Here is a 49,454-nt window from a genome sequence, read left to right as displayed (position 1 = left end):
GTTCCATCACCGCTCCAGACTGGCACGGCGGGCGGGGTGCGCGCGGGGGCTGCTGGGCATCCGGAGCCCGCCGTGCCAGTCTGGAGCGGTGATGGAACTGTTGATCGCCGGCGTGCTCACCCTGCTCGGCATCGCGGCCGCCGCACTGATCGGGCCGAAGGTGCGCATCGCCTCGCCGCTCGTGCTCGTCGCGCTCGGCATCGGGGTCAGCTTTCTGCCGTTCGTACCGGCGTTCCAGGTCGAGCCCGAGCTGATTCTCGCGGGCGTGCTGCCGCCGCTGCTCTACTCGGCGTCGGTATCGATGCCGGCCATGAACTTCCGCCGCGAGTTCGCCGCGATCAGCGGTCTCTCGATCGTGCTGGTGATCGCGTCGGCCGTCGTGCTGGGGCTGTTCTTCGCCTGGGTGATTCCGGGGCTGGGGCTCTGGTGGGGCATCGCCCTCGGTGCGATCGTCAGCCCCACGGATGCCGTCGCCACCTCGATCGTCAAGCGATCGCCTGTGTCGCCCCGTGCTGTGGCGATACTCGAGGGCGAAAGCCTTCTGAACGATGCCACCGCCCTCGTTCTGCTGCGCACCGCCATCGCCGGAGCGGCAGCCGCGGTGTCGCTCTGGGGTACCCTTGGCGAGTTCGTCTTCGCGGTCGCCGTGGCGGTGATGCTGGGGTTCGCGGTCGGGCGGCTGAACCTGTTCGTGCGCGCCCGTCTGCAGAACGTGACCGTCGGCACGGTGCTCTCGTTCACGGTGCCGTTCCTCGCGTCGATCCCGGCCGAGCTGCTGGGCGCATCCGGTCTCGTCGCGGCCGTGGTCGCCGGGCTGGTCACCGGGCGACTCGCGCCGCGGATGCTCTCGCCGCAGAGCCGCCTGTCGGACGCCCAGAACTGGAACACGGTCGAGATGGTGCTGGAGGGCGCCGTCTTCCTCCTGATGGGCCTCGAACTCTCGTCGATCTTCGCGGATGTGGGGTCGGAGCGCATCGGTGTCGGCCCGACGCTGCTGATCGCGCTCGGCGCCCTGCTGTTGACGGTGCTGGTGCGGGCGGCCTACGTGGCGCCGCTGCTCCGCGGGCTGAAGCGCCGCTCGGCCCGGAGTGAGCGGCTCAAGCCGCGGTTGGCGAAGATGCAGGAGGTGCTCGCCGACCCGGCCGCGGCGGCGGAGCGGGCGTCGGGCTTCCTCGAGCAGATGCGGGCCGCGCGCGGCGACCCCGCGCGTCCGCGCGAGCTGCCGGCGAGCTACGGTGTCGCCGCTGCGAATGCTGCCCCCGCGGGAGTCGCCGGCGTGGATGCTGCCGCCGACGGTGCCGTTGACCCGCACGCTGTCGAGGCGGATGCCGCCCGCGTGGACTCCGCCCGGGTCGCTCCGGCAGACACCGTGGATGCTGCCACGCACGCGGATGCCGCCGCCGGGGTCGCTCCGGCCGCCACCGTGGCGGAAGCGGCTCGCGAGTCGCATGACGCGCATGAGGCGGATGAGGCAGAAGGCACCGGACAACCCGGCGGCGGATGGGGGCCCGGCGAGATCGTCGGAGGACCCGGGCTCGGCCGCACGGGACGTCGATCGGGCACGGGCCGTGAGGCACGCGCCGGCCACGCCGACCGCGACCTGCACACGCACAGCGCCGGCCGCGACCACAGCACCGGCCGCGACCTGCGGGTGCAGAGCGACGCCGACCGGGCGCTCCGGGCGGACCTCAGCGAGCGCGCCAAGCTGCGGTTGCGCCGGCGGCTGCGGAGACGTCGACCGCCCACCGTCGCCGACATGGCGCGCTTCACCACACGCATCACCCGCACCCTCGCCGACATCGACTATCTCGTGCAGGCTCCGCTCGGCTGGCGCGAGGGCGTCGTCGTGGTCTGGGCCGGCATGCGCGGAGCCGTCACGGTCGCCGCCGCCCAGACCCTGCCCGACGGCACCCCGTTCCGCTCCCTGCTGGTGTTGATCGCGTTCGTCGTGGCTGCCCTGTCGCTGCTGATCCAGGGCGGAACGCTGCCGCTGGTCATCCGGCTCCTGAAGCTCACGCCGCCCGATCCAGCGCTGGCCGACGAGGAGCGGGCCCGCCTGTTCGCGCTGCTCGACGAGACGACGGTGGATGATCATCCCGAAGCCGCGAGCAGCACGACGACGACCTCGGGCAGCTCCGACGACGTGCCCGACGACGCCGACGCACGCGATGACGCCGACGCACTCGACGACGACGCCGATGGGGACGCCGCGGCGGTCGACCCCTCGTCTGCCGCGGTCGCCGCGGACGACCCCGACCCCGCGGCCGCCGCCGCCCGCACCCCGAAGCAGGAGACGCTCGCGCTCATCGCCGCCAGGCGCACCGTGCTGCTCGACGCCCGCGACGACGGAACGTTCAACGCCGACACTCTCGACGCCGCCCTCTCCGCCCTGGATGCGGAGCAGATCGCGCTCCAGCTGCAGGGCAACCCCACCGCCTGACTCGCCGACATCTCCGGCTCGGCCCGGCTCCGTCAGCGGCCGACCCGATCACGTCGCCGCCGCGGCCGCCGCCGACGATTCAGGCGAGTTCGGGCTCCTCCCTGAGCAGGTCGTGCTCGGTGACCGCCGTTAGGGACAGCACTTTGTAGCCCTGCTCGTCGAAGAACACTGTCACCCGATCGTTCTCACGGCGCATCACCTGGCCCTCGCCCCACACCGCGTGCCTGACCCGCGCGCCCACAGGGAACGGCAGCGGGTCTCCGGCGCCACCCAGAGCGCCGGCAGACGGCTCCGGATGCCCGGGCTCCACGTGCTCGGCGAAGTACTCGTAGGCGCTGCCCGACGCGCAGGTGTCGCAGTTGCCGCAGGGTTTCGGCAGCTGTTCGCCGAAGTAGCCGAGCAGGAACTGGCGGCGGCACGAGACGGTCTCGGCGAACTCCTGCATCATCTGCGCGCGGGAGTGCTCGATGCGTGAGCGGGTCGCGGCATGGTCGATGGCCCGTTTCGCGGCGGTTCGCGGTGCGATGCGGGTGGCCCTGAGCATCCCGTCGACCAATGTGATCGCCCCCGAGTCCTCCAGGAGCCCGACGACGCGGGCGAGCGATCGCGTGCTCGTGCCCAGCGCCTCGGCGAGCTCCTCCCGCGAGATGCCCGCCGCACCCGCTGCACCCGTCGCGCCTGCCGAACTGGCCGCGCCGCCCGCCGCACCCGCTGCGCCAGCCGCACCGGGACCCTTCCGCACCGCCGCGAACGTGCGCTCCAGCTCGTCGCGATCGGGCTCGCCCCCGCCGAAGAAGCTCGTCAGCGCGAAGTCCTCCGGCCGGTAGTGCAGCGTGACGGCCGCAGCGTCACCGTCGCGGCCGGCCCGGCCGACCTCCTGGTAGTAGCTGTCCATCGAATCGGTGACCGCCGCGTGCACCACGAACCGCACGTTCGGCTTGTCGATGCCCATACCGAAGGCGCTGGTCGCCACGACGATGTCGACCTCGTCGGCCATGAACTTCTCGTACACCTCGTCGCGCGCCTTCGCGCTCATGCCGCCGTTGTAGCCGGCCGATCGGATGCCCCGCTGCTCCAGCTCGGCGGCGTACTTCTCGGTGTCCTTCCTCGTCGCGACGTAGACGAGCCCCGGCCGGTCGAGCGACTCGACGTGCCGCACGACCTCGCGGCGCTTGTCGGCATCGCTCTCATGCCGACGCACCTCGTAGCGGAGGTTCGGCCGGTCGAAGCCGCGCGCGATGAGCAAGGGGCTCGCGAGCCCCAGCTTCTGCGCGATCTCGTCGCGCACCGGCGCCGCCCCCGTCGCGGTCATGGCGAGCACGGGGGGATGCCCGAGGCTCTCGATCGCTTCGCCGAGCTGCAGGTAGTCGGGGCGGAAGTCGTGGCCCCACGACGACACGCAGTGCGCCTCGTCGACCACGAACAGGTCGATCGGCAGCGCCTGGAGCCGGCGGCGCACCGCGGACTTCGCCAGCTGCTCGGGCGAGAGGAACACGAACCGCGCCTCGCGCCGCTCGAGCGCCGACCAGGCCGCACGGTTGGCGGCGGCACCGCGTGAGGAGTTGATCGCTACGGCGCGAGGCGCATCCGGAGCCTCCTCCAGCGTGCGCACCTGGTCTTCCTGCAGCGCGATGAGCGGCGAGACGACGATCGTGACGCCGCCGAACATCGTGCCGGTGACCTCGTAGATCGACGACTTGCCGTACCCCGTGGGCATGATCGCGAGAACGTCGCGGCCTTCGAGCAGCGCCGTCATTGCGTCTTCGAGCCCCGGGCGGAGCTTCTTCCACCCGAAGGATTCCCGCGCCGTGCGGCGGATCTCCTCGTCGAGGGTGGAGAGCGGGATGCCCGGGGCGCCGGTCTTCGCGGGACGCGCATTCGCGGCGCCGCGCTTGGGCCCGCCCGCCTTGGTGACGCGGTCGGGCGCGGTGTTGGTTGTGGTGCTCACCTGTCAGGCGGCGGGGTCAGGCGTCGATCTCGCCGGAGGCGATGGCGTCAGCGTACTTGCGCACGTCGGGGCCGGGCTCGTAGTCGATGAACCGGTCTTTGAGGCGGTCGTTGAGTGCCGCGTAGATCTCGTCGGAGCTCGACCCCTGCATGGAGCCGTTCAGGTCGAGCACCGCCTCGCGCAGCACGTTGTCGGCGTCGGTCAGAACCTTGGCGCGGGCTTCGTCGTTCCACTTGATGTCTGTCGAATTCATGTCTCCGACGCTACCTGCCCCCTCCGACATCCGCCGAGGCCTTGCGCCCCGCCCCTCTTCCCGTCAAGCGTTCGCGGCGTCGGCGTCGGCGCTGGATGCGTCAGCGTCAGCGGAGGCAGCAGCATCGGCGGCAGACAGCGCGGCGGGCGCGGCAGCGCCTGCGGGCGGCACGGCCGACCCGCGCACGCGCAGCGCGCCCGCCTCGATCCAGGCCGACGCCGACACCACGCGGCCGAGGTACTCGCCGTCGATCTCGAAGTCCTGCGGCACACCGACGGTCAGCGTCACAGCACCACCTCGTGCGTGCCAGACCGCCGCGTTGACCACAGGGGCCGAGCCGTCGGCCGCAGCGCGTGTCGCCGGCCTCCGCGGCAGGTACGCCGTGTTGGTGCGCCAGAACCACTGCATCGCCCGCACCCACTCGCCCGCACCGAGGGGGCGGAGCACCACCACGTCGAGCTCGCCGTCGTCGATCGAGGCGCCGGGGATCATCCGGATGCCCGCCGGCAGCACGCCCGCATTGCCGAGCACGATCGTGTGAGCCGGCGTCTCGGGCAGCGCGACACCGTCGAGGCTGAACGCCAGGTCGAAGCGCCGGTTGCGCACCAGGGATTCGAGGATCGCCCCGACGTACCCGGTCCAGCCGAGCGTCTCCTTGCCCTTCGACGAGGTGTTCACCACCATCTGGGCGTCCACACCCATGCCGGCCATGACGGTGAACGCGCGGCTGAGGGTCGCGCCGTTCTCGAGCAGGGCATCCACTCGGCCGACATCGACGGTGCGAACGACGTCGCTGAAGGCGGCCCGAAGGGCCCGGCGCGCGTTGACGAACGGCAGGCCGATCACGCCCAGAGGAAGCCCGAGTGCCCGCGCGAAGAGATTGGTGGTGCCAGAGGGCAGGATGCCGAGCGGCACGGGCTGGCTCAGCAGCGCCTGGGCGACCGCGCTCACGGTGCCGTCGCCGCCCGCCGCGATGATGACCGCGGGGGAGGCGGCGAGCAGACGCCGCGCCTGCCCCTCACCGGGATCGTCGACGGTGGTCGCGGCCCAGAGCGAGGGGCCCCACGCCTTCTCGGCCTCCATCGCGGCCACCATGCCGCGCAGGCGCCGGATGTTGACCTTGGTCGGGTTGTAGACGATCGCGGCCCGTGGCAGGTCGGCCGAGCCGGAAGACCCGTCGTCAGCAGCGCCGCCGCCAGCAGCGCCACCCTCAGCACCCTCGCCACCAGCCCCCGCGGCGCCCCCGACCCCGCTCACCGCGCCGCCGCGCTCACGGCTCAGACCGCCGCGATGCCGTGACCGTCGAGCGAGTCGGCGACGATCGTCAGGCCGGAGAGACCGGGCATCTTCGCGATGTGCGCGTCGATGGCGTTGATGGCCTTGCGCCCGTCGATGCCGCCGAAGATGTGACCCATCACGTGCTTGACCTCGGTCTGGTCCATGATCGTCGAGCCGACCGGGCCCCAGAACTTGCCGAGGGCGAAGCGGGCGAACTTCTGAGCGATGACGCTCTTGCCGAGGCGTTCGCGCGCCTGCGTTGCGTAGAAGGCGACGTGCCTGGCCTCCTGCATCGCGATGCGCTTCAGCAGTTCGGCGAGCACCGGGTGACCCTCGATCTCAGCGAGGCGCTTGTACGCGGCGACGGCAGACCACTCGTTCGCGGCACCCCAAATCATGTGCACGGCGATGAAGTCCTTGCCGACCAGGTTCGAGAGAACCGACTGCTTCACCGGGTCGAGCCGGTCTTTCCAGCCGAGCTTCAGGCGCTTCGACTTCAGCTCGTCGAACTCGAGCTCGATGTCGTGCATGCGCAGCACATCGGCCAGCGCCTCGCCGTGCCAGAACTCTTCGCGGTTCCACATCGTCATGAAGCCGGTCACGTCTTTGTCGCGGTGCGACGGCGTCACGAGCATGTCGCGCATGTAGCAGACCGTGTGGTACTCGACATCCGCCATGTAGCGGATGACACGCAGCGTGTCAGGAGGCAGCGGGTTGCTGCGGAACGTCTCGAAATCGAGGTCTTCCCAGGCGACGTTCTTCGACGTCTTCGTGTAGTTGTCGATATCGAAGGCCATGGGCGCTTGAGACCGGCTCGCGGGAGAGCCGTGCCTCATCCTCCTGTTTCTGAAATGCCAAGTTCTGACTGTCGGGTGTAACCATTGTGCTGGGTGAATGTGGAATTTACTGCCTCAGCAGGTAAATTGCACAGGCGTTCACTGCCACACCCTGCGCCTGCTGGGGCTGGTCGGCGTTGCTGTCGCCTTCCAGATCTTCCGCCAGCCGGCCTCGCCTCCGGCAGCGGTTTCGGGAGCATGCGCTCCGTCGGCCTGCGACCGCCTCGCGCCGTACCAGCCGCGAGACTCCTCGGCCAGCCCGGTGGAGATCGCCGCGGCGAGCTCGTCGGTCACTGCGGAGGGTTCGTCGCCGACCCCCGCGCGGATTGGTCGGCCGAACAGCACCTGAACGCGGGGCCTGCCGGGTTCGACGGTCGTTCGCCACGGTGGCAGCGCGCGGTAGCTCCCGACGATCGAGACCGGCACGAGGGGCGCGCCGGTGCGGATGCCGAGCAGAGCGGCCCCGAGATCGAGCTGCGCGAGCGATCCGTCGTCGGTGCGGGTCTTCTCGGCGAAGAGCAGCACACTGGTTCCACTCGCGAGCAGCACCGCCAGTCGCGACGCCGAGCGCAGGCTCAGCGCCTGGTCGACGAGGCCCCGGATGCCGCGGCGGGGCTCCACCGCGACCGTCACCAGTCGCGGGCTCAGGTGCCGCAGGGCATCCCGCACCAGTGCCTCGTCGAGCTCGCTGGGGTGGTTCGAGACGAAGATGTACGGGCCCTTCGTCTCGGCGACGTGCTCGAGACCGTACGACTGGGCCGTGACAGAGAGGCGCACCGCGAGGCGGGACATCAGCTGACCTCTGGGACGCTCACCGGCGCACCGTGTACGTAGGTGATCGACGGGGTGAGCCCGACCGAGTCCGAGGCCATCTCGAGAGCGTCGGCGAGGGTGGTCGCCGACTTGAAGCCGAGCCGCCTGGTCGCTTCGTGGTCGCCGCCCACGAAGATGACCTCGCCGAGATGGTCGATGGCGGGAGCCGCCGAGTACCAGGCGTGGAAGGGGTGCAGCGCGTGGTTCGCGAAGCTCGTCTGGTACACGTGGCGGTACCAGGGGTCGGCCGCGAACTTCTCCTCGTACTCCGCCGAGATCACGGCCGGGTCTGTGGTCTTCGTGAGCACCTCGGCGAAGAAGTCGATGTACGCGGGGTCGTGCAGCGGGTGGAACCACGGTGTGAGCGGGTGGTAGAAGATCGCGGTTCCGCCCGCCCGAACGACAGGTTCCGCGGTCGACCCGTTGAAGATCTGGCCGAGACCGAGCGCCGCGGCCGTGACCGGGTTGAGGCTCGATCCGATCGAACCGGGGTTCGGGATGCCGAACAGGGCCACATCGGCCGGGCTGTCGAACTGGCCGACCTGCTGCTGGGTGAGAAAACTCTCGGTGAGCGGATGCACGGAGCTCGGCTTGCCGGCGACCACAGAGGTGACGCCGTAGCCGACGCCCGAGACCTGGGCGAGGCCCACGCGGGCGCGCGACGGCAGGATGCGCGTGGCGGCCTGCAGCCCGGCGGAGAGGGCGCGGTCGGTGAGGCTCCACTCCCGCTCGCGCTTGCTGAGGAACGCCGAGGCGGGGCCGGTGGGTTCGGGCGTGAGGGTCACGTCGATGGTGAAGACCTGCGCCTTGTCGCCGATGGTGTCGACCAGGCCGTCGAAGGCGTCGGCGCCGTTCGTGTCGGCGGCTGCGCCGGCGCCCCGGTTCGCGAACGCCCCACGGGCCCGGGCCGTCTTCGCGCCGATCAGCTTCGTCGCGACCGCTGCCGCCCCCTCGTTGCCGACGGCCGTCGCGAGCCGCACAGAGATCACGAGGTCGCTCGACGCGACCCGCCCGTTCACCTCGATCGGGGTCGTGTCTGGCAACTCGCCGACCGTGACGAGGGAGTCCGACTCGGCGTCGTGGCTCCTGACGTGGTCGGGGCCGAACGAGGCGTAGATGCGCTCGCCGAGCACGCGCTGCAGATCCTGTGCGGTGAGTCGCCGGCGCAGTCCGGTGGCGGCGATGAGCTCGACGTCGTCGACCCCGGCCGCTGCCGCGCGTTCGAGTACGTGCTCGATGACGCGCTGCCGAACATCCGGAGCCGTACGACTGGTGACGGGCTGCGTGAGGTCTTCGAACACGATCGTGACCCGCGACCCGCGCTTCAGCAGTGCGCTGAGAGGGTCGCTGTCGACGGGGGTGTCGAGTGCGTCGTCGATGGCTGCATCGAGCGAATGGATGCCCGGCAGTGCCTCGGGTGGGTAGAGCACGCTCGCGTCGATCGGGAGCCGCTCGAGCAGCACCTTCTCGCCCTGGAACACGACGAGGGGCGGGGTCTGCGCATCGACGCTCAGAACGAAGCCGGGTCTACTCATGAGTGATGTCTTTCGGGCTCGGGGTGGAATCGGTCACGATGTCGCCGCGCAGCAGTTCGCTGATCGTGTCGATGCGGCTGTGGTTGTGGTCGCTCCACTGGTGGATGCGCCAGTGCTTCTGGGTGGCGTGCTGAAAGAGAGCGGCGTCGGGGTTTACGGCCTGCGGGTTGCCCACGAGCTCGAGCCAGGAGCGGTCGGCGATGCTGTCGCCGTAGGCGTACGACTTCGCGAGGTCGATGCCCTCGCGTGCGCCGTAGAGCCGGAGCCAGGCCGCCCGCGCCTCGTCGACCAGCGGCGGCTTCGAGAGATGGCCCGTCCAGATGCCGTCTTTGGAGTGCATGTGGCTCGACACGACCTCGTCGAAGAGCGTCACGAAGGGCTCGACGAGCACGTCGATCGCGCCCGTGACCAGGATGGTGCGGTGCCCCGCTTCGCGGTGCTTGCGGATCTGGCGCACGGCCTCGGGGCGGATGCGCTGCAACAGCACGTCGCCGACGGTGTCGTGGATGAGGCCCTTCAGCGCCTGTTCGTCGACGCCTTCGTACCGGCGGTAGAAGGTGCGGATGAACTCGCCGCGGTCGCGCCGGTCGGCCGCGATGTAGCGGGGGAGCGAACCGAAGAGGTTCGCGAGCTCCTGCGGCCACTTCGACCTGTCGAGGCTCGCGAGGCGCACCCAGAGGTACTGCTCGATGATGTTCGACGCGAGTACCGTGCCTTCGAGGTCGAAGAAGGCGGCGGCCTCCGGATTGTGCGGCAGCGGCTTCTCGACCTGCGCCTTCGCGCGGGGCCGCGAGCTGAAGGTGCGCATGAGCGTGGTGACCGCCGGGAAGTGCACCTCCTGCAGGTAGTGGTCCCAGTCGATCTCCGTCGCATCGAAGCCGAACGTCTCGTGCGCTCCGGCCGGCAGGGTCTCGTTCAGGGCCGCCGTGCGCGAGTCGTCGTAGATGATCTCGGCCTGCGTGTAGTTCTGGTAGAGGTCGCTGTAGGCGCGCAGCAGGTCGAGGTCGGTCTGCCGCGCAGAGGCCTGTCGCATGAAGGTGCGGGTGGTCTTCGTGGAGGGCAGCCGCAGCAGCGTGCGCTGCAGCAGCCGGTTCGCGCGCTCGCCGGTGCGGAGGCTGCGGGCGATGGCGCGGGCGCCGGGGAAGTCCCAGTAGGGGGTGCGGATGTGCCCGCGCTGGTCGTCGGGGATCGGGTTCGCGCGAAAGTACTTCAGCACGTTCTCGTAGATCTCCCGGAACGTGAGCGGATTCCGCCCACCGGAGGAGAGGTGGTAGTACTTCGGGTCGTCGACCGCCGGCGGGTTCGCCGCCACCGCGAGCGTCGCGTTCACCACGATGTCGACGGGGATGATGTCGAGGATGCTGTCGGGCAGGCCGGGGAACTCGGGAACGAGGCCACGGCCGTACGCGATGATCAGCGGATCGGCCACCTTGAAGCCGTCGATCCAGCCCGGGAACGGGTGCCGCAGCGCGCTCTCGATGATCGCGGGGCGCACGACCGAGAGGCGGTGCCCGTTGCCGGCCCAGAGCTCTTCGGCGACACGCTCGCTCATCGACTTCGTGAAGGCGTAGACGTCGGCCCAGCCGACGCTCTGCGCACGGGTGCGACCGTAGTCGACGAGGCGCTTCGTGACCCATTCGACGCGGCCGGCCTCGGCGGCCAGCGCGACAGCGTGCGGCCCGACCTTGCCGTTGTCGATCTTCGCGTCGGCGATGAGCTTGCGCAGCACCTCCGGTCTCCGCGACGATGCCTCCACCGTGGTGCGGGCGGCCAGCGCGGCGGCCATCTCGTCGCGCCACTGGATGGAGTGCTTCAGGCTCGCCTCGACGGCGGTGCCCTTGTTGATGCCGCCGACGTAGGCCGTCGACACGTGCACGACGTGCGGGTCGCTGCCGGTGGCGAGCAGCGCTTCGTACAGCCCGACGGCGCCGCCGACGTTCGTCTTGAACGCCTCGTCGATCGGCGGGTCGAACGACACGGTCGACGCGCTGTGGATCAGCACGTCGAGGTCGGCGGGGAGGCCCGCGACCGATCCCATGCTCGACTCGATCACCGTGATGCGCTCGGCCATCGCGCGGTCGACCTCGTCTTGGCCCACCCGCTCCCGCCACTTCGAGAAGACGGGCTTCCGCAGCAGGCTCTTCAGCCGGGCCTCGCCGGTGAGCGAACCCTTCGGCCTGATCAGCAGCGTCATCCGGGTCGTCGGGTAGTCGGCCAGCAGCTTCTCGAGAATGGCCTGCCCGACGAATCCGGTCGCCCCGGTGAGCATGATGTGCTGGCCCTCGAGGGGCGAGAACGTGCTCACGCGGTCGCCTTCACGCCGTACCGCCTGGCCGCCCTGGCGAGCAGGCCGAGGCCGCCGAGGCCCGGCAGTCGGTCGACGGTGCCATCGATCCCGGAGACTCCAGCGCGCCCGCGGGCATCACTGAACAGGTACTTCATCATGAATCGGGTCTCCTGGATCGGTTGTTCGTGTGTGCCCGTCGGTACCCACGAACGTCGAAGCGACGACCGGGTGAGCCTGCGAGCCGAGACCGATTCTTCCAGTCTTCGAACGGTTTCGCCTTCGAAGAACTGCAGGTGCCGGTCGCGGAGCACCTGGAAGCCCGTCAGCACCTCGCCGAGGGCCTCGTTCGGGTCGTTCTCCAGCACCCGAGAATACGACACGCGGCTGACCAGCTCGTCGATGTAGCCGCGGGTCACATGCCCGGCGATGATGTCCTCGCCGATGAGGTTGGCCCGCACGGCCGTGACGATGGGCGAGACCCGGTCGACGGCCTCCCGCGCGAACCGCACCACTCCCGAACGGGCGCGGTTGGCCACGGGGGTGAAGTCGGGGTGCGCCGCGATGATGCGGTCGAAGGCGTCGGCGATCCAGTACTTCTCGAAGGCCCAGGTCGCCAGAAAGGCCGTCAGCCGGGCATCCTTGTGGCTCGGGGTCACCAGAACGTCGCGCATGTGGTGCATGGTGAAGTCCTCGAGGTCGCGCAGGTAGCCGAGTGCGCGCAGCGTCTCTGGGGCGAGTGGATGCTCGGCGAAGGCCGCGAGCGGCAGGCTCGCCTCGTGGCTGCCGGCTGCGGTGCGGGTGTACGCGCGGATGTCGAAGTCGTCGGTCACTGTGGCCTTTCGGGTGTGCTGCAAAGGTGAGAAATCTTTTGGCCGTGCGACAGTGGTTCGTCGCCATCACGTATCGTGATTGCCATGGTTACGGCAATGGTCACAGGCGGCACCTCGGGAATCGGTGCTGCGTTCGCCCGCGCACTGGCGAACCGGGGCGACGATCTCGTCATCGTCGCGCGCGACGCGACGCGACTCGGCGAGACGGCAGAATCGCTGCGGAAAGAATACGGCATCGCGGTCGAGACGATCTCGGCCGACCTCTCCGACCGCGACGACGTGCTGCGGGTCGCGGCGCGCCTCGAAGACACCTCGGCGCCGATCGACACGCTGGTGAACAACGCCGGCTTCGGTGTGCACACCTCCCTGCTCGCCGCCGACACCACACCCCATGAGAAGGCGCTCGACGTGATGGTGCGCGCCGTGCTGATGCTCGGTGCCGCTGCCGGCCGCACGATGCGGGCGCGGGGCAGCGGAACGATCGTCAACGTCTCGAGCGTGGCCGGGTTCATCACAATGGGCAGCTACTCCGCCGTCAAGGCGTGGGTCGCCTCGTACAGCCAGGGCCTCGCCGTCGAGCTCGCGGGCTCGGGCGTGCAGGTCACGACCCTCTGCCCCGGCTGGGTGAAGACGGAGTTCCACTCGCGGGCGGGCATCCGCGAGTCGTCCATCCCCGGCTTTCTCTGGGTCGATGTCGACGAGCTCGTCGCGGCCTGCCTGGCAGACGTTGCGAAGGGAAAGGTCATGTCCGTCCCTTCACGCCGGTTCAAGTTCCTGATGTTCGTGATCAAGCACGCGCCGCGCAGCGGCATCCGCTGGGCCTCCGGCAGGATCTCCTCCAGCCGCAACGATTAGCGTATCGTCTGGCGCGTTTCGGTTACTCAGGCAGAGTGAGTACGCTGGGCAGGTGGAATTCGGCAACAGGTACACATCGAGGGCCCAGGCCGGCGCGCGGTTCGTCGCCCAGCGCCTCATGCTGAAGCCCGTGATCTGGTCGATGGTGCGGGTCGAGATCACCGGCCGCTCCCTTCTCAAAGACGTGAAGGGCCCCTACATCGTGGTGGCCAACCATTCCAGCCATCTGGATGCGCCGCTGATCCTCGGGTCGATGCCCTCCCGCCTCTCCCGCTACCTCGCCGCGGCCGCCGCGGCCGACTACTTCTTCGACGTGTGGTGGCGAAAGGGTCTCACGGCCCTCTTCTTCAACGCGTTCCCCGTCGACCGCAGCGCGAACGCCAAGTCCACCGGCTTCACCGGAAAGCTGCTGAAGGCCGGCGTTCCGCTGCTCGTCTTCCCCGAGGGCACCCGGTCGAAAGACGGCACCATCGCCCCGTTCAAGGGCGGCGCGGCTGCGCTCTGCATGAAGGCCGGCATCCCGTGCATCCCGATGGCCCTCGTCGGCGCGACGCAGGCCATGCCGCGCGGCCGCAACTGGCCCGTGCCCGGCCGGCCGCCGGTGCGCGTGCGGTTCGGCGAGCCGCTCATCGCCGCCGACGGCGAGAGCGTGCCCGAGTTCAACGCTCGCATCGAGCGGGTCGTGCGCGAGATGCACGCCTCTGAGCTCGCCCTCTACCTCGCCGACACCGGCGCCAACGTCCACAACCACCCCACCATCGGCTCCGCCGCCGGCGCTTCGACGCCCGACGCCTCCGATGAACAGCCTCGAGAAGGAGCCGCATGACCGACGTCAAGCACATGAAATGGTGGGGCTGGGGCGTCGAGGGTGTGGGATTCCACCACGAAGACAAGCCCGGGTTCGCGCCTTTCGTCGTGAATGCCGTCGGAATCGATGTGTGGCGTGAGCCGGTTCCGCCGGTCGACTTCTCCGAGCTCGACATCCCCGGCTCCCAGGCGCCCGCCGACCTGCTCGAGGCTCTGACGACGATCGTCGGCCCGGAGTACTCGACGGTCGACGATGAAGAGCGCGTCGTGCACACGTACGGCAAGAGCATCCGGGACCTGATCCGCGTTCGCGCCAGCGAGTTCCCCCGCGTGCCCGATGTGGTCGTCTACCCGGCCGATGAGAGCGCCGTGCAGCGCATCGTCGACCTGGCCGTGGCGTCGGATGCCGTGATCATCCCGTTCGGTGGCGGCAGCAACATCGTGGGCTCGCTCGAGCCGCGCCCGACCGAGACCCGCACCGTCATCTCCCTCGACATGGGGCGGATGTCGCGGGTGCTCGAGATCGACGAGTACTCCGGTCTCGCCGTGATCCAGGCGGGTGTGCTCGGGCCCGACATGGAGGAGCAGCTGCAGGCCCGCGGCTGGACCATGGGGCACCAGCCCGACAGCTTCACCCACTCCACGCTCGGCGGCTGGATCGCGACGCGCTCCTCGGGCATGCAGAGCGACAAGTTCGGCGACATCGCCGAGATCACCAAGGGGCTGCGGGTCGTTCAGCCGGGCAAGCTGCTCGTCGTGCGCCCGATTCCCTCGTCGGCCACCGGGCCGAGCGTGCGGGAGGCCATCCTCGGCAGCGAGGGCCGGCTGGGCGTCATTACCGAGGCCACCGTGCAGGTGCACCGCCTGCCCGAGAAGCGCGAGATCATCGGCTACCTGTTCCGCGACTGGGACTCGGGGCTCGCCGCGATGCACGACATCGAGAAGAGTGACGCTGCGCCGTCGATCACCCGCGTCTCCGACGCCCGTGAGACGGCCTTCTCGTTCTCGACGTCGAAGGCCTCGCACGGCATCAGCGGCCAGGTGCAGAAGGCGTTGTTCGCCTTCCTGCAGAAGCGCGGCTGGAACCTCGACGAGGTGTGCCTGTCGTTCATCGGCTACGAGGGCACGGCAGCGAATGTCGCGCACCAGAAGAGCCTGGTCGGCAGCATCCTGAAGAAGCATGGAGCGATCACCCTCGGCAAGGGCCCGGGCGTGCTCTACGACCAGAAGAAGTTCGACACTCCGTACCTCCGCGACTTCCTGCTCGACCGGGGCGCAGCGGCCGACGTGTCGGAGACCTCCGCGCCGTGGTCACGCCTCAAGCCGCTCTACGACAACGTCTTCGCGGCAGCCAACAAGGCCTACGCATCGCTCGGCGAGAGCGGCTGGATCATGTGCCACCTCTCGCACTCGATGCACTCGGGCGCGTGCCTCTACTTCACGTTCGCGTTCACGCACGACGGGGTCGACCCGATCGCGCAGTACGACATCGTGAAGTCGGCCATCCAGCAGGCGTTCATCGACTCGGGCGGAACCCTCTCGCACCACCACAGCGTCGGGGTGGAGCACTCGCAGTGGACGGAGCAGGACATCTCCGTCGCGGGTGCAGACCTGGTGCAGGGGATGTTCACGGCGGTCGACCCGGGCAAGAACCTGAACCCGGGCAAAATCCTCGCACGCGACTGAAAAAAAGGGGCCCGATCGGGCCCCTTTTTTTGTGCGATGCTCTCGTGGTTCGTCGGTCGGTTGAGCTTCTGGTCGCTTCCCGCTACTCGACGCCGCCGTAGACCGGATCCTGCGGGTCGAGATCCGCATCCTGCGAGCCCTCCGGCTGCTGCAGGTTCTGGCGCTTCAGAATCTCGGCGGTGATCAGAATGGGGCGGTGGTCGCTGAGGCCCTTCGGGAGGGTCTCGACGAGCTGCACATCCATCCCCTTCGAGGTCGCGAAGTCGAAGTGGTACGCCACCGACTTCGAGTAGTAGTAGGTCGGGCCGTCGCTGAGCGAGAGCGAGTAGCCGGCCTTCTCGACCTGCTTGATGAGACGGCCCCGCAGCAGCGGGTAGTTGAAGTCGCCGGTCATGACCGTCGGGATGTCGCCCGTCAGCTCGGTGAGGTGCACGTGCGCCTGGGCGATCTGCTGGCGGCGCAGCAGGTTCGTCGCCGAGAGCGGCGAGGCGTGGAACGAGGCGAGCTGCACATCCTGCCCGGACTGCAGGTCGACCAGCCGCGAGGTCAGCAGGCGTTCGATGCCGGGCAGCAGCACGCGGTCGTGCATGGCCTTGCGCAGCGTGAACGCGTGCGAGTCGAGCGCCGTGAAGCGGTCGGGGTGGTAGTAGATGGCCAGGCCGAGCTCGCTCTTGTAGGTGGCGGCAGCAAGCTGCAGCTCGCCCACCTGGGCGGGCATTCGAGTGCCATCGCCCTCCTGCAGGCACAGCGCGTCGACGGGGTACCGCTCAACCAGCTCCTGCAACTCGGCGACCGCCGCGTGCCTCCGCAGGTTGTAGCTCATGATCTTCAGAACGAACCGCCCAACTGTCGCACCCCTGTCTGTCACCAGTATTCTAACCAGCTTCGCTGAAGGGCTCGTGCGGGCTCGCGCCTGCACTGGCCCTCTATTCGTACCCGCGCGGCCTGCCGTTTGGTCCGGTGGCCTGGCTATTTAATGAGCTATGCTCACCTGCATGTCTCTGCGCCCCCCACACATCGATCCCGACTTCTCACCGCCACCGTGGCCCTGGCGGTGCTCGGTCTCGGCGGAACGGTCCTCGCGGCGACGGCTGAGGCGGCGCTGCCCGCCGCCGGCGAAACCGTGATGACGAGCGTGGACCTGTCGACACCTCCGTCTTTCGCCGGAGCCGGAGCGCTCAATACTGTCGTTTCAGCTGATGGCAGATTCGTCGCCTTCAGCTCGCCGTCGACGAACCTCACCTCGATCGACCCGCACGGGCACTTCCAGATCTACAAGCGCGACATGGTGACCGGGGTGACGAGCCTCGTCAGCCTGGCGATGAGTGGAAACGATTCGGGAGATAGCGACTCGAGTGAGCCCGCCATCTCGGCAGATGGGAGGTACATCTCCTTCACCTCGACGTCGCGCAACCTTGCCCTGCCTGTCCCTCTCGGCGTCGGGGTGAGCCAGGTGTATGTCGTGGACACCGTCACCTCGTCGACACGCCTCCTCAGCATGACGCCCGGTCTGCTGAGCGCCGGTGACAGGCGCTCCTGGAACTCGTCGATCTCCGCCGACGGTTCGCTCGTCGCCTACCAGTCCTTCGCCGACGACCTCGTGACGGGGCTCCTGCCCACGACGACGCAGGTCTACGTCTCGAAGACCACAGCGAGTCCGATGACCCGGTTGGTCAGCGCGCGGAACGCGACGACCAACGGCCTGCCGAATGATCAGGCGGTCGACCCGTCGATCTCGGGTGACGGGAGATCGGTCGCGTTCGCCTCTCAGGCGACCGATCTCATGGCCGTTCCCAGCGGCGGCCTCAGCCAGGTCTATGTGCGGGTTCTCGCCACTGACACGACGAGTCTGATCAGCATCGATCAGGCGGATGCATCTCTAGCCGGAGACGGCGGATCAGGTCGGCCATCGCTCTCCTTCGACGGCTCCCGGGTCGCCTACGAATCCGGAGCGACGAACCTCAGCGCTGCCGCAACGGGCGGGAACGGACAGGTGTTCCTCTTCGATCGAGCCACGATGAAGAACGTGTTGCAGAGCGTCGCACGCGACGGCACCAGCGGCGCAGACGATACATCGGTCGATCCATCGATCTCCGCAGACGGAAGCAGAGTGGCGTTCTTGTCGATGGCCACCGACCTCACCGACATCTCCACGTTCGGAGTGACGCAGGTGTACGTGCATCAGGTCGGCACCAGCACGACGCGCGCCATGAGTGTCCAATCAGGAGACGCCACCGCCGGTGGTTCCCTGAGATCTCTCGAGGTCGCGCTGTCGGGCGATGGGGGCTACGTCGCGTTCACCTCCGTCGCGCCCGGGCTGTCGGCAGTTCCCGGGAGCAGTGATCGGTCGCAGACCTACCTCCGGGCGTACAGCGCTGTCGCGCCGACACCATCCGCCACGGCGACCGCGGAGCCCACGTCGACCCCTTCGAATACGACCACTTCGGCGACGCCCGCTCCGCCGACCGGGCCGGGTACGGGCGTGGCCAGCGGGCAGGGTGGCACGGGCGGCAGTGGGAGGCTGGCTTCGACGGGGATGAGCCAGGCGCCGATCATCGTGGCGGGCATCGCTGCCTTGGTGCTGGCGTTGGTCGGTGGTTCGATCCTCGTCGGCGCGCGTGCCGCTCGACGACGGAAGCGGGCGGCCGGAGCCACAGACGTAGACGCCGTGGATCCGGTCGAGTAGACCGCCTCGACGTTCGCAGGGCCGCCGCTCGGGTCCCTCGGCTTAGGCTGAAGAGGTGAGCGAGACGGCGGGGGCGGGCGGCGACGCAGTGTTGCCGTACCGCTACGAGGTGCAGGTGGTGCACCTGCTCGCCTCGCCGCTCCACCGGTACGAGGGGCGGCCGGGCGACGGGCCGCGGGCGCTGCCGAGCGGCGCACCCGAGGAGGCGCGGCGGAGTGTGGAGGTGCGGGCGCATCTCGGGATCCGGGGCGACCGGCACTTCGGGCACGCTGCACATCGCAGTGCGTCCGTGACCGTGATGGCCGTCGAATCCGTCGAGCACGTGGAGCGGGCGCTCGGGCTGGCCACACCGCTCGATCCGTACGCCACGAGACGCAACATCCTGCTGCGCGGAGTCGACATCGACCTGCTGAAGAAGGCGCGGTTCAGCCTCGACACCGGTCAGGGCGCGGTGGAGTTCCAGGGGCACCGGCCGGCGAATCCGTGTGCCTGGATGGACGTGATGCTGGCGCCCGGGGCGCATCAGGCACTGCGCGGCCGCGGCGGGGTGCGGTGCGAGCCGCTGTCGAGCGGAACCCTGGCTGTCGGTGCGGCGGTGCTCCGATCATCCATCGCCCTCGAATCGAACGGCGCCGTTCTCTTCTGAAGTCGGCCCGGCCGCGCACCCACCCACCCCGGCGAGCCACCGGCGATGGTCGCGAGACGGTCAGTTGCGGGCGAGACCGATCGTTGCAGCAGACCGTCTCGCCCGCACGCGACGGTCTCGCGAAAGAGCGGCACGAGACCCGGATTCTACTGCGCGGGATGGCGCGCGCACGGGCGGCTTGACACGGCTCGCGGCGTGGCGAAACGTGGGTGCGAGAACGACGAACCGAACCCACGAACGACACGTTGGAGGAGCCATGACCCGCTGGGGATACACGCTGATGACCGAGCAGAGCGGCCCGAAAGAACTGGTGAAGTACGCCGTCGACGCCGAGAATGTCGGCTTCGACTTCGAAGTCTCGAGCGACCACTACTCGCCGTGGCTCACCTCGCAGGGCCATGCCTCCTACGCCTGGACCATGCTCGGCGCCGTCGCCCAGGCGACCTCGCGCGTCGAACTCGCCACCTACGTCACCTGCCCGACGGTGCGCTACCACCCGGCCGTCGTGGCGCAGAAGGCCGCGACCCTCCAGCTGCTCGCCGACGGCCGCTTCATTCTCGGGCTGGGCGCGGGGGAGAACCTGAACGAGCACGTTGTCGGGGAGGGCTGGCCGATGGTGGATGCCCGGCAGAACATGCTCGAAGAAGCGGTACAGATCATCCGGGAGCTCCACACCGGCGAGCTGGTGACCTGGGAGGGCGAGTGCTTCCGCGTCGACTCCGCGCGCATCTGGGATCTGCCCGACGGCGGCGTGCCGATCGGGCTGGCCGTGTCGGGCGAGAAGTCGATCGCGCGTTTTGCGCCCCTCGGTGACCACCTGATCTCGACCGAGCCCGAGGCCGACCTCATCACGGGGTGGAACGAGGCCCGCGGCGGCGACCAGCCGGCCTCGCGGTCGATCGGGCAGGTTCCGATCTGCTGGGGGCCCGACAAGGAGGAGGCGATCGCCCTCGCGCACGACCAGTTCCGCTGGTTCGCCGGTGGATGGTCGGTGAACGCCGACCTGCCCACGCCGGCCGGGTTCGCGGGCGCGAGCCAATTCGTTCGCCCCGAGGATGTCGCCGGGAGCATCGCCTGCGGCCCCGACCTCGACGAGCTCGCCGAGAGCGTGAAGCCGTTTCTCGAGGCGGGCTACAGCGACGTCGCGCTCGTTCAGGTCGGCGACCAGCGCCAGCAGGAGTTCCTCGACACCGTCGCGGCCCCCCTCCTCGACAAGCTCCGCGCCCTCTAGCCCCCGCCCCCGCCCGCCCGCCCCGCTCCGATCGATCTTCCCGCCCGTGCGACTCGCCCCTACGTCGGCCGGCCGGCCGTAACCGAGGATGTGGCCGCCGATGCGTGCCCCTAGGGCCCATCGCCGCTCTCATCCTCGGTTGCGCCCGGGTGCGCCGCGGGGAGCAGGGTGCGAAGGTACGGCGCGCGAGGGGGGCGCAGCGCGGCACGGCGCTGCGGGGCGGCGGGGGTAGAGTCGGCGGATGAGCGCGCGCCGTGCAGTTGAGCCCACCGTCAGCGACGTCGACCTCAGCCGGCCGGCGGTGGCGGGGATGAGCCCGGGGCTGAACGGAGTGCTGGCGGTGCCGGCGGGCGCGGGTCCGTGGCCGGCCGTCGTGATGGTGCACGAGGCGTTCGGGCTCACCGACGTGATGCGGCGGCAGGTCGAGCGCATGGCGGCGGCCGGGTTCCTCGTGCTGATGCCCGACCTGTTCGTCGACGGCGGACCGCGCAAATGTCTGCGCTCCACCTTCGCCGCGATCGCGAGCGGGCACGGCCGCATCTGGGTCGACGTCGAGGCGGCCCGGCAGTACCTCATCGGCCGCGACGACTGCACGGGCCGCGTCGGGCTGCTCGGCTTCTGCATGGGCGGCGGGTTCGCGCTCGTCGCAGCGGCAGACCGCGGATTCGATGCGGTGTCGGCAAACTATGGCCGACTCCCCGACGACATGGCGACGGTGTTCGAGGGCGCCTGCCCGATCGTCGGCAGCTACGGCGGCCGTGACCGGTGGTTGCGCGGATCCGCCGCGAAGCTCGGCGACGCGCTCGAGGCCAAGGGCATCCCGCACGACACGAAGGAGTACCCGACCGCCGGCCACTCCTTTCTGAACGATGCGCCGACCGGCCCGAGAGCGATGCGCCCGCTGATGAAGGCGATCCTCGGCGCAGGGCCCGAACCCGAGGCGGCGGCCGACGCGTGGAAGCGCATCGACGCCTTCTTCGCCCTGCACCTGGCCGACTGACCCGACGCACGGCGGCAAGCGGCACGATGCGCGGCGAACCGCGGCCCAGCCCCGACGCTACGCCCCGCCGAACCGCTCGGTCAGGATGCGCGACGCCGGGTGCCCGAGCTCGAGCAGCCACTGCGAGATGCCCTCCACGAAGCTGTTCGGCCCGCAGAGATAGATGGTCGGCGATGACGACACCGGCAGCGCCAGCATCTCGAGCTCCTCACGCATGAGCCGCCCCACCGACCGGTCGGATCCCTCGGGAGCCGAGCGCGTGAACGCGTAGTCGACGCTCGCCGCGCCCATCGACGTGTCGGCGATGCGCCGCAGCTCGTCGGTGTAGAACGCGAACTGCGGGCCGCGCACCGAGTACAGCAGCTTCATGGGCGTCGGATGCCCGGCGGCAGCGTGCGTGCGCAGCATCGACATCAACGGCACGACACCCGACCCGCCCGCGATCAGTTGCACGGGTTCCGGCTGAGTAGCCTTCCAGACGAAATATCCGCCGACCGGCCCGCGGATCTCGAGGTGGTCGCCGATCTCGAGCCCACGCACGAGGTACGGCGACACTTCGCCGTCGGCGAGCTCCTCGATCGAGAACTCCACGTTGGCGCCGGGCGGGGCCCCCGTGAGCGGAGAGCTGTCACCCGACACGGAGCCCGGCGCAGAACCCGACACGGAGCCCGGCGCAGAACCCGCGGCATCCGGAGCCCCCGGCAGTGGAGCGGCCGCCGCCACCTCACCCGACGCGATCGAGTACTCGCGCGACGCACTGTACCCGTCGGGCGCCGTGACGCGGATGTCGACGTGCTGCCCCGCCAGGTGCCCCGGCCAGCCGGGAACATCGAAGACGAGCGTGCGGGCGGTCGCCGTCTCGTCGTGCGCAGCGACGAGACGGGCCGCCTGCCACTCAGGAATAGCGTTCTTCCTTCCACGGGTCGCCGATGTCGTGGTAGCCGTACTGCTCCCAGAAGCCGAGCTGGTGGTGGTCCATCAGCGTGATCTTGTTGACCCACTTCGCGCTCTTCCAGAGGTAGAGGTGCGGAATCAGCAGTCGCGCGGGCCCGCCGTGCTCGGGGGCCAGGTCTTTTCCGTCGAACTGGAACGCGATCCAGGCCTGCCCTCCGACGAGGTCTGAGGTGCGCACGTTCGTCGTGTATCCGCCGTAGCACGACGCCATCGCGAACTGGGTCGAGGTGTCGACGCCCTCGAGCAGGTGGTCGAGCGAGACGCCCCGCCAGCCCATGCCGAACTGCGACCAGCGCGTCACGCAGTGCAGGTCGACGGTGAACTCGTCGACCGGGTTCTGCATGAGCGTCTCCCAGTTCCACGCCTTCTTCGACCCGTCGGCGGCCTGGATCGAGAACGCCCAGTCCTCCTTCGCGATCGACGGCGTGGGGCCGGCGGAGAGTACCGGGAAGTTCGTCACCTCGTACTGGCCGGGAGGCAGCAGGGGGTTGGCGTCACGCCGCCGCCCGACGAAGCCGGGAGAGAAAATGCCCATTCTTCTTTCCTTTCGCAAGGTTCGACCGTGCAACCTACACTTAATCTAGCGAACGGGATGCCCGTGCCCTACTACTCCGGGAGGAACAACCCATGACGCTCTTCGACTTCAGCTCCCTCGAAGGGGAGTTCGAAGGCGCCGAGGGCGCGGGTGCGGGCGCGGGTGCAGGCGGCGGCGGGCCGCGACCGCGCAGTCGGGCATCCACCATCCTGAGGCGCGTCGGGCTGGTTGTGCTCATCGTGGTGCTGGTGGGCGTGCCGACCGGGGCTGTGGCGTGGGGTTTTCTGCACCAGCGCATCGAAGACCAAGTCGCGGTCTGGCACTACGTTCCGAGCCCGGCGATCACCCAGATGGCCGACGATTCCGGAATGAACGACGAGGGGCGCTTCTACTTCTACGCCAGCTCCCCGACGGTCGAGAGCGCGGCCGACTTCCAGAGCGTCTGCGGCTCGTCGACCGACGATTTCGTGCTGCTCGGCTGTTACACCGGTTCGAGCATCCATGTCTTCAATGTGTCGGATGCCCGGCTGAGCGGCATCAGGGGCGTGACCGCCGCGCACGAGATGTTGCATGCGGTGTATGCGCGCCTCAGCGACTCCGACCGGAGCGATCTCGACCGTGCGCTCGAGGCGCAGTACGAGACGGTCAAAGACGACCCCGACCTCGCGGCGCGCATGTTGAGCTACGCGACGACGGAGCCGGGCGAGCGCGACAACGAGCTGCACTCCATCTTCGGAACCGAGGTCGCGAGCCTCAGCCCGGAGCTCGAGGCGCACTACGCGAAGTACTTCGGCGACCGGTCGAAGGTGGTCGCGTTGAACACCTCGTTCGAGGCGGTCTTCGATCAGATCCACGAGCAGGAGACGTCGCTCGCGGCCCAGGTGACCGCGGCGGGTGACGCGATCGACGCGGAGAGTGCGTCGTATTCTGCCGGCAGTGACGCTCTCGGTGCCGATGTCGACGACTTCAACGCTCGTGCAGACGCCGGCGACTTCGGCACCCAGAGTGCGTTCGACAGGGAGCGCGCTGCGCTCGAGGCCCGGCAGAGCGAACTGGCGGCCCGGTACGACCAGATCCAGAAGCACATCGCCGACTACGACAGCCTGCGCGATCAGCTGCAGGCGCTCGACTCGCAGGCCGAGGAGCTGAACCGCAGCCTCGACAGCACGATTCCGGCGCCGGCGCCGTGAGCGCGCGGGGCGGGCGCCTCGAAGGCGCCGCCCCTGCCACGAGCGCTTCTACTGCCCCTTGATCTCGTCGTAGGCGGCCAGCGCGCGCTTGCGCGACTCGCCCAGGTCGACGATCGGTTCGACGTAGTCGGGCGTTCCCACCTCGGGCACGTACTGCCGGATGTACTCGCCGTTCGGGTCGAACTTCTTCGCCTGCAACTCGGGGTTGAAGACGCGGAAGTACGGCGCAGCATCCACCCCCGACCCGGCGACCCACTGCCAGTTCATCGTGTTGCTCGCGGGATCGGCGTCGACCAGCGTGTCCCAGAACCAGGCCTCGCCGAGGCGCCAGTCGAGCAGCAGGTTCTTCACAAGGAACGACGCCGTGACCATGCGGATGCGGTTGTGCATCACGCCCGTCTGCCAGAGCTCGCGCATGCCGGCGTCGACGATCGGGATGCCCGTCTGCCCCTGCTGCCACCGCCCCAGCACCTCGGGGTCGGGGTCGTTCCAGGGGAACGCGTTGAAGGCCGGTCGCATGTTCTCGGTGCCGAGCTTCGGCCAGTGGTAGAGCAGATGGTAGGCGAACTCCCGCCAGCCGAGCTCGCGGAGGAAGGATGCTGCGCCCTCCTTCGACGACGCGTCGCGCACCCCGTGCCAGACCTGGAACGGGCTCATCTCGCCGTGACGGAGCCTCGGGGACATGCGGGAGGTCGCATCCTGAGCCGGAAAGTCGCGCTCGCGCTGGTAGTCGCCGAGCCCCTCCTTCTCGAAGCCGCCGAGTTCGGCGTGCGCTGCCTTCTCGCCCGGGGTCCAGGTGTCGCGGAGGCCGCCCGCCCAGTCGGGTCGCGTCGGCAGAAAGTGCCAGTCGGCGAGGTTCTCGCTCGACGGCGCACCGGTGCCGGCCAGGCCGTCGACGTGCCCGGCCGAGGGGGCGGGCAGTGGATGCCGCGGGGTCGGCGCCCCGAGGCACGCCCGCCAGAACGGGGTGAACACCTTGTAGGGCTGGCCCTGGCCGGTCTGCAGGGTCCACGGTTCGAACAGCAGGTTGGCCTGGAAGCTGCGGGCCTCGACGCCGTCGTCTTTCAGGCGCGCCTTGATGGAGGCATCGAGCTCGCGTTCGGTGAGGCCGTAGCGCCTGTTCCAGTACACGGCGCCGGCGTCGGTCTCGCGCTGAAGGTCGGCGATCACGTCAGCCGCCGGGCCGGAACGGAAGGTGAGGGTGAGACCCCGGGCATCCAGTTCCCCGGCGAGCGCTGTCAGCGAGTGGTGCAGCCACCACTTCGCGGCGCCGCCGTAGGGCCGCACACCCGGGGTGTCTTCGCTGAAGACGGCAGTGTCGGAGTAGTCGGTCTGCTCGTCGAGGATGTAGACGCAGACGATCGGTTCGCCGCGTTCGGCGGCGGCATGGAGGGCCGGATGATCGGCCACTCTCAGGTCGTCGCGGAACCAGACGATGCTGGGGGAGGCCATCAGGCGTTCGGAGTTTCCACGATGCAATCATCGCTGCCACCACTGACACCGATGCGGAGCTTCTCGCAGAGATCCTTCAGTTGGGCGAGTTCGTCGTCGTTCAGCGCCTTCGTCATCTGGCCGGTGATCGACCGCCCGTGCGCCCTCGCGGCCTCGTGGTAGAGGCGGAAACCCTCGTCGGTAAGGTGCACGATGGTGCCGCGGCCGTCGGAGGGGTCGACCGACTTGGCGACGAGCCCCCGGCCGACGAGCCGGTCGACCATGCGCGAGACGCTCGGCTGGGTGAGCAGGGTGCGGGTGTTCAGGTCGCGGATGCGCATGCGGCGCTCGGGCTGGATCGAGAGGGTGTAGAGAACGTCGTACTCGGCGAGGGTGACCACCTGTGAGGGAAAGTCGTCGGAGAGCGTGCGCATGACGGCCACCTGGGCGCGGAACAGCGACTCCCACGCAGCGATGGGGGAGACCTTTGTGGCCCGATCCGCGTTCGTCATACCTGTCCTCTCGTGTGAGTACAGGTTAGTTCGTCGCACGCGATCGCCGGAGGGCCGTTAAACGGACAAGAGCCGGTCGTAGAGGCTAACGACCGGCTCTTTCCCTTGCACCAAGAGTGTCCTGCAATCACATTCCGCGCTTCGCTGCCACAGCAAACAACTAACGCTCTTGAACTATATAACGGTTGCGTAACGGAGCGCTAGTTACCCAACCGTTATATTTCGGGGAGTTTCCCGAGTGTTCACCCAGCGCCTAAATCAGGTCGGGGGAGGGGGTGCTCGTCTGGCGCACGGAGACGTCGGCGTGGCGGTCGAAGCGGTAGCCGACGCCGCGCACGGTGCGCACGATGTCTTCGTAGTCGCCGAGCTTGGCGCGGAGGCGCCGCACGTGCACGTCGATCGTGCGTTCGTTGGGGATGTCGTCGAGGTCGTCGTGACCGGCGCCCCAGAGCGACGAGATGAGCTCGGCCCGCTCGATGGTGCGACCCTCGCGGAGCACCAGGTACTGCAGCAGCTCGAATTCCTTGTAGGTCAGGTTGGCCGATTCGTTGTCGAGCAGCAAGCGCTTGCGGGAGAGGTCGATCACGACGCCGTCGCGGGCGCGGTCGGCGGCGTCCACATCGGCATCTGTGCCCTGGCGGTGCTGGGCGAGGGCGGCGGGATCCTGCAGGGCGAGCCGCACGACATCGACGTCGCGTCCGCCGGAGCCCCGCGGGGCCAGCGCAACGGCGGCGTACGTCTCGGAGCTCGGCGCGAGCTGGGCGACGAGGGCCTTGATCTGGGAGACGATCGAGCCGAGCGAGGTGCCGTCGGCTTCGGCCTTCTCCTCATCGATGCCGACGTAGACGACGAACCCGCGGGCCTCCGTGCCGGTGGGCACCGCGCGGATGTGGGGGGCGGAAGCGGTGGCGGCGGCGGGCGCAGCGGTGTACGAGGTCGAGCGGGGAGCGGTCAGGTGTGCGATGGACACGATGGAGATCCTTCAGATGATGATGCTGAGCACCGGAAGGCCGGTCGGCCTGGTCGACGGTGCGGGAGATGAATGCGGCGTGAGCCGGGAACGGATCGCTCAAAGCGGATCCGGGAGTCAGGCCACCCTGGAGAAGAGGGTCGGGCCTTGCCTCAGCGAAAAGGAGTTCGCGTCAGGCACACATTCGACAACACATGCACGCACGGCCGGGCATCATCATGCCGGCGTTCCTCAGAGCCTCGAAGGAGGTTGGGGTGAGCGCACTGTCATACATGGTTACGAGTAAAGCCGATTATCCGCGCGCGTGTCAATTCTTTTGCGCGAAAACGCACGGAAAGGGAGGAGAACGAGGGCTAGACCAGGCCGTACAGGCGATCGCCCGCATCGCCCAGCCCGGGCACGATGTAGCCGTTCTCGTTCAGCCGTTCATCCAGAGCACCCAGCACCAGGGTGACCTCGCGGCCGGAGGTGCGCTCTTCGAGTGCCGCAACGCCCTCGGGCGCCGCGAGCAGGCAGATCGCCGTCACGTCGATGGCTCCCCGGTCGAAGAGGAAGTCGATGGCCGCCCCGAGCGACCCACCCGTGGCGAGCATCGGGTCGAGAACGAAGCACTGGCGATCGGAGAGATCGTCGGGCAGGCGCTCTGCGTAGGTGCTCGGCTCAAGCGTGTCTTCGTTGCGAACCATGCCGAGAAAGCCGACTTCGGCCGTCGGTACGAGCTTGACCATGCCTTCGAGCATGCCGAGACCGGCGCGCAGGATGGGCACGACGAGCGGGCGGGGCTCGCTGAGGGCCACACCGGTGGTGGTCGTGACGGGCGTCTCGATCGTGACCTCGTTCACCCGAACACCGCGGGTCGCTTCGTAGGCGAGCAGCGTGACGAGTTCTTCGGTCAGGGCGCGGAAGGTCGCCGACGGCGTCGTCTTGTCGCGCAGCACGGTGAGTTTGTGCGTGATGAGCGGGTGGTCGGCAACGTGTACTCGCATAGGCTCAATCTACAGGTGCGCCGGTTCGCGGCGCCTGCGCGGTGTCGTCGCCGGTGCGGCGCTGGCGACCAGCCCGACCAGCCCCAGCCCCGACCCAGCCCAGCCCAGCCCCGACCCAGACCAGCCCCGACCCGAGGAGTGCAGTGCCCGGCCCCGTTCTGCCCGCCTCCCCCCAGCACGGCGAGTGGATGCAGCAGGCCCTCGCCGAGGCACGCCTGGCGCGTGACGGGGGCGACGTACCGGTCGGTGCGATCGTGCTCGATGCCGCCGGCCGCATCATCGGCCGCGGACACAACGAGCGCGAGCTGCACAGCGACCCCACAGCGCACGCGGAGATCGTCGCCCTGCGGCAGGCGGCGTCGGCCCTGGGCGACTGGCAGTTGCCCGGCACCACGCTCGTCGTCACGCTCGAGCCGTGCCTGATGTGTGCGGGCGCAATTCTCGCGGCCCGCGTGCAGCGCGTCGTGTTCGGCGCATGGGATGAGAAGGCGGGCGCGGCCGGGTCGGTCTACGACGCCCTGCGCGACCGCCGGCTGAACCACCGCGTCGAGGTGTTCGCCGGCGTCGATGCCGACGCGTGCGGCGCGCTTCTCACCGACTTCTTTCGCGCCTGACGCCGCCGCCCGAACGCGGAGCTCGGCCCTCCGCGTCGGTCGGGAGCCGCGTGGCCGGGCACCGAGGGTAATGGATTAGTCGCGCTTTCGGAACCCATGAATGTTTTCTTGCCGATAACGAGCTTTTTTCGTGGCTGAGTCGCAGAATGGGGGTTCCTAGCAGCATCACGGCGTTCCTGCGCTGTGGTTCCCCGTGGCCGGAAACCGAAGCCGGCCACAGACAGTGAGTTTGTATGGACTCGTCGACTCTTGTCGAGGGCTCCTCCGGCGGCCCTCCGAGCACCGTCGCGCCCCGCCGCCCCGTCATCGACACGCCGCCCGCGGGCGCAGCGGGTACGCCGGCCGGTCGCTGGGCGCGCCGTCACCTCGCGTCGATCTGCTGGTTCGTGCCGCTGCTCGTCGTCAGTATCGGCGTCGAAGTGGTCATCGTGCAGGCACGGGTCGGGGTGAACGACGCATCGGTGTTCACGGGCGCACCGTCTGCGATCTTCTTCGCGTCGCTGTCGGCGGTGCTGCTCTGGATGCTCGCGCGCCGCCTGCGATTCTCGCGGCCGATCGCGGCAGCGATGCTGCTCCTCTTTCTCTTCTCCCCGATCTCCCTCGTCGTTCACACGACACCCGCCCTGCAGAACCTGGCCGTTCCCCTTCTTCTCGCGGGGGCGATCGTGGCGCTCCGGCGCCCCGTCAACAGGCGGCTCCGGATGATCGCCCTCGCCGCCATCGGAGTCGTGCTCGTTCTGGCAGTGGTGTTCCCCCTGGTGTCGGCCGGGAACGGTTCGTCGGAACCCGCACTCGCCCGCTGGTGGAATCTCGATCCGGCCCTGCTCATCCTCGGAACGGGCTGCTCGGCGGCCGCGCTCGCACTGAAGCAGCTTCGACCGTTCGGCGCGGTGTCGCTCGTTTTCATTCTGCTGGCCCTCCGGCCGGGTGCCGATCTGCCCTCCTCCTCTGTCGTGGTCTGGCTGCCGCTCGCCGTGCTGCTGGTTGCCGGGGTGGTGCAGGAGGCGGTGCAGAGCGCGTTCGACTCCGACTTCACGGCCCTCTGGCAGGAGATCGCAGCCGGCGTGCTGCTGGTCGCCACCGTCGGCGTCTTCATCTTCGCGGCCCCCGCGCTCGCTCCCGGGTACCGCAGCCTGTTGCCCGGGGCGCCGCTCGGCGCGCCGGGCGGTTCCGCCGATCCGGCTGCGGCGGCGGGTGCAGCGCCTGGTGCGGGGGCGCAGCCGACGACAGCCGCTGATCCCTCAGCGGGCGCATCGGCCGGAACGGCACCGGCGGCCGCAGCAGCCGCGCCGGTGCTGACGCCCGTTCCCTCCGCATCGGTCGACCCGGCAGCCGCCGCCGAGTCGGCGTCGGCCGGCCAGTCCGCGGCACGGGCATCCGCCGGCGCGGAGCTCAGTCGGAACCCGGCCCTCTCGCTCACCGTCGGGGCCGCGGCCGAACTGCGGGCTGGCGACGTCGATGTGCGCTCGATCCTCTCCCTCGGCCAACTGCTGGCCTCGACCGATGTCGCCGTCGCCGACTTTCCCGCCCTCGACGCCGAAACGGGCGAACCCCGCCGGCAGATTCTCATCAGCAGTGTCGACGGCACCGACGCGAGCGGCGACGAGCGGATCAGAAAAGAAATCGCGGCGTACTTTCTCGGCCTCAACGCTCCGCTTGCGGGCGCCAGTGTCGTGGGTACCGACGAAGGTGTTCTCGTAATCTTCCCGTTCGGCGAACCTGTCGAACTGCTGCCCGCGACCGGCGGGGGGTGAGCGCGTGACGGCTCACCGGGCATCCCGCACGCCCCGCTCCTCACCGTTCGACCGCTCCACACCGTTCGACTCCTCGTCGCCCGACCGCTCCGTTCCGCTTGACCGCTCCGCACCGAAAGGATCCACCATGGCACCCTTCTCCCGCACCCGTTCGACGGCTCGGCAGCGCCTGGCCGCTGCGATGGTGGTCGGCGCGGCCGCCGCGGGGTTGTTGGTCGGGAGCCTCGGAGTGGCCGCCGCTTCTGCGGCCGAGGTCACGAGCCCCTCCGTCCCCGCGACGGTGAGCACGGGCTGGCTGAGGCTCGCCCACCTCTCGCCCGACACGAAGGCTGTCGACATCCGGCTGTCCGCGCTCTCCGGCGGATCGATCGTCACGTCGCTCTCCGACATCGGGTACGGTGCCGTCTCTGCCTACATGGCGCTCGACCCGGGTACGTACGTCGTCGCGATGGCGCCGACCGGCAGTGACTTCGCCGCGCCCGTCATTCAGGCGTCGGTGACCGTCGTCGCCGGCCAGCCGCTCACCGTGGCGGCCTACGGCAAGAACGCCGACCTGCAGGCAGCGATCTACCACGACGACCTGTCGACGCCGGGCACGGGGCAGGCGCGGGTGCGGGTCGTGCAGGCGTCGACCATCGTGCCGACGGTCTCTGTCGCGACCTCGACCGGCCTGCCGATCGCCAGCACGGTGGCCCAGGGCAGCGCGACCGACTACGCGAGCGTTCCCACCGGGCCGTGGACTCTCGATCTCACCGGCGGAACGGTCTCGTCGACGGCGCAGGTGCAGCTCGACCCGGGCTCCGTGTCGACGCTGTTCGTGCTCGACGACGCATCGGGCGGGCTGGCGCTGAAGGCCGTTCTCGACTCGGCGAGTGCCGGGGATCTGCCGGCCGGCGGCATCCAGACCGGTGGTGGCGCGACCGCGACGCAGCATGTCTCGACGGCCGGCGGTTCCGCCGTCGGGTCGGATGCCCGTGCGGCTGCGGGTGCCGCTGTGGGTACGGGTGCCGTTGCGGGTACGGCCTTCGCGGCTGGCCAGCCCGAGCCCGGCTCGGGCGTGCCGACGGGGCGGATGCTCATCGACATCGTCACCGGAGCCATCTGCCTGATCGCAGCGGGGGTGGGCGTGTTCATCCACCGCCGGCGCACGCGCCCGACCCCGAGCACCAGCGTCGACCTGAGGGTCGCCGACCGCCTCGCGCGGGTCGCCGGTCGCGGCGCGGTTGGCGCGTCGTCGGACCGCCCGGTCGACCACGCCGACGGCGACGGTGCGGGGTGGGGTGACGCCGACCGCGGGAGCGCGGCGGGCCACGCCGACCCTGACGGTGCGGGGTGGGGTGACGCCGACCGCGGCAGCGCGGCGGGCCACGCTGACCCTGACGGTGCGGCGTGGGGTGACGCAGAGCGCGGCGGGCCCGACGATGCCGAGCGCGGCGGTTCGCAGCCCGACGACGAAGCGGAGCCGTGGCGCGCAGCCGCGTACACCACGCTACGGACGCGTGAGTGGCGCTGACCCGGAGGCCTGAGCCGCGCGCCGGGCGGCGGGGTGCCGCGCGAGTGGCCGGCGCGATCCTGCTGGTGGGCGTGCTGCTCGGAGCGGCGGGATGCGCGGCGGAGGCAAACGGTGGCGGTGCCGGCAGCGGTGGTGCGGGCGCGGGCGCCGGCGGCCCCGCGGCGGCTGCGCCGTCATCGCCCGGTGCGGCATCCGGAACCGACGTACCCGACCCGGCGACCGACCCGGCCAGCGACCGGGGCGCGGCCGGCAGCTACCAGAACCCCGACCTCGGTGGGGCGGAGGCTCCCGGCGCCACCTCCGGCGCCGTGCCCGAGCGTGTCGTGATCGGCGGAATCGGCGTCGATTCGGGGCTCGAGAGCCTGTCGCGCGACGCCGAGGGAGCGCTGCTGCCTCCCGTCGACTTCGGCTCGGCCGGCTGGTACGCCCAAGGCGTCGTTCCCGGCGATATCGGCCCCGCCGTGATCGCCGGTCACATCGATTCGTCGGTCGGCCCGGCCGTCTTCTACCGACTCTCGTCGTTGAAGGCGGGGGACACCATTGAGGTCGCGATGTCTGACGGCGCGGTGCGCACCTTCGCGGTCGACCGTTCGATCCAGGTCGCGAAGGCCGACTTTCCGACCGAGGAGGTCTACGGGCCGACGCCCACGGCCCAGCTGCGCCTCATCACCTGCGGAGGCGTGTTCGACGACTCCTGGGGCCACTACCTCGACAATGTGGTCGTGTTCGCGACCGAGACGCCCGGCACGAACTGACCGGCGAAGCCGCTAGTCCGAGGCCTTGATGACGATCGCCTCTGTCGGCTGCGCGGGCGGGGCGGGCGGAACGTAGACGTCGGGCTCGATGTAGATGACCCGCGCGATCGGCACGGCGGCCCTGATGCGCGCCTCGACCGCGTTGATCGTGTTCGCCACGTCTTCGAGCCGGGCGCTCGCCGGCAGCGCGATCTTCGCGGCGACCAGCAGTTCTTCGGGGCCGAGGTAGAGCGTCTTCATGTGGATGACGCGCTCGACGTCGTCGTCGGCCTCGATCGCGCCGAGGATCGACCGGGTGTCCACCTCGCTCGCTCCTTCGCCGACCAGCAGGCTCTTCGTCTCGATGCCGAGCACCAGGGCGACGAGCACCAGCAGCACGCCGATCGCAACGGTGCCGATGCCGTCGTAGACACCGTTGCCCGTGACGACGGCGAGAACCACGCCGACAAAGGCGAGCGTGAGACCGGTGAGGGCGGCCACATCTTCGAGCAGCACGACGGGCAGTTCCGGCGCCTTCGCCCGCCGCACGAACTGCACCCAGGTCTGCGTGCCCCTGCTGTGGTTGCTCTCCTTCATCGCGGTGCGCAGGGAGAAGCCCTCGAGCACCATCGCCGCGACCAGCACGGCGATCGGCAACCAGGGCGTGTCGACCGGGTGCGGGTCGCCGATCTTCTCGACGCCCTCGTAGATCGAGAAGACGCCACCGACGGAGAACAGGATGATCGACACCACGAATGCGTACACGTAGCGCTCACGGCCGTGCCCGAACGGGTGCTCGACGTCGGCGGCCTTCTTCGCCTTGCGGCCGCCGAGCAGAAGCAGCAGCTGGTTGCCGGAGTCGGCCAGCGAGTGCACGCTCTCGGCGAGCATCGACGACGACCCCGAGAAGACGAACGCGATGAACTTGATCACGGCGATGCCGAGGTTGGCCCCCAGCGCCGCGAAGATCGCTGTGTTGCCGCCGCCTGTACTCACGTGATCGTCCCTCGTTCGATACTGCCTTCGGCCAATCTTAAGACCGCGGGGCGCGGGATGCTCAGCGGGGCAGCCGGGCGAAGGCGTCGACGTCGGCGGCGGTGCCCGACACCACGATCGAGTCCGCCGTGTGCACGACGGTGTCGGCCCCGGCGTAGACGAACGGGGAACCCTGGGTGCGAACGCCGACGATGGTGATGCCGTACCTGCGGCGGAGCCCGAGAGTCGAGAGCGGGGCATCCGTCGCCACCTGCGGAGGGCGAAGCTTCGCAAGCGAGAGTTCGTCGTCGAACTCGATGAAGTCGAGCACCTGCCCCGAGACGAGGTGTGCGATGCGGTCGCCGGACTCCGCTTCGGGGTAGATCACGTGGTTGGCGCCGATGCGTTCGAGGATCTTGCCATGGGAACGCGACATCGCCTTCGCCCAGATCTGCGAGATTCCGAGGTCGACCAGGTTCGCCGTGATCAGCACGCTGCCTTCGACAGAGGAGCCGACGGCCATGATGGCCACGTCGAAGTCCTGCCCGCCGATCTGCCGCAGGGCATCCAGATCCGTTGCGTCGGCCTGCACCACGTGCGTGACGCGGGTGGCCCATTTCTGCACGAGCATCGGATCGGTGTCGATCACCAGCACCTCGCGGCCCAGCTGCTCGAGCTTGTCGGCGGCGGCAGCCCCGAATCGGCCCAGCCCGATGACGAGAACAGGGGCGTCGCTCGATCTGTCTCTAGCCAACGATCGGCCTCTCTTCGGGGTTCTGGAACAGCTGCCGCCTCTGGCGGAGCGCGAGGGCGGCGGCGAACGTCACTGTACCAATGCGGCCCATGAACATCGTGGCCGCCATGACGTAGACCCCGGCATCCGGCAACTCGGCAGTGAGGCCGGTCGAGAGGCCCGAGGTTCCGAACGCGGAGATGACGTCGAAGAGCACGTTGTCGAGCGGGGCTTTCGAGATCTGCAGGATGATGATGGCCGAGACCGCGATCGTGCTCGCACCCCAGAGCACCACGCTCACCGCGAGGCGCAGGATGTCGACGGGGATGCGGCGACGGAAGGCCTGAACCTGGTCGTTGCCCCGTGCCTCGGCGAACGCGGCGAGGAAGAGGATCGCGAGCGTCGTGACTTTGATGCCCCCCGCGGTGGACGCTGACCCCCCGCCGATGAACATCAGCATGTCGGTGACGAGCATGCTCGACCCGTTCAGCTGGTCGATGGGGATCGTCGAGAAGCCACCCGACCGCGTCATCGTCGAGAGGAAGAGCGACTGGAATCCCTTGTCGAACCCGTTCAGCGGCCCGAAGGTCGCAGGGTTCGAGAATTCGAGGGCGAAGTACATCACGGCCCCCGCGCCGAGCAGGATGGCCGAGGTGACGAGCGTGAGCTTGACATGCAGCGACCACTGGTTGCGGCCGGGCGTGCGGAGTGCCCGGGAGAACGCGTAGATGACGGGGAAGCCGATGCTGCCGAGGAACACCCCCACCATCAGGATGGTGAGGAAGTAGTAGTCCGACGCGAAGGGCGCCAGCCCCTCGGCGTTCGGTGTGAATCCGGTGTTCGTGAAGGCCATCGCCGAGTAGTACAGGCTCTCGAGCGCGGCGGTGCCGGGTGGGATGCCGTCGATGAGCAGCCGGGGAAAGAGGAGCAGAGCGAGCCCGCCCTCGATGACCAGCGCGCTGACCGCGACGGTGGCGAGCAGCCCACCGACTTCGCCGAGCCGCACGGCCTGGCTCGCGCCCGCCACTCCCGAGTGGGTGCGTGACGGATCGGCCTCGCCGGCCGCGAGGATGCGCGAGCGGAGGCCGAGCCGCCGGGAGACGACCAGCCCGAGGATGGAGGCGAGGGTCAAGACGCCGAGGGCGCCGATCTGCACGCCGACATAGATGACCACCTCACCGAAGAACGACCAGTGCGTCGCCATGTCGACGGTCGAGAGACCGGTGACGCAGATCACGGAGACGGCGGTGAAGAGGGAGTCGGCGAGGCTGGTGGCGGCGCCGGTGCGACTCGACACCGGCAGGGAGAGCAAGACGGTGAAGATGACGATCAGAACCACGAACACGATCACGGCGAAGCGGGCGGGTGATCGGCCCGAGAAGTCCTCGATCGCGTCGCGGAAGCGCACCGAACCGGTTCGCACCCCGTAGCGGGGCTGGCGTACGGGGGCACCCTGGTTCACCGCCTCAGCTTGGCACTCGTTTCGCGCCGACACAACGCGACCGGGCCGCTACCCTGTAGCCATGGCCGACATCTTCTCCGTGATAGCTGACCCCACGCGCCGCCACGTGCTCTCACTGCTCCTGGAGCGGTATGTGGCCTCCGACAAGGTGGGTCTGCCCGGCGAGCCCGACTTCGCCCCGCTCGGCGAGATCAGCGTCTCCGAGCTGGTCGCCCAGCTCGAGTTGAGCCAGCCGACCGTGTCGAAGCACCTGCGCGTGCTTCGCGACGCCGGGCTCGTGAGCGTTCGGGAGGTCGGGCAGCACCGTTTCTATGCTCTGGATGCCTCGCCGCTCGAAGACGTCGAAGACTGGCTCATCCCGTTCCTGAGCGCCGACTTCGACGAGGTGCAGGAGGAAGAGGGGCTCGACATCGAGGGTTCCCTGGCCGACGTGGCCGAGCGGTCGAAGTCGCAGGCCGCTGCGGTGGGAGAGCGTGTGGGGCACTCCGTCGCCTCGGCGACCGGCCGCGCCCGGTCGATTCTCGAAGAGGTGACCAGGCGGTTTCCGAATATTTCACGAAGCAGTGATTAATCGCGGAAAACTCTCATCTGCGCGCCAATCGCGCTGAGAAACAGCTGTGAGCGCAAGGATTCTGTGCCAGCTCACATCCTTAACACAACCGAAACATAGCCGCCCGTACTAGAAGGCCAGAACCTGCTTAGGGTAGTCGAACGAGTGCGGGCCGAGGCCTGCGCCCAACCCACCTGTTCGGTTACAGATAGAGGTTCCTACGTGAGTAGTTCCCGGCGACGTTCATCAGCGCCCTTCCCCCGTTCCATCTCCCGAAGAAGCGCTACGATCGCCGCCGCGGCTGCCATCGTTCTCGCTGTCTCCGGCGCCGCAGGCAGTGCCGCTGCGTTCGCCCCCCAGGCCGGTTCCCTCTCGGCGGCAGCCGACCAGGCCGTCGGTTTCGTTCCGCTGCCCGGGGGGCCCACCAAGCCCGCCACCGACTTCACCGCCGGCCGCTACATCGTGACCCTCACGAACCCGGCCGCGTCGACCTACTCCGGTGGCATCGATGGTTTCTCAGCGACAAAGCCGTCTGCTGGCGACCAGATGAACGCGCGTTCCGCGCCCGTCTCGAGCTACTCCGACTTCCTCGCGGGGCGCCAGAAAGATGTGGCCTCTGCCGTCGGCGTCGACATCGACTACTCGTACACGCTCGCGCTGAACGCGTTCTCGGCGAACCTCACGCCCGAACAGGCCTCGGCCCTGACCTCGAGCAAAGACGTCTCCCAGGTGACCAAAGACGAGATCAAGCACATCACCGCCGCTGAGCCGTCGACCACCTACCTCGGTCTCGACGGTTCCACCGGTGTCTGGGCCCAGCACGGCGGCGTCGACGCAGCCGGCAAGGGCATCGTGATCGGCGACCTCGACACCGGTATCGCGCCGGAGAACCCGTCGTTCGCGGGCGACGCTCTCGGCACGGCCGCGGGTGACGAGCCGTACATCACCGACGAGGTCGACCCGAAGCATCCGGATGCGGACATCCGCTTCGACAAGGCCGATGGCAGCACCTTCTACGGTGCCTGTGTCACGGGTGAGCAGTTCGCCGCCAGCGACTGCTCGACCAAGATCGTCGGCGCACGCTACTTCCTCGACGGCTTCGGCAAGAAGAACATCGGCACCGCGGCGACCGGCGAGTACGTCTCGCCGCGTGACGGTGACGGCCACGGCTCGCACACGGCGAGCACTGCTGCCGGCAACAACGCGACCGACGCGACCATCGCCGGCGACAGCTTCGGCGACATCAGCGGTGTCGCTCCGGCCGCCAAGATCGCTGCCTACAAGGTCTGCTGGTCGGGTCCCGAACCTGCTGAGACCACCGACGACGGCTGCTCGACCGCAGACATGCTCGCCGCGATCGACCAGGCTGTGCTCGACGGTGTCGACGTGCTGAACTTCTCCATCGGCGGCAGCTCGGCGCAGACGACCGTCTCGCTGACCGACCAGGCCTTCCTCGGGGCGGCTTCGGCCGGCATCTTCGTGGCGGCCTCTGCGGGCAACTCCGGCCCCGGTGCATCCACGCTCGACAATGCGTCGCCGTGGTACACGACGGTCGCAGCGACCACCATCCCGAGCTACGAAGCGACAGCCACTCTCGGTGACGGCCGCAAGTTCGCGGGTGGATCGATCACCGTCGAGACCGGCGACAACGCTCCCACAGAGGGCGACCTCGTTCGTGCCGATCTGGTGAAGGCCGATGCGGCCAGCGCCGACGACGCGCTGCTGTGTGCTCCCGACTCGCTCGACCCGGCCAAGGTCGACGGCAAGATCGTCTTCTGCCAGCGCGGTGTCTACGACCGCACGGCGAAGTCGGCGGAGGTGAAGCGCGCCGGTGGTATCGGAATGCTGCTCGTGAACAAGACGCCCAGCTCGATCGACCTCGACGAGCACTCGATCCCGACCGTGCACCTCGACGCTCCGGCGTGGGACGCGACCTACGCGTACTCCGCCGAAGACGGCGCGACGGTGACCTTCACCAAGGGCAACACCGCCGGTGCCTCGCCCGCTGTTCCGGTGCTCGCCGGTTTCTCGAGCCACGGCCCGGTGGAGGCGGATGGCAGCGACATCCTGAAGCCCGACATCTCGGCCCCCGGTGTGGCGATCCTCGCCGCCGGCGCGAACGCCGAGGGTGAAGACCCGACGTGGGAGTTCCTCTCGGGTACCTCGATGGCTGCCCCGCACATCACCGGCCTTGCCGCTCTGTACCTGGGCGTTCACCCGAAGGCCTCGGTCGCAGAGATCAAGTCGGCCATGATGACGACCGCGGTCAACACGGTTGCTGCCGACGGTTCGCCGGTCGAAGACGTCTTCGGGCAGGGTGCTGGCAACGTCACCCCGACGAAGTACTTCAACCCGGGACTGCTCTACCTGAACGACGTTCCCGACTGGTACGCGTACCTCGAGGGCATCGGCTACGACGTCGGAGTCGATCCGATCGACGCGAGCGACCTGAACCTGGCGTCCATCTCCATCGGTTCGCTCACCGGCACGCAGACCGTCACCCGTACGGTGACGGCCACCGAAGCCGGAACGTTCACTGTCGATCCGATCGACATCCCGGGCATCGAGACCGTCGTGAGCCCCACCAGCCTCACCTTCGGTGCAGCCGGCGAGTCGCAGAGCTACACGGTGCAGTTCACGCGAACGGATGCCGCGCTGAACGAGTTCACGACCGGGTACATGACCTGGGCGAACGGTGACCAGACGGTGCGCAGCCCCATCGCGCTCCGCCCCGTCCCGATCGCTGCACCGTTCGAGGTCGACGGAACCGGAACCACGGGTTCGGTCGACGTCTCGGTCATCCCGGGCTCCGACGGCGACATCCCGCTCACCGCGGAGGGACTCGCCAAGGGCGACCTGCTCGAGGCCGACAACCAGGACGCGGGCATTCCGCTCGACGGCCACTCGGCTGTCACGCCGCTGAAGGGCACTGCGGAGTTCGCGGTGACCATCCCGGAGGGTCTCACTGCGGCACGGTTCGACCTGACGTCAATCACGACCGCTGAGGAGGGTGCTGACCTCGACCTCTTCGTCGACCAGCTCGACGCGAAGGGCAAGGTCATCGCGACCTACACCTCGGCGACGGGTGAGGCCAACGAGCGCGTCGACATCGCCGCGCCGGAGGCCGGCAAGTACGCCGTGCGCGCCGACGTGTTCGCCCTGCCGACGGACCAGCCGAACGCCGCGATGGACCTGAACGCGTACTACGTGACGCCGACGGGTGGTGCTGGTGACTTCACGGTGCCGGCCAGCATCGCTGGCACGCAGGGCCAGCCGGTCAGCTACACCGCCTCGTGGTTGAACCTCGACTACGCGTCGAAGTACCTCGGACTCGTCTCGTACGGCGACTCGGGTGTCTCGACGTTCGTCGGTGTGGTGACAGAGGCCGCGCCGGAGCCGACACCGACCCCGACGCCGACCCCGACCGGCACTGCCGGGCCGGTGCCGACCCCGACGGGCACCGCGACGGCCGCACCCGTGCCGACCGGTTCGTCGTCGCCGGCGCCCGGTGACCCGGGTGACCTGGCCAACACGGGTCTCAGCACGATCGTGCCGATCGGTGTGGCGGGCATCCTGCTGCTGGCCGGCATCAGTGCACTCATCGTGCGCCGCCAGCGTCGCAGCGCCCAGGCCGGTGGCAGTGACGAGTAGTCGCCGGTGGCAGTGACGAGTAGTCACTGCTGACGGTCGGGAGGGCCGGGTTCTGCGCTTCGCGGCGCGGGCCCGGCCCTCCTCCGTGTTCTTCCCTCCGCCCGGTGGACAGGCGTTCTCACCAGCCCCTAGAGTTCACTCAGGCAACATCCATCTCCCCGTGTTCTCGAAAGGCGCGCAATGCCGAATGATCTGGCTGACGTGCGATTCCTGACCGTTGCAGAGGTGGCCGACATGATGCGTGTCTCGAAGATGACGGTGTATCGCCTGGTGCACTCGGGGGAGCTGCCGGCCATTCGGTTCGGGCGGTCGTTCCGAGTGCCCGAGACGGCGGTGGCCGAGGTGCTGGCGCGGCCGGCGTCTGGTTCGGGTCTCGGGCCGGTCTCGGGTCTCGGGCCGGTTTCGGGCTCGGGTGGGGCTGAAAACCGGCAGGCGCAGTAGTGCGCTAGACTGCTCCGAGGCAATTTTTCCTTCTCGGTCGTTCACGGCAGCATTTCTGCCGGCCCGGCCACTCCCCAATCCTGTGAGGTACATGTGGGTTCCGTAATTAAGAAGCGTCGTAAGCGCATGGCGAAGAAGAAGCACCGCAAGCTGCTTCGTAAGACGCGCCACCAGCGACGCAACAAGAAGTAGAGCTCTCTCCTTCTGCCAATCAGCGTCAGAGCCTCTCGCCCCCGGGCGGGTCAGGCCTGACGCTTTTTGTGTGTGCCGGTGGCGGTGGCGGTGGCGGTGTTGGTGGTGGCGGGGCCGGTGTCGTCGACCGGGCGGCTCTTCCTTCGCCTGAGCTGCATGACCGGCCAGGCGCGCGCTCGCGCCTCCGCCCGCAGGGCGTCGTCGGGGTTGACGGCGACCGGATGCCCGACCGTGCCCAGCAGCGGCAGGTCGTTCGCGGAATCCGAGTAGGCCCAGCACTCCGCCAGATCGGCGCCGGCCTCGGACGCCAGTCGTCGTGCGGCGACGGCCTTCTCGGGGCCGTGCACCATCCCACCCTCGAGTCGCCCGGTGAACACCCCGTTCACGGCCTCGAAGCGTGTGCCGAGAGCTCCGGTCAGGCCGAGCCGACGGGCGATCACCTGCGCGACGATGTCGCCGGTGGCCGAGATGAGCCACACCTGGTGCCCCCGGGCGAGGTGGTCGTCGGCCTTCGCCACCACTTCGGGCCAGAGCCGCTGCATGATCTGCCGGTCGTAGACGTCTTCGCCGAGACGCTCGAGCTCCTCCTCGGTGTGGCCGCGGAGCATCGCCAGGGTGCGGGTCTTGATGCTCTCCGTGTGCTTCATGTTCTCGCCCACGGAGATGAAGCGCGCCTGCTGCCAGGCGAAGACCGCGACATCCCGCAGCGTCAGCAGCCGGAGCCGCCACGCACCGAAGCCGACGAAGTACACGGTGGCGCCGCGCACCAGAGTGTTGTCGATGTCGAAGAAGGCGATGACGGGGCCCGGCATGCTGCTCATGCTAGCGATCGCGCCTGTGGGGCCTGCGCGGCTCAGGTTTCTGCGGCGCGCTGCGTCGCTGCTCTACCGCTGCGGCGCCGCTCCGGCGGTGGCTGCCGCGTTACGATGGGGCGTGGCATCCATCGACCTGACGCTCGTCTCCAAGCCGGGATGCCACCTGTGCGACGACGCGCGGGCCGTGGTGCTCGAGGTGATCGCTGCCGTCGCCCCTCTCGCCGTCGAGTTTCGCGAGGTCTCGATCTTCGACGACCAGGCGCTGTACGACGAGCATGTGGAAGACATTCCCGTCGTGCTCATCGACGGCCGTGTGCACACGTTCTGGCGCGTCGATCCGGCGCGGCTGACGGCCGCGCTGCGTGCCGCCCCCTCCCACCCGTCGAACGCATCCCCAGGAGCAGCCTCGTGATCCGTCACATCGTCACCTTCACTCTCGCCGACCCGTCGCCCGAGAAGAGGTCAGAGCAGTCGGCCTTCGTCGCGTCGCAGCTCCAGTCGCTCGTCGGTGTGGTTCCCGAACTGCTCGCGCTCAGCGTCGTCAACGACGTCGACGCGACACCCGGCAATGCGCACGTGGCCCTGATCGCGGACTACGCCGACCAGGCTGCACTCGACCGGTACCAGGTGCACCCCGACCACGTGCGGGTCTCGGCGTCGATCAAGCCGCTCTTCTCGGGTCGCGCCGCCATCGACTTCGAGGTGTAGCGCCGAGGCGATCGCTGGGTCGCCGACCGCGCACCTCTCCTCCCCAGCTGTGGGGCTGGTGGAGTTCTCCACAGATCCGGGCCGGAGGCCGTCGACGGCAACGGCGCCGCCCTACCGTTGCCCCATGACAACGCCACGCCACTCCCTCTGGGCTGTCGCGCCGAACGATCGGCCGCGCGAGCGACTCGAGCGCCTCGGCCCGTCCGGGCTCAGCGAGGCAGAACTCGTCGCGCTCGTACTCGGATCGGGAATGCCCGGCGTCAACGTGCTCGACAGCGCTCGCTCCCTGCTCGACCAGGCCGGCGGGGTCACCGAACTCATGACGATGACCGTCGGTGAACTGAAGTCCCTGATGGGTGTCGGCGTCGCCACCGCAGGGCGGGTCGTCGCGGTCGCTGAGCTCTGGCGCCGGGCCAACGACCCACCACCGGGGCCGCTGCTCGAGACACCGCAGCATGTGGTCGCTGCCGTGCGAGCGCATCTGGCCGCCCGCGCCGCGGCATCGGCCGAGGGGGCACCAGCCGGCGAAAAGGTGCCAGCCTCGGGGTCACCAGCCGGCGGGAACGCACCAGCCGAAGGGTCACCAGCCGGCGACAACGGTCCAGCCGGTGAGTCGCCCGCGGGCGAGAACGCGCCGGCCGGGGAGTCGCCAGTGGGCAAGAACGCGCTGTTCGTGGTGGTGGCCGACGGCGAGCTGCGACTGCGCGTCGTCGTGCCACTGCCCGACAGGGGCTCGCTCGTCGCAGCTGTGCTGCACGAGGTGCTCTACCGCGGGGGTTCGGCGTTCGCCGTCGCGGTCAGGCCGACGGGGCATCCGGAACCCGACGACGGGCTCAGGGCCACGCGAGACGTTCTGAAGCTGGCCGCGGCCACCGTGGGCCTCCGTTACCTCTCGACGGTCGTCGTCACTGAGTCGGGGTGGTCGACCCTTGACTGAGCCGACAGGCCCCGGTGAGGCCGCTCGGGGAGCGGGCCGCAGCCGGCCGCCGCGGGAGTGGGCTAGGGCAGGCGGCGGTAGTAGGCGCGGGTGGCGATGCGACCGTAGCCGTCGGTGGCGGTCTGAATGACAGCCGCGACGATACCCACGAGGGAGAGAAGTGCGAAGACGGAGAGAACGATGATGAGAGCCATGAGTGAACCTTTCTGTCTCCAATGGTGCTCGCAACAACTGTTCAGCACAATCGCATTCATCTTGCGGATTCATGAAGTTGCACTACTTCTTCTGCGAAGCGTTCAGGCAGCGGGCAGCTTGGTCAGTTCTACGCTCCGTAGACTTGACGTCGTGGTAGCAAGCCAACTTCATCTCGTGCGACACGGCGAGGTCCATAACCCCGGGCACGTTCTGTACGGACGTCTGCCCGGCTTCGGCCTCTCCGATCTCGGGCGACAGATCGCCGAGCAGGCCGCCGACGAGCTCCGGCAGCGAGACCGACCCGTCTCTGCGCTGTTCGCGTCGCCGCTCCAGCGTGCCCAGGAGTCAGCGGAGCCTCTCGCGCGGGTCTTCGACCTGACCGTGCAGACCGAGTCGCGCATCATCGAGCCGACCAACCGGTTCGAGGGCATGAGCCCTGCGACGCAACGTGCCGTCCTCCGCAAGCCGCAGAACTGGTGGTGGATGTGGAATCCGCTTCTGCCGAGCTGGGGCGAACCGTATCGCAGCATCACGACGCGCATGATCGCCGCCATGCACGACGCCTATGACTCGGTCGACGGCGGAGACGTCGTGATGGTCAGCCACCAGCTGCCCATCTGGTCGACCCATCTGGCGATCACCGGCCAGAGACTCTGGCACGACCCGAGCAAGCGCCGCTGCAACCTCTCGAGCATCACGTCGTTCGAGCGCCGTGGCTCACGGTTCGTCGAAGTCGGCTACGAAGACCCTGCGGCTGTGCTCCTGGCGTCGGCCGTCGACGATGGGGCGGTGTGATCAGGATGCCCGGATCGAACTTCTCGCTCATGCCACGCTCCGTCGCCGGGCGGTCGCGGCGCCGCGCCGCCCTCGGGGTGGCTGCGTCCATACTCGCCATCGGGCTGCTGGCCGGATGCGCGAGTGACCCTCTGGCGGATCAGTACCGCAGCGGCGACAGTAAGCAATACATCGCCGGCGACGGCACCGTCACCGAGATCCCGGCTGCAGACCGCGCCGAACCCGTCTCCTTCACCGGAACCACGGAGACCGGCGCCACCGTCGACTCCTCGCAGTACCTCGGCCAGGTGCTGGTGCTGAACTTCTGGTATGCGGGCTGCGCTCCGTGCCGGGCAGAGGCACCTGCGCTCGAGCAGCTGAACACGAAGTACGACGGCAAGGGAGCATCCTTCCTCGGCGTCAATGTGCGCGACCAGCCCGCCACGGCCGTCGCCTTCGGTACGTCGTTCGGGGTGACCTATCCCTCGGTCATCGACACGAACGGTGCGGTACAGCTCGCGATGAGCGGGGTTGTGGCGCCGAACGCCGTACCCACCACACTGGTCATCGACAAGCAGGGAAGGGTCGCCGCGCGCATCCTCGGCCAGGCGACGGCCCCGAGCATCCTCGACACCCTCATCTCGACAGCTGTCGCAGAGACGAGCTGAGGCATGGTGAACCCGTTCGCCGATGCAGTGCTGAACGGCCAGCTCATCGTCGCCATCCCGATCGCGATGCTCGCCGGCCTGGTGTCGTTCGCCTCGCCGTGCGTGCTGCCGCTCGTGCCGGGCTACCTGGCGTACGTCGGCGGGCTGAGCGACCCCAGCGCGCGCAGCAATCGGCGGCGGGTACTGCTCGGCATCAGCCTCTTCGTTCTCGGGTTCTCGCTCGTCTTCGTGGCGGCGTCGACGCTGTTCGGCGCGCTCGGCGTCTGGCTGTTGGTGTGGGGCGAGGTCATCACGCGGGTGCTCGGCGTCGTCGTCATTCTGCTCGGGCTCGTGTTCATCGGGCAGTTCAGCTTTCTGCAGCGCACGTTCAAGACGAGCTGGCGCCCCGCCACAGGCTTGGCGGGCGCGCCGATCCTCGGCATCGTGTTCGGCCTCGGCTGGACGCCGTGCATCGGCCCGACGCTCGGTGCCATCCAGGCGCTCAGCCTCACCGGTGGATCAGCCTGGAGCGGCGCCCTGCTGGGGCTGTTCTACTGCTTCGGGCTCGGCGTACCGTTCCTGCTCGTCGCGCTCGGCCTCAACTGGGTCACACACACCATCACATTCCTGAAGCGGCATATTCGCCTCATCAACATTCTCGGGGGAGCGGGCCTCGTGGTCATCGGCATTCTCATGGTCAGCGGCCTCTGGACCGCATGGACCTACCAACTGCAGGCGGTGATCACAGGTTTTGTCCCGGCCATCTGATCACTACGACTCCCCGGACCCGGCTCTGGCCACACGTGCCCGAGGCGCGGCGAGCGACGACGGCAGCAGCAGCGGGGCGGGCGACGGCTCCTCGCCCGACATCGCGCAGCCTCGGCTCGGTGTCGTCGGCTGGCTGCGCTGGTTCTGGCGGCAGCTCACGAGCATGCGCACCGCGCTCTTCCTGCTGCTCCTGCTCGCTCTCGCGGCGGTGCCCGGCTCCCTCGTTCCGCAGCGCGCCGCCGACCCGAACGGTGTCACGCAGTACTTCGTCGACAACCCCGACCTCGCGCCCATCCTCGACAAGGTGCAGGCGTTCGACGTCTACACCTCCGTCTGGTTCTCGAGCATCTACCTGCTGCTGTTCATCTCGCTGGTGGGGTGCGTCATCCCGCGGGCGAAGCACCACTTCGACGCGCTTCGCGCCAAGCCGCCGCGCACGCCGGCTCGGCTCTCGCGCCTCGCCGGTTTCGAGCAGCGGGCGGCTGAGCCCGGCACCAACGGCGCAGAGGCCATCGAGGTGGCCCGCGGGATGCTCCGCAAGGCGGGCTACCGTGCCGTCGTGTTCACGGCTCCGGGCAAGAACGGCAGCGAGATCACCTCCGTGTCGGCCGAACGCGGCTACGCGCGGGAGACGGGCAACCTCGTCTTCCACGCCGCGCTGGTGGGCATCCTGATCACCGTCGGAGTCGGCGGCGGCTTCGGATTCAGCGGCCAGCGCGTGCTCGTCGAGAACGGCCAGACGTTCGTCAACACCCTCAGCGCCTTCGACTCCTTCAACCCGGGGCGGTTCTTCAGTGAGAGTTCTCTCACGCCCTACTCGATGAAGCTCGACAAGTTCACCGCGACCTACGAGACCAAGGCCGACGGCGCGTTCGGCCAGCCGCTCGACTACGACGCGGCCGTGACGACCCAGGAGCAGGGCGGCTCCGAGCAGCAGAGCGACATCAAGGTGAACTCCCCGCTGCGCATCGGCGGCACCGACGTCTACCTGCTCGGCAACGGCTACGCCCCGACGGTCACGGTGAAGGACCCGACCGGAAAGGTCGTCTTCACCGACTCCATTCCGTTCCTGCCGCAGGATGCGAGCCTCACCAGCGTGGGCGTCGTCAAGGTTCCCGACGGGCTGAGCCAGCAACTCGGCATGATCGGCTTCTTCTACCCGACCCAGGCGGTGTCGACGACCGGCGCCTACTACTCGACCTACCCCGACGACGACTACCCCGTACTGACGCTGAACGTGTACCAGGGCGACCTCGGACTCAACGGAGGAACCCCCACCTCGGTCTACTCCCTCGACACCGACACCCTCTCGCAGCTGACCGGCGGCAGCACGGGCGTCGCATCGATCGAGCTGAAGCCGGGCGAGAGCACGGCACTGCCGAACGGGCTGGGCACGATCAGCTTCGACAACGTCGCGCGGTACGCATCACTCGACATCCACCACGACCCGACACAGGGTTACGTGCTGCTCTTCGCCTCGCTCGCGCTGCTCGGCTTGCTCATCTCCCTGTTCATTCCGAGGCGGCGGGTGTGGGTCAAGGCGACCGAGCGCGCCGACGGCTCCGTGACCCTCGAATATGCCGGCCTCGCGCGCGGCGAAGACCCCCGGTTGGTGCCCGCTGTCGCCGATCTGGCCGAGCGTCACGCCAAATTGTTGGCGGGCCGCGCGGTGCCCGAAACTAACGCTTAGGCTGTGATCGTGACGCAAACCATCGACGAGTACTCCGTCTTCTTCCTCTACGCCGCCATGGCGGTGTATGCGTTCGCGTTCATCGCGTTCGCCCTCGACCTGGCCCGTCGTTCGGCCCAGGTGGGCGCCGGCAACGAGGTCGGTGTCGACGGTTCGGTCACGACGCGCGAACGTGTGCTCGAGACGGTGGGCGCGGGTGGCTCGTCTGCCGTGTCCGGCTCGGTTGCGACTGCCGCGCCGGTCGGCGTCGGTGGGTCGGGCGCAGCGCGCAAGGGTCTGTTCTCGCGTGGTGGGGGAGCCGAGGCATCCCTCTCCGCCTCGGGCGACGGCGCAGTCACGAAGCGCTCGCTCAGCCTGCGGCTCGGTGTCGCCTTCACGCTGATCGGCTTCCTGCTCGAACTGACGGCCGATGTGCTGCGCGGCATTGCTGCCGCCCGCGTGCCATGGGCCAACATGTACGAATTCTCGATGACCGGTACGGTGCTGATCGTCGGGGTGTTCCTCGTCGTGATCACGCGGGTCGACCTGCGGTTCCTCGGAACGTTCATCACCGGTCTCGTGCTCATTCTGCTCGGTGTCTCGACCGTCAACTACTACGTCGGTGTGGCCCCGCTGCCGCCGGCGCTGCAGTCGGCGTGGCTGGTGATCCACGTGTTCGTGGCGAGCCTCGGCACGGCATTCTTCGCGCTCGGCTTCGCGCTGTCGGCGATCCAGCTCGTACAGTACCGCCGTGAGGCCATCGGCGCCGGGGCCCGTACTCTCAAGCTGAAGTTCATGGCGTCGCTGCCGGACTCCAAGCGCCTCGAGAACCTCGCCTACCGCGTCAACATCGTGGGCTTCGTCTTCTGGACGTTCACGCTGATCGCGGGCGCGGTGTGGGCGGAGCGCGCCTGGGGCCGGTACTGGGGCTGGGACACCAAAGAGGTCTGGACCTTCATCATCTGGGTCATCTACGCCGGCTACATCCACGCGCGCGCCACGCGCGGCTGGCGCGGTTCGCGCTCGGCAGTGCTCGCGATCATCGGTTTCGCGGCAGTGCTCTTCAACTTCGGCATCGTGAACGTCTTCTTCCACGGCCTGCACTCCTACAGCGGCCTGTAGGCCGCGCCGCTTCGGCCGCCCGCCGTCGTCCGCCGCTCCTCGCAGCGCCGCCGCCCCGTCGGCTGGCCCGCCCGCCCCGCGCAGCGCCGCCCCGCGCCCTCTTCTTCGCGGGACGCGTCGCTAACCGAGGATGAGGGTGCCGTCGGGTCGCTCTACAGGCGCGTGATACGCGTGTTCCTCCGGTGCGCGAGTTGACGTGCGCTGCTGCTGCCGCTGCCGCGTGATCGGGCGCGCACCCGCGGCCGCGAGCCGCTTCCATCGCGCGACATGTCCGTAACCGAGGATGAGTGCACCGGTGGGTCGCTTTGCGAGCGCGTGTTGCGCCTCATCCTCGGTTACGCGCGTTTGAGGCGCCGCTATGAGGACGGTGGCGCATTGGATCCGGCGTACGGGTGGCCAGCGCGCTGCGCGCGGTGAGGAGGGCGTGCACGCGGGCGAGGCGGGCGCGCCACCAGGCGTCGCGGTCGGCGGGCGCGAGGGAGAACTGCACGAGAGACTCGTCGAGCTCGGGGCGCTGCACCGCGATCGAACCGTCGACGGGCACGAGCGGTGATGCCGTGACGTCGGCCTGGAGGAGGGCCGCCGTGGCCAGCCCGCAGTCGTATTCCAGTTCGGGAATGCTCGCGGCGAGATGTGCCCCCATCGCTATACCGATCGACGTGTCGAGCGCCGACGACACGACCACCGGCAGCCCCGCCCGCTCGACGATCTCGAGCGCCGAGTGGATGCCGCCCAGCGGCTGTGCCTTCACGACCAGCAGGTCGGCGGCGCCGCGGCGAGCGACGTCGAGTGGATCATCCACTTTCCGAACGCTCTCGTCTGCAGCGATCGGTATGCCCATGTACTTGACCCGCTGCCGGATCTCCCACAGATCGTCGACGCTGGGGCACGGCTGCTCGATGTATTCGAGGTCGAACTCGGCGAGGCGATGGATGGCATGCTCAGCCTCATCGACGTTCCAGCCGCCGTTCGCGTCGAGCCGGATGCGTCCGTCGACACCGAGGTAGTCGCGCGCGGCGCGCACCCGTGCGACGTCGTCGTCGAGCGTCTGACCGCGTTCCGCGACCTTCACCTTGATCGTGCGGCATCCCGGGTAACGGTCGAGCACGGCCGCGACATCCTGCACCGCCACCGCCGGCAGCGTCGCATTGACCGGGATGCGGTCACGGAACGCTGGGGGAGTCGTCGACCAGCCGAAGTCGATGGCCGCCGCGAGCCAGGCGACGGCCTCGTTGTCGTCGTATTCGAGGAAGGGGGAGAACTCGGTTGCGCCCTCGGGGCCACGGAGGATCATGGCCTCGCGGGCATCCACCCCCCGGAATCTCGTGTTCAGCGGCAGCGAGACGACGCTCGCGAGGTCGAGCAGTTCTGGCAGCGTCGGCAGGGGGTGGGGCATTCGGGTCATGCCCCATTGTCGCCTGCCGCGCGATGCGGGGTGCGCGGGGTAGCCCGGGTGAGTCGTCGCGGTGACCGCCGCGCCCCGGTCGCAGA

General features: G+C 69.0%; 46 protein-coding genes. 25 read left to right on the top strand and 21 right to left on the bottom strand.

Annotated elements, in window-relative coordinates:
* The first annotated feature begins 91 nt into the window (after positions 1 to 91).
* A complete protein-coding gene (locus C5B96_RS17845; protein ID WP_233189143.1) occupies positions 92 to 2,440 on the top strand; it encodes a sodium:proton antiporter in 2,349 nt (782 codons plus the stop codon).
* 79 nt (positions 2,441 to 2,519) lie between these two features.
* On the opposite strand, the gene C5B96_RS10785 is transcribed toward C5B96_RS17845, so the two are convergent.
* The 8 genes from C5B96_RS10785 to C5B96_RS10750 all read right to left on the bottom strand — a co-directional run bounded on the left by C5B96_RS10785 (position 2,520) and on the right by C5B96_RS10750 (position 12,244).
* Entirely contained in the window at positions 2,520 to 4,388 is a 1,869-nt protein-coding gene (locus C5B96_RS10785) for a RecQ family ATP-dependent DNA helicase (protein WP_104245362.1), read from the bottom strand.
* A gap of 16 nt (positions 4,389 to 4,404) precedes the next feature.
* Positions 4,405 to 4,641 carry a hypothetical protein gene (locus C5B96_RS10780; RefSeq protein ID WP_104245361.1) on the bottom strand — a complete coding sequence of 79 codons (237 nt, stop codon included), beginning with the start codon at positions 4,639 to 4,641 and terminating at the stop codon, positions 4,405 to 4,407.
* 63 nt (positions 4,642 to 4,704) lie between these two features.
* Positions 4,705 to 5,898, bottom strand: coding sequence for a diacylglycerol kinase family protein (locus C5B96_RS10775; protein WP_104245360.1), 1,194 nt, complete (start codon positions 5,896 to 5,898; stop codon positions 4,705 to 4,707).
* Between the two features lie 20 nt (positions 5,899 to 5,918).
* On the bottom strand, positions 5,919 to 6,716 hold the full coding sequence (locus C5B96_RS10770; RefSeq protein WP_104245359.1) for a hypothetical protein: 798 nt from the start codon (positions 6,714 to 6,716) through the stop codon (positions 5,919 to 5,921).
* Positions 6,717 to 6,854: 138 nt separating this feature from the next.
* A complete protein-coding gene (locus C5B96_RS10765; RefSeq protein ID WP_104245358.1) occupies positions 6,855 to 7,547 on the bottom strand; it encodes a lysophospholipid acyltransferase family protein in 693 nt (230 codons plus the stop codon).
* Positions 7,547 to 9,103, bottom strand: coding sequence for a lactate racemase domain-containing protein (locus C5B96_RS10760; protein WP_104245357.1), 1,557 nt, complete (start codon positions 9,101 to 9,103; stop codon positions 7,547 to 7,549). The genes C5B96_RS10765 and C5B96_RS10760 overlap by 1 nt, the downstream gene beginning before the upstream one ends.
* Positions 9,096 to 11,408 carry an HAD-IB family hydrolase gene (locus C5B96_RS10755; protein ID WP_233189139.1) on the bottom strand — a complete coding sequence of 771 codons (2,313 nt, stop codon included), beginning with the start codon at positions 11,406 to 11,408 and terminating at the stop codon, positions 9,096 to 9,098. Before C5B96_RS10755 ends, C5B96_RS10760 begins: the two co-directional genes overlap by 8 nt.
* Positions 11,405 to 12,244 (bottom strand): hypothetical protein, encoded by an 840-nt coding sequence (locus tag C5B96_RS10750; RefSeq protein WP_146078155.1) that lies wholly within the window; start codon positions 12,242 to 12,244, stop codon positions 11,405 to 11,407. Before C5B96_RS10750 ends, C5B96_RS10755 begins: the two co-directional genes overlap by 4 nt.
* Positions 12,245 to 12,304: 60 nt before the next feature.
* Here C5B96_RS10750 and C5B96_RS10745 point away from each other — a divergent pair, with 60 nt between their 5' ends.
* From C5B96_RS10745 to C5B96_RS10735, 3 genes are read left to right on the top strand one after another with little or no spacing between them, the layout of a single operon-like run.
* Entirely contained in the window at positions 12,305 to 13,075 is a 771-nt protein-coding gene (locus C5B96_RS10745) for an SDR family oxidoreductase (protein ID WP_104245355.1), read from the top strand.
* 52 nt (positions 13,076 to 13,127) lie between these two features.
* Positions 13,128 to 13,901 (top strand): 1-acyl-sn-glycerol-3-phosphate acyltransferase, encoded by a 774-nt coding sequence (locus C5B96_RS10740; RefSeq protein ID WP_233189138.1) that lies wholly within the window; start codon positions 13,128 to 13,130, stop codon positions 13,899 to 13,901.
* Positions 13,898 to 15,568, top strand: coding sequence for an FAD-binding oxidoreductase (locus C5B96_RS10735; RefSeq protein WP_104245354.1), 1,671 nt, complete (start codon positions 13,898 to 13,900; stop codon positions 15,566 to 15,568). The genes C5B96_RS10740 and C5B96_RS10735 overlap by 4 nt, the downstream gene beginning before the upstream one ends.
* An 82-nt stretch (positions 15,569 to 15,650) precedes the next feature.
* Here the strand turns inward: C5B96_RS10735 and C5B96_RS10730 are convergent, their stop codons facing one another.
* Positions 15,651 to 16,436, bottom strand: coding sequence for an endonuclease/exonuclease/phosphatase family protein (locus C5B96_RS10730; RefSeq protein WP_233189137.1), 786 nt, complete (start codon positions 16,434 to 16,436; stop codon positions 15,651 to 15,653).
* Positions 16,437 to 16,610: 174 nt separating this feature from the next.
* Here C5B96_RS10730 and C5B96_RS10725 point away from each other — a divergent pair, with 174 nt between their 5' ends.
* The 4 genes from C5B96_RS10725 to C5B96_RS10710 all read left to right on the top strand — a co-directional run bounded on the left by C5B96_RS10725 (position 16,611) and on the right by C5B96_RS10710 (position 21,131).
* Positions 16,611 to 18,254 (top strand): PD40 domain-containing protein, encoded by a 1,644-nt coding sequence (locus C5B96_RS10725; RefSeq protein ID WP_104245353.1) that lies wholly within the window; start codon positions 16,611 to 16,613, stop codon positions 18,252 to 18,254.
* Between the two features lie 55 nt (positions 18,255 to 18,309).
* A complete protein-coding gene (locus tag C5B96_RS10720) occupies positions 18,310 to 18,900 on the top strand; it encodes an MOSC domain-containing protein (protein ID WP_104245352.1) in 591 nt (196 codons plus the stop codon).
* A 256-nt stretch (positions 18,901 to 19,156) separates the two neighbouring features.
* Positions 19,157 to 20,131, top strand: a complete 975-nt coding sequence (locus C5B96_RS10715) for a TIGR03557 family F420-dependent LLM class oxidoreductase (RefSeq protein ID WP_104245351.1) — start codon at positions 19,157 to 19,159, stop codon at positions 20,129 to 20,131.
* Between the two features lie 241 nt (positions 20,132 to 20,372).
* Positions 20,373 to 21,131, top strand: a complete 759-nt coding sequence (locus C5B96_RS10710; RefSeq protein ID WP_104245350.1) for a dienelactone hydrolase family protein — start codon at positions 20,373 to 20,375, stop codon at positions 21,129 to 21,131.
* 57 nt (positions 21,132 to 21,188) lie between these two features.
* Here C5B96_RS10710 and C5B96_RS10705 read toward each other — a convergent pair whose 3' ends face one another.
* Complete coding sequence (locus tag C5B96_RS10705) at positions 21,189 to 21,854, bottom strand: oxidoreductase (protein WP_233189136.1); 666 nt, start codon at positions 21,852 to 21,854, stop codon at positions 21,189 to 21,191.
* 172 nt (positions 21,855 to 22,026) lie between these two features.
* Positions 22,027 to 22,620, bottom strand: a complete 594-nt coding sequence (locus tag C5B96_RS10700) for a molybdopterin-dependent oxidoreductase (RefSeq protein ID WP_104245348.1) — start codon at positions 22,618 to 22,620, stop codon at positions 22,027 to 22,029.
* A 92-nt stretch (positions 22,621 to 22,712) separates the two neighbouring features.
* Here C5B96_RS10700 and C5B96_RS10695 point away from each other — a divergent pair, with 92 nt between their 5' ends.
* Positions 22,713 to 23,810 (top strand): hypothetical protein, encoded by a 1,098-nt coding sequence (locus tag C5B96_RS10695; RefSeq protein WP_104245347.1) that lies wholly within the window; start codon positions 22,713 to 22,715, stop codon positions 23,808 to 23,810.
* Between the two features lie 48 nt (positions 23,811 to 23,858).
* Here C5B96_RS10695 and C5B96_RS10690 read toward each other — a convergent pair whose 3' ends face one another.
* The 4 genes from C5B96_RS10690 to upp form a co-directional block, all read right to left on the bottom strand.
* Positions 23,859 to 25,262 (bottom strand): deoxyribodipyrimidine photo-lyase, encoded by a 1,404-nt coding sequence (locus tag C5B96_RS10690; RefSeq protein WP_104245346.1) that lies wholly within the window; start codon positions 25,260 to 25,262, stop codon positions 23,859 to 23,861.
* Positions 25,262 to 25,753 (bottom strand): MarR family winged helix-turn-helix transcriptional regulator, encoded by a 492-nt coding sequence (locus C5B96_RS10685; protein WP_104245345.1) that lies wholly within the window; start codon positions 25,751 to 25,753, stop codon positions 25,262 to 25,264. The genes C5B96_RS10690 and C5B96_RS10685 overlap by 1 nt, the downstream gene beginning before the upstream one ends.
* A gap of 253 nt (positions 25,754 to 26,006) precedes the next feature.
* Positions 26,007 to 26,723, bottom strand: a complete 717-nt coding sequence (locus C5B96_RS10680; RefSeq protein WP_104245344.1) for a winged helix-turn-helix domain-containing protein — start codon at positions 26,721 to 26,723, stop codon at positions 26,007 to 26,009.
* Between the two features lie 353 nt (positions 26,724 to 27,076).
* The gene (gene upp / locus C5B96_RS10675) at positions 27,077 to 27,709 is read right to left on the bottom strand and encodes a uracil phosphoribosyltransferase (RefSeq protein ID WP_104245343.1); all 633 of its coding nucleotides are present in this window, start codon (positions 27,707 to 27,709) and stop codon (positions 27,077 to 27,079) included.
* Between the two features lie 143 nt (positions 27,710 to 27,852).
* On the opposite strand from upp, the gene tadA reads away from it, so the two are divergent.
* The 4 genes from tadA to C5B96_RS10655 all read left to right on the top strand — a co-directional run bounded on the left by tadA (position 27,853) and on the right by C5B96_RS10655 (position 32,345).
* Entirely contained in the window at positions 27,853 to 28,323 is a 471-nt protein-coding gene (gene tadA, locus C5B96_RS10670) for a tRNA adenosine(34) deaminase TadA (RefSeq protein WP_255414731.1), read from the top strand.
* Between the two features lie 233 nt (positions 28,324 to 28,556).
* Positions 28,557 to 30,077 (top strand): hypothetical protein, encoded by a 1,521-nt coding sequence (locus C5B96_RS10665; RefSeq protein ID WP_104245342.1) that lies wholly within the window; start codon positions 28,557 to 28,559, stop codon positions 30,075 to 30,077.
* 127 nt (positions 30,078 to 30,204) lie between these two features.
* On the top strand, positions 30,205 to 31,590 hold the full coding sequence (locus tag C5B96_RS10660) for a DUF4397 domain-containing protein (protein ID WP_104245341.1): 1,386 nt from the start codon (positions 30,205 to 30,207) through the stop codon (positions 31,588 to 31,590).
* Positions 31,591 to 31,634: 44 nt separating this feature from the next.
* A complete protein-coding gene (locus tag C5B96_RS10655) occupies positions 31,635 to 32,345 on the top strand; it encodes a class F sortase (protein ID WP_199176624.1) in 711 nt (236 codons plus the stop codon).
* A gap of 12 nt (positions 32,346 to 32,357) precedes the next feature.
* Here C5B96_RS10655 and C5B96_RS10650 read toward each other — a convergent pair whose 3' ends face one another.
* The 3 genes from C5B96_RS10650 to C5B96_RS10640 form a co-directional block, all read right to left on the bottom strand.
* Positions 32,358 to 33,320, bottom strand: coding sequence for a cation diffusion facilitator family transporter (locus C5B96_RS10650; RefSeq protein ID WP_104245340.1), 963 nt, complete (start codon positions 33,318 to 33,320; stop codon positions 32,358 to 32,360).
* 61 nt (positions 33,321 to 33,381) lie between these two features.
* A complete protein-coding gene (locus C5B96_RS10645) occupies positions 33,382 to 34,053 on the bottom strand; it encodes a TrkA family potassium uptake protein (RefSeq protein ID WP_104245339.1) in 672 nt (223 codons plus the stop codon).
* Positions 34,046 to 35,494 carry a TrkH family potassium uptake protein gene (locus C5B96_RS10640; RefSeq protein ID WP_104245338.1) on the bottom strand — a complete coding sequence of 483 codons (1,449 nt, stop codon included), beginning with the start codon at positions 35,492 to 35,494 and terminating at the stop codon, positions 34,046 to 34,048. The genes C5B96_RS10645 and C5B96_RS10640 overlap by 8 nt, the downstream gene beginning before the upstream one ends.
* A gap of 61 nt (positions 35,495 to 35,555) precedes the next feature.
* On the opposite strand from C5B96_RS10640, the gene C5B96_RS10635 reads away from it, so the two are divergent.
* The 4 genes from C5B96_RS10635 (at position 35,556) to C5B96_RS10620 (ending at position 40,328) form a co-directional block, all read left to right on the top strand.
* Complete coding sequence (locus C5B96_RS10635; RefSeq protein ID WP_104245337.1) at positions 35,556 to 36,065, top strand: helix-turn-helix transcriptional regulator; 510 nt, start codon at positions 35,556 to 35,558, stop codon at positions 36,063 to 36,065.
* Positions 36,066 to 36,266: 201 nt separating this feature from the next.
* Positions 36,267 to 39,695 (top strand): S8 family peptidase, encoded by a 3,429-nt coding sequence (locus tag C5B96_RS10630; protein ID WP_233189135.1) that lies wholly within the window; start codon positions 36,267 to 36,269, stop codon positions 39,693 to 39,695.
* 180 nt (positions 39,696 to 39,875) lie between these two features.
* The gene (locus C5B96_RS10625; RefSeq protein WP_233189134.1) at positions 39,876 to 40,136 is read left to right on the top strand and encodes a helix-turn-helix domain-containing protein; all 261 of its coding nucleotides are present in this window, start codon (positions 39,876 to 39,878) and stop codon (positions 40,134 to 40,136) included.
* A gap of 93 nt (positions 40,137 to 40,229) precedes the next feature.
* On the top strand, positions 40,230 to 40,328 hold the full coding sequence (locus tag C5B96_RS10620; protein WP_003792170.1) for a 30S ribosomal protein bS22: 99 nt from the start codon (positions 40,230 to 40,232) through the stop codon (positions 40,326 to 40,328).
* A gap of 50 nt (positions 40,329 to 40,378) precedes the next feature.
* On the opposite strand, the gene C5B96_RS17155 is transcribed toward C5B96_RS10620, so the two are convergent.
* Positions 40,379 to 41,140 carry an HAD family phosphatase gene (locus tag C5B96_RS17155; RefSeq protein WP_158507166.1) on the bottom strand — a complete coding sequence of 254 codons (762 nt, stop codon included), beginning with the start codon at positions 41,138 to 41,140 and terminating at the stop codon, positions 40,379 to 40,381.
* Positions 41,141 to 41,261: 121 nt separating this feature from the next.
* Between C5B96_RS17155 and C5B96_RS17385 the strand changes: the two genes are divergently transcribed.
* From C5B96_RS17385 to C5B96_RS10600, 3 genes are all read left to right on the top strand, one after another.
* Complete coding sequence (locus tag C5B96_RS17385) at positions 41,262 to 41,555, top strand: glutaredoxin family protein (protein WP_104245368.1); 294 nt, start codon at positions 41,262 to 41,264, stop codon at positions 41,553 to 41,555.
* Positions 41,552 to 41,851, top strand: coding sequence for a Dabb family protein (locus C5B96_RS17380; RefSeq protein WP_158507165.1), 300 nt, complete (start codon positions 41,552 to 41,554; stop codon positions 41,849 to 41,851). Before C5B96_RS17385 ends, C5B96_RS17380 begins: the two co-directional genes overlap by 4 nt.
* A gap of 124 nt (positions 41,852 to 41,975) precedes the next feature.
* Positions 41,976 to 42,788 carry a UPF0758 domain-containing protein gene (locus C5B96_RS10600; RefSeq protein ID WP_104245336.1) on the top strand — a complete coding sequence of 271 codons (813 nt, stop codon included), beginning with the start codon at positions 41,976 to 41,978 and terminating at the stop codon, positions 42,786 to 42,788.
* Between the two features lie 62 nt (positions 42,789 to 42,850).
* Here the strand turns inward: C5B96_RS10600 and C5B96_RS17980 are convergent, their stop codons facing one another.
* Positions 42,851 to 42,982 (bottom strand): hypothetical protein, encoded by a 132-nt coding sequence (locus C5B96_RS17980; RefSeq protein WP_255414729.1) that lies wholly within the window; start codon positions 42,980 to 42,982, stop codon positions 42,851 to 42,853.
* A gap of 151 nt (positions 42,983 to 43,133) precedes the next feature.
* Between C5B96_RS17980 and C5B96_RS10595 the strand changes: the two genes are divergently transcribed.
* From C5B96_RS10595 to ccsB, 5 genes are read left to right on the top strand one after another with little or no spacing between them, the layout of a single operon-like run.
* On the top strand, positions 43,134 to 43,778 hold the full coding sequence (locus C5B96_RS10595) for a histidine phosphatase family protein (RefSeq protein WP_104245335.1): 645 nt from the start codon (positions 43,134 to 43,136) through the stop codon (positions 43,776 to 43,778).
* A gap of 29 nt (positions 43,779 to 43,807) precedes the next feature.
* Entirely contained in the window at positions 43,808 to 44,425 is a 618-nt protein-coding gene (locus tag C5B96_RS10590; protein WP_104245366.1) for a TlpA disulfide reductase family protein, read from the top strand.
* 3 nt (positions 44,426 to 44,428) lie between these two features.
* The gene (locus C5B96_RS10585; protein ID WP_104245334.1) at positions 44,429 to 45,172 is read left to right on the top strand and encodes a cytochrome c biogenesis CcdA family protein; all 744 of its coding nucleotides are present in this window, start codon (positions 44,429 to 44,431) and stop codon (positions 45,170 to 45,172) included.
* Positions 45,156 to 46,862: a cytochrome c biogenesis protein ResB gene (locus tag C5B96_RS10580; RefSeq protein WP_369826466.1), complete on the top strand. Its 1,707-nt coding sequence runs from the start codon at positions 45,156 to 45,158 to the stop codon at positions 46,860 to 46,862. The genes C5B96_RS10585 and C5B96_RS10580 overlap by 17 nt, the downstream gene beginning before the upstream one ends.
* Positions 46,863 to 46,868: 6 nt before the next feature.
* Complete coding sequence (ccsB, locus tag C5B96_RS10575) at positions 46,869 to 47,963, top strand: c-type cytochrome biogenesis protein CcsB (protein WP_233189140.1); 1,095 nt, start codon at positions 46,869 to 46,871, stop codon at positions 47,961 to 47,963.
* 325 nt (positions 47,964 to 48,288) lie between these two features.
* On the opposite strand, the gene C5B96_RS10570 is transcribed toward ccsB, so the two are convergent.
* Positions 48,289 to 49,368, bottom strand: a complete 1,080-nt coding sequence (locus C5B96_RS10570; RefSeq protein WP_233189133.1) for an o-succinylbenzoate synthase — start codon at positions 49,366 to 49,368, stop codon at positions 48,289 to 48,291.
* Positions 49,369 to 49,454: the final 86 nt, after the last annotated feature.

Origin of the sequence: Subtercola sp. Z020, assembly GCF_002931235.1 — a bacterium.
In the GTDB taxonomy this organism is placed as follows: domain Bacteria; phylum Actinomycetota; class Actinomycetes; order Actinomycetales; family Microbacteriaceae; genus Subtercola.
Note: the sequence above shows the minus strand (reverse complement) of the source record. Positions and strands in the feature narration are given on the sequence as shown.

What these genes read in the sequence shown, in the direction of transcription:
- C5B96_RS17845 (WP_233189143.1), top strand. Translation starts at nt 92, where the DNA reads ATGGAACTGTTGATCGCCGGCGTGCTCACCCTGCTCGGCATCGCGGCC.
- C5B96_RS10780 (WP_104245361.1), bottom strand. Translation starts at nt 4,641, where the DNA reads ATGAATTCGACAGACATCAAGTGGAACGACGAAGCCCGCGCCAAGGTT.
- C5B96_RS10770 (WP_104245359.1), bottom strand. Translation starts at nt 6,716, where the DNA reads ATGGCCTTCGATATCGACAACTACACGAAGACGTCGAAGAACGTCGCC.
- C5B96_RS10765 (WP_104245358.1), bottom strand. Translation starts at nt 7,547, where the DNA reads ATGTCCCGCCTCGCGGTGCGCCTCTCTGTCACGGCCCAGTCGTACGGT.
- C5B96_RS10760 (WP_104245357.1), bottom strand. Translation starts at nt 9,103, where the DNA reads ATGAGTAGACCCGGCTTCGTTCTGAGCGTCGATGCGCAGACCCCGCCC.
- C5B96_RS10745 (WP_104245355.1), top strand. Translation starts at nt 12,305, where the DNA reads ATGGTTACGGCAATGGTCACAGGCGGCACCTCGGGAATCGGTGCTGCG.
- C5B96_RS10735 (WP_104245354.1), top strand. Translation starts at nt 13,898, where the DNA reads ATGACCGACGTCAAGCACATGAAATGGTGGGGCTGGGGCGTCGAGGGT.
- C5B96_RS10715 (WP_104245351.1), top strand. Translation starts at nt 19,157, where the DNA reads ATGACCCGCTGGGGATACACGCTGATGACCGAGCAGAGCGGCCCGAAA.
- C5B96_RS10710 (WP_104245350.1), top strand. Translation starts at nt 20,373, where the DNA reads ATGAGCGCGCGCCGTGCAGTTGAGCCCACCGTCAGCGACGTCGACCTC.
- C5B96_RS10700 (WP_104245348.1), bottom strand. Translation starts at nt 22,620, where the DNA reads ATGGGCATTTTCTCTCCCGGCTTCGTCGGGCGGCGGCGTGACGCCAAC.
- C5B96_RS10695 (WP_104245347.1), top strand. Translation starts at nt 22,713, where the DNA reads ATGACGCTCTTCGACTTCAGCTCCCTCGAAGGGGAGTTCGAAGGCGCC.
- C5B96_RS10690 (WP_104245346.1), bottom strand. Translation starts at nt 25,262, where the DNA reads ATGGCCTCCCCCAGCATCGTCTGGTTCCGCGACGACCTGAGAGTGGCC.
- C5B96_RS10685 (WP_104245345.1), bottom strand. Translation starts at nt 25,753, where the DNA reads ATGACGAACGCGGATCGGGCCACAAAGGTCTCCCCCATCGCTGCGTGG.
- upp (WP_104245343.1), bottom strand. Translation starts at nt 27,709, where the DNA reads ATGCGAGTACACGTTGCCGACCACCCGCTCATCACGCACAAACTCACC.
- C5B96_RS10665 (WP_104245342.1), top strand. Translation starts at nt 28,557, where the DNA reads ATGGACTCGTCGACTCTTGTCGAGGGCTCCTCCGGCGGCCCTCCGAGC.
- C5B96_RS10660 (WP_104245341.1), top strand. Translation starts at nt 30,205, where the DNA reads ATGGCACCCTTCTCCCGCACCCGTTCGACGGCTCGGCAGCGCCTGGCC.
- C5B96_RS10635 (WP_104245337.1), top strand. Translation starts at nt 35,556, where the DNA reads ATGGCCGACATCTTCTCCGTGATAGCTGACCCCACGCGCCGCCACGTG.
- C5B96_RS10625 (WP_233189134.1), top strand. Translation starts at nt 39,876, where the DNA reads ATGCCGAATGATCTGGCTGACGTGCGATTCCTGACCGTTGCAGAGGTG.
- C5B96_RS17155 (WP_158507166.1), bottom strand. Translation starts at nt 41,140, where the DNA reads ATGCCGGGCCCCGTCATCGCCTTCTTCGACATCGACAACACTCTGGTG.
- C5B96_RS10600 (WP_104245336.1), top strand. Translation starts at nt 41,976, where the DNA reads ATGACAACGCCACGCCACTCCCTCTGGGCTGTCGCGCCGAACGATCGG.
- C5B96_RS17980 (WP_255414729.1), bottom strand. Translation starts at nt 42,982, where the DNA reads ATGGCTCTCATCATCGTTCTCTCCGTCTTCGCACTTCTCTCCCTCGTG.
- C5B96_RS10590 (WP_104245366.1), top strand. Translation starts at nt 43,808, where the DNA reads ATGCCACGCTCCGTCGCCGGGCGGTCGCGGCGCCGCGCCGCCCTCGGG.
- C5B96_RS10585 (WP_104245334.1), top strand. Translation starts at nt 44,429, where the DNA reads ATGGTGAACCCGTTCGCCGATGCAGTGCTGAACGGCCAGCTCATCGTC.
- C5B96_RS10570 (WP_233189133.1), bottom strand. Translation starts at nt 49,368, where the DNA reads ATGACCCGAATGCCCCACCCCCTGCCGACGCTGCCAGAACTGCTCGAC.